Source organism: Actinomadura sp. NTSP31, from assembly GCF_041951385.1.
In the GTDB taxonomy this organism is placed as follows: domain Bacteria; phylum Actinomycetota; class Actinomycetes; order Streptosporangiales; family Streptosporangiaceae; genus Spirillospora; species Spirillospora napierensis.
The window spans coordinates 125896-180987 of the sequence record NZ_JBGNUT010000006.1 but is presented as its reverse complement, the minus strand read 5'-3'; the positions used below and the strand labels follow the sequence as shown (position 1 = coordinate 180987).

The 55092-nt window shown below is 72.1% G+C and carries 56 protein-coding genes and 2 riboswitches (1 of these 58 only partly in view); of the genes, 28 read left to right on the top strand and 28 right to left on the bottom strand.

The features are described 5' to 3' along the window. The 9 genes from ACA514_RS12705 to ACA514_RS12665 form a co-directional block, all read right to left on the bottom strand. Positions 1 to 836, bottom strand: the 5' portion of a protein-coding gene (locus ACA514_RS12705) for a hypothetical protein (protein ID WP_375041274.1). Its footprint begins 217 nt before the window's first position; 836 of the gene's 1053 nt are visible here — the first part of the coding sequence; its start codon is at positions 834 to 836; the stop codon falls past the left edge of the window. 116 nt (positions 837 to 952) lie between these two features. Beyond that, positions 953 to 4567, bottom strand: coding sequence for a methionine synthase (gene metH / locus ACA514_RS12700; protein ID WP_375041273.1), 3615 nt, complete (start codon positions 4565 to 4567; stop codon positions 953 to 955). A gap of 183 nt (positions 4568 to 4750) precedes the next feature. Continuing rightward, positions 4751 to 6340, bottom strand: a complete 1590-nt coding sequence (locus ACA514_RS12695; RefSeq protein ID WP_375041272.1) for an FAD-dependent monooxygenase — start codon at positions 6338 to 6340, stop codon at positions 4751 to 4753. Then, the gene (locus tag ACA514_RS12690) at positions 6324 to 7280 is read right to left on the bottom strand and encodes an MBL fold metallo-hydrolase (protein WP_375041271.1); all 957 of its coding nucleotides are present in this window, start codon (positions 7278 to 7280) and stop codon (positions 6324 to 6326) included. Before ACA514_RS12690 ends, ACA514_RS12695 begins: the two co-directional genes overlap by 17 nt. 122 nt (positions 7281 to 7402) lie before the next feature. Further along, entirely contained in the window at positions 7403 to 8359 is a 957-nt protein-coding gene (locus ACA514_RS12685) for a glycine betaine ABC transporter substrate-binding protein (protein ID WP_375041270.1), read from the bottom strand. A gap of 20 nt (positions 8360 to 8379) precedes the next feature. Further along, complete coding sequence (locus ACA514_RS12680; RefSeq protein ID WP_375041269.1) at positions 8380 to 9198, bottom strand: ABC transporter permease; 819 nt, start codon at positions 9196 to 9198, stop codon at positions 8380 to 8382. A gap of 11 nt (positions 9199 to 9209) precedes the next feature. Then, positions 9210 to 10358 carry an ABC transporter ATP-binding protein gene (locus ACA514_RS12675; protein WP_375041268.1) on the bottom strand — a complete coding sequence of 383 codons (1149 nt, stop codon included), beginning with the start codon at positions 10356 to 10358 and terminating at the stop codon, positions 9210 to 9212. Further along, positions 10355 to 10999, bottom strand: a complete 645-nt coding sequence (locus ACA514_RS12670; protein WP_375041267.1) for an ABC transporter permease — start codon at positions 10997 to 10999, stop codon at positions 10355 to 10357. Before ACA514_RS12670 ends, ACA514_RS12675 begins: the two co-directional genes overlap by 4 nt. Before the next feature lie 141 nt (positions 11000 to 11140). Further along, entirely contained in the window at positions 11141 to 12166 is a 1026-nt protein-coding gene (locus tag ACA514_RS12665) for a helix-turn-helix domain-containing protein (protein WP_375041266.1), read from the bottom strand. 122 nt (positions 12167 to 12288) lie between these two features. On the opposite strand from ACA514_RS12665, the gene ACA514_RS12660 reads away from it, so the two are divergent. Then, a complete protein-coding gene (locus ACA514_RS12660; protein WP_375041265.1) occupies positions 12289 to 13242 on the top strand; it encodes an alpha/beta hydrolase in 954 nt (317 codons plus the stop codon). A 507-nt stretch (positions 13243 to 13749) separates the two neighbouring features. Here the strand turns inward: ACA514_RS12660 and ACA514_RS12655 are convergent. Continuing rightward, positions 13750 to 14682 carry a PDR/VanB family oxidoreductase gene (locus ACA514_RS12655; RefSeq protein ID WP_375041264.1) on the bottom strand — a complete coding sequence of 311 codons (933 nt, stop codon included), beginning with the start codon at positions 14680 to 14682 and terminating at the stop codon, positions 13750 to 13752. A gap of 172 nt (positions 14683 to 14854) precedes the next feature. Between ACA514_RS12655 and ACA514_RS12650 the strand changes: the two genes are divergently transcribed. After that, complete coding sequence (locus ACA514_RS12650) at positions 14855 to 15220, top strand: MmcQ/YjbR family DNA-binding protein (protein WP_375041263.1); 366 nt, start codon at positions 14855 to 14857, stop codon at positions 15218 to 15220. Between the two features lie 36 nt (positions 15221 to 15256). Here the strand turns inward: ACA514_RS12650 and ACA514_RS12645 are convergent, their stop codons facing one another. Continuing rightward, positions 15257 to 16198 (bottom strand): hypothetical protein, encoded by a 942-nt coding sequence (locus ACA514_RS12645; RefSeq protein ID WP_375041262.1) that lies wholly within the window; start codon positions 16196 to 16198, stop codon positions 15257 to 15259. A 178-nt stretch (positions 16199 to 16376) separates the two neighbouring features. Continuing rightward, on the bottom strand, positions 16377 to 17144 hold the full coding sequence (locus tag ACA514_RS12640) for an alpha/beta hydrolase (RefSeq protein ID WP_375041261.1): 768 nt from the start codon (positions 17142 to 17144) through the stop codon (positions 16377 to 16379). A 159-nt stretch (positions 17145 to 17303) separates the two neighbouring features. On the opposite strand from ACA514_RS12640, the gene ACA514_RS12635 reads away from it, so the two are divergent. From ACA514_RS12635 to ACA514_RS12625, 3 genes are all read left to right on the top strand, one after another. Further along, positions 17304 to 17492 (top strand): hypothetical protein, encoded by a 189-nt coding sequence (locus ACA514_RS12635; protein ID WP_375041260.1) that lies wholly within the window; start codon positions 17304 to 17306, stop codon positions 17490 to 17492. 92 nt (positions 17493 to 17584) lie between these two features. Beyond that, positions 17585 to 18232: a hypothetical protein gene (locus ACA514_RS12630; RefSeq protein WP_375041259.1), complete on the top strand. Its 648-nt coding sequence runs from the start codon at positions 17585 to 17587 to the stop codon at positions 18230 to 18232. A gap of 49 nt (positions 18233 to 18281) precedes the next feature. After that, positions 18282 to 19196 (top strand): LLM class F420-dependent oxidoreductase, encoded by a 915-nt coding sequence (locus ACA514_RS12625; RefSeq protein WP_375041258.1) that lies wholly within the window; start codon positions 18282 to 18284, stop codon positions 19194 to 19196. A 25-nt stretch (positions 19197 to 19221) separates the two neighbouring features. Here the strand turns inward: ACA514_RS12625 and ACA514_RS12620 are convergent, their stop codons facing one another. Further along, the gene (locus ACA514_RS12620; protein ID WP_375041257.1) at positions 19222 to 19599 is read right to left on the bottom strand and encodes a VOC family protein; all 378 of its coding nucleotides are present in this window, start codon (positions 19597 to 19599) and stop codon (positions 19222 to 19224) included. Beyond that, entirely contained in the window at positions 19596 to 20267 is a 672-nt protein-coding gene (locus ACA514_RS12615; RefSeq protein ID WP_375041256.1) for a TetR/AcrR family transcriptional regulator, read from the bottom strand. The genes ACA514_RS12620 and ACA514_RS12615 overlap by 4 nt, the downstream gene beginning before the upstream one ends. 277 nt (positions 20268 to 20544) lie before the next feature. Between ACA514_RS12615 and ACA514_RS12610 the strand changes: the two genes are divergently transcribed. From ACA514_RS12610 to ACA514_RS12595, 4 genes are all read left to right on the top strand, one after another. After that, the gene (locus tag ACA514_RS12610) at positions 20545 to 21477 is read left to right on the top strand and encodes an ABC transporter substrate-binding protein (protein ID WP_375041255.1); all 933 of its coding nucleotides are present in this window, start codon (positions 20545 to 20547) and stop codon (positions 21475 to 21477) included. Positions 21478 to 21542: 65 nt separating this feature from the next. Then, entirely contained in the window at positions 21543 to 22559 is a 1017-nt protein-coding gene (locus tag ACA514_RS12605; RefSeq protein WP_375041496.1) for a FecCD family ABC transporter permease, read from the top strand. Further along, entirely contained in the window at positions 22556 to 23326 is a 771-nt protein-coding gene (locus ACA514_RS12600; RefSeq protein WP_375041254.1) for an ABC transporter ATP-binding protein, read from the top strand. The genes ACA514_RS12605 and ACA514_RS12600 overlap by 4 nt, the downstream gene beginning before the upstream one ends. A gap of 2 nt (positions 23327 to 23328) precedes the next feature. Continuing rightward, positions 23329 to 24057, top strand: coding sequence for an adenosylcobinamide amidohydrolase (locus ACA514_RS12595; protein ID WP_375041495.1), 729 nt, complete (start codon positions 23329 to 23331; stop codon positions 24055 to 24057). A gap of 115 nt (positions 24058 to 24172) precedes the next feature. On the opposite strand, the gene ACA514_RS12590 is transcribed toward ACA514_RS12595, so the two are convergent. From ACA514_RS12590 to ACA514_RS12580, 3 genes are all read right to left on the bottom strand, one after another. After that, the gene (locus ACA514_RS12590; RefSeq protein WP_375041253.1) at positions 24173 to 25537 is read right to left on the bottom strand and encodes a chromosome segregation ATPase; all 1365 of its coding nucleotides are present in this window, start codon (positions 25535 to 25537) and stop codon (positions 24173 to 24175) included. A 146-nt stretch (positions 25538 to 25683) separates the two neighbouring features. Continuing rightward, positions 25684 to 27231: an AMP-binding protein gene (locus ACA514_RS12585; RefSeq protein ID WP_375041252.1), complete on the bottom strand. Its 1548-nt coding sequence runs from the start codon at positions 27229 to 27231 to the stop codon at positions 25684 to 25686. A gap of 74 nt (positions 27232 to 27305) precedes the next feature. Further along, positions 27306 to 27944 (bottom strand): TetR/AcrR family transcriptional regulator, encoded by a 639-nt coding sequence (locus ACA514_RS12580; protein WP_375041251.1) that lies wholly within the window; start codon positions 27942 to 27944, stop codon positions 27306 to 27308. A gap of 76 nt (positions 27945 to 28020) precedes the next feature. On the opposite strand from ACA514_RS12580, the gene ACA514_RS12575 reads away from it, so the two are divergent. Genes ACA514_RS12575 through ACA514_RS12560 form a run of 4 tightly spaced genes read left to right on the top strand, consistent with a single transcriptional unit; the run spans position 28021 to position 33678 of the window. Beyond that, entirely contained in the window at positions 28021 to 29634 is a 1614-nt protein-coding gene (locus ACA514_RS12575) for a carboxyl transferase domain-containing protein (protein ID WP_375041250.1), read from the top strand. A 32-nt stretch (positions 29635 to 29666) separates the two neighbouring features. Next, positions 29667 to 31604: an acetyl/propionyl/methylcrotonyl-CoA carboxylase subunit alpha gene (locus ACA514_RS12570; protein WP_375041249.1), complete on the top strand. Its 1938-nt coding sequence runs from the start codon at positions 29667 to 29669 to the stop codon at positions 31602 to 31604. After that, complete coding sequence (locus ACA514_RS12565) at positions 31601 to 32533, top strand: hydroxymethylglutaryl-CoA lyase (protein WP_375041248.1); 933 nt, start codon at positions 31601 to 31603, stop codon at positions 32531 to 32533. Before ACA514_RS12570 ends, ACA514_RS12565 begins: the two co-directional genes overlap by 4 nt. After that, a complete protein-coding gene (locus ACA514_RS12560; protein ID WP_375041247.1) occupies positions 32530 to 33678 on the top strand; it encodes an acyl-CoA dehydrogenase family protein in 1149 nt (382 codons plus the stop codon). The genes ACA514_RS12565 and ACA514_RS12560 overlap by 4 nt, the downstream gene beginning before the upstream one ends. 25 nt (positions 33679 to 33703) lie before the next feature. Here the strand turns inward: ACA514_RS12560 and ACA514_RS12555 are convergent, their stop codons facing one another. Next, a complete protein-coding gene (locus ACA514_RS12555) occupies positions 33704 to 34150 on the bottom strand; it encodes a MarR family transcriptional regulator (RefSeq protein WP_344273860.1) in 447 nt (148 codons plus the stop codon). A 137-nt stretch (positions 34151 to 34287) separates the two neighbouring features. On the opposite strand from ACA514_RS12555, the gene ACA514_RS12550 reads away from it, so the two are divergent. Beyond that, positions 34288 to 34962 (top strand): class I SAM-dependent methyltransferase, encoded by a 675-nt coding sequence (locus ACA514_RS12550; RefSeq protein ID WP_375041246.1) that lies wholly within the window; start codon positions 34288 to 34290, stop codon positions 34960 to 34962. A 23-nt stretch (positions 34963 to 34985) separates the two neighbouring features. Here the strand turns inward: ACA514_RS12550 and ACA514_RS12545 are convergent, their stop codons facing one another. Continuing rightward, complete coding sequence (locus ACA514_RS12545; RefSeq protein WP_375041245.1) at positions 34986 to 36437, bottom strand: hypothetical protein; 1452 nt, start codon at positions 36435 to 36437, stop codon at positions 34986 to 34988. 146 nt (positions 36438 to 36583) lie between these two features. Here ACA514_RS12545 and ACA514_RS12540 point away from each other — a divergent pair, with 146 nt between their 5' ends. The 6 genes from ACA514_RS12540 to ACA514_RS12515 all read left to right on the top strand — a co-directional run bounded on the left by ACA514_RS12540 (position 36584) and on the right by ACA514_RS12515 (position 41071). Continuing rightward, on the top strand, positions 36584 to 37153 hold the full coding sequence (locus ACA514_RS12540; RefSeq protein WP_375041244.1) for a DUF4240 domain-containing protein: 570 nt from the start codon (positions 36584 to 36586) through the stop codon (positions 37151 to 37153). Between the two features lie 91 nt (positions 37154 to 37244). Beyond that, on the top strand, positions 37245 to 37664 hold the full coding sequence (locus ACA514_RS12535; RefSeq protein ID WP_375041243.1) for a DUF4260 family protein: 420 nt from the start codon (positions 37245 to 37247) through the stop codon (positions 37662 to 37664). Positions 37665 to 37691: 27 nt separating this feature from the next. Next, positions 37692 to 37884, top strand: a riboswitch (cobalamin riboswitch). A 33-nt stretch (positions 37885 to 37917) separates the two neighbouring features. Next, positions 37918 to 38532 carry a 5,6-dimethylbenzimidazole synthase gene (gene bluB, locus ACA514_RS12530; RefSeq protein ID WP_375041242.1) on the top strand — a complete coding sequence of 205 codons (615 nt, stop codon included), beginning with the start codon at positions 37918 to 37920 and terminating at the stop codon, positions 38530 to 38532. 44 nt (positions 38533 to 38576) lie between these two features. Continuing rightward, positions 38577 to 39209 carry a hypothetical protein gene (locus ACA514_RS12525; RefSeq protein ID WP_375041241.1) on the top strand — a complete coding sequence of 211 codons (633 nt, stop codon included), beginning with the start codon at positions 38577 to 38579 and terminating at the stop codon, positions 39207 to 39209. Between the two features lie 112 nt (positions 39210 to 39321). Continuing rightward, positions 39322 to 39921, top strand: a complete 600-nt coding sequence (locus tag ACA514_RS12520) for an RNA polymerase sigma factor (RefSeq protein WP_375041240.1) — start codon at positions 39322 to 39324, stop codon at positions 39919 to 39921. Further along, on the top strand, positions 39914 to 41071 hold the full coding sequence (locus tag ACA514_RS12515; protein ID WP_375041239.1) for a hypothetical protein: 1158 nt from the start codon (positions 39914 to 39916) through the stop codon (positions 41069 to 41071). The genes ACA514_RS12520 and ACA514_RS12515 overlap by 8 nt, the downstream gene beginning before the upstream one ends. A 65-nt stretch (positions 41072 to 41136) precedes the next feature. On the opposite strand, the gene ACA514_RS12510 is transcribed toward ACA514_RS12515, so the two are convergent. Both ACA514_RS12510 and ACA514_RS12505 read right to left on the bottom strand, forming a co-directional pair. After that, the gene (locus ACA514_RS12510) at positions 41137 to 41469 is read right to left on the bottom strand and encodes a DUF397 domain-containing protein (protein ID WP_375041238.1); all 333 of its coding nucleotides are present in this window, start codon (positions 41467 to 41469) and stop codon (positions 41137 to 41139) included. After that, positions 41466 to 42314: a helix-turn-helix domain-containing protein gene (locus ACA514_RS12505; RefSeq protein WP_375041237.1), complete on the bottom strand. Its 849-nt coding sequence runs from the start codon at positions 42312 to 42314 to the stop codon at positions 41466 to 41468. Before ACA514_RS12505 ends, ACA514_RS12510 begins: the two co-directional genes overlap by 4 nt. A gap of 185 nt (positions 42315 to 42499) precedes the next feature. On the opposite strand from ACA514_RS12505, the gene ACA514_RS12500 reads away from it, so the two are divergent. Continuing rightward, positions 42500 to 42889 (top strand): ATP-binding protein, encoded by a 390-nt coding sequence (locus ACA514_RS12500; RefSeq protein ID WP_375041236.1) that lies wholly within the window; start codon positions 42500 to 42502, stop codon positions 42887 to 42889. 13 nt (positions 42890 to 42902) lie between these two features. Here ACA514_RS12500 and ACA514_RS12495 read toward each other — a convergent pair whose 3' ends face one another. Next, positions 42903 to 43445: an Lrp/AsnC family transcriptional regulator gene (locus ACA514_RS12495; protein ID WP_375041235.1), complete on the bottom strand. Its 543-nt coding sequence runs from the start codon at positions 43443 to 43445 to the stop codon at positions 42903 to 42905. Positions 43446 to 43481: 36 nt separating this feature from the next. Between ACA514_RS12495 and ACA514_RS12490 the strand changes: the two genes are divergently transcribed. After that, positions 43482 to 44030: an RBBP9/YdeN family alpha/beta hydrolase gene (locus ACA514_RS12490; RefSeq protein WP_375041234.1), complete on the top strand. Its 549-nt coding sequence runs from the start codon at positions 43482 to 43484 to the stop codon at positions 44028 to 44030. A gap of 15 nt (positions 44031 to 44045) precedes the next feature. On the opposite strand, the gene ACA514_RS12485 is transcribed toward ACA514_RS12490, so the two are convergent. Together ACA514_RS12485 and ACA514_RS12480 are read right to left on the bottom strand one after the other, a co-directional pair. Then, complete coding sequence (locus tag ACA514_RS12485; RefSeq protein WP_375041233.1) at positions 44046 to 44672, bottom strand: GNAT family N-acetyltransferase; 627 nt, start codon at positions 44670 to 44672, stop codon at positions 44046 to 44048. Beyond that, entirely contained in the window at positions 44669 to 45286 is a 618-nt protein-coding gene (locus tag ACA514_RS12480; RefSeq protein WP_375041232.1) for a GNAT family N-acetyltransferase, read from the bottom strand. Before ACA514_RS12480 ends, ACA514_RS12485 begins: the two co-directional genes overlap by 4 nt. 6 nt (positions 45287 to 45292) lie before the next feature. Next, positions 45293 to 45382, bottom strand: a riboswitch (SAM riboswitch). A gap of 388 nt (positions 45383 to 45770) precedes the next feature. Here ACA514_RS12480 and ACA514_RS12475 point away from each other — a divergent pair. Next, entirely contained in the window at positions 45771 to 46007 is a 237-nt protein-coding gene (locus ACA514_RS12475; protein ID WP_375041231.1) for a DUF397 domain-containing protein, read from the top strand. Here ACA514_RS12475 and ACA514_RS12470 read toward each other — a convergent pair whose 3' ends face one another. After that, positions 46008 to 46958: a Scr1 family TA system antitoxin-like transcriptional regulator gene (locus tag ACA514_RS12470; RefSeq protein WP_375041230.1), complete on the bottom strand. Its 951-nt coding sequence runs from the start codon at positions 46956 to 46958 to the stop codon at positions 46008 to 46010. A gap of 244 nt (positions 46959 to 47202) precedes the next feature. Between ACA514_RS12470 and ACA514_RS12465 the strand changes: the two genes are divergently transcribed. The 4 genes from ACA514_RS12465 to ACA514_RS12450 all read left to right on the top strand — a co-directional run bounded on the left by ACA514_RS12465 (position 47203) and on the right by ACA514_RS12450 (position 50792). Beyond that, the gene (locus ACA514_RS12465; protein ID WP_375041229.1) at positions 47203 to 47829 is read left to right on the top strand and encodes a hypothetical protein; all 627 of its coding nucleotides are present in this window, start codon (positions 47203 to 47205) and stop codon (positions 47827 to 47829) included. 48 nt (positions 47830 to 47877) lie between these two features. Beyond that, complete coding sequence (locus ACA514_RS12460) at positions 47878 to 48624, top strand: hypothetical protein (RefSeq protein ID WP_375041228.1); 747 nt, start codon at positions 47878 to 47880, stop codon at positions 48622 to 48624. A 39-nt stretch (positions 48625 to 48663) separates the two neighbouring features. Next, complete coding sequence (locus tag ACA514_RS12455) at positions 48664 to 48867, top strand: leucine-rich repeat domain-containing protein (RefSeq protein WP_375041227.1); 204 nt, start codon at positions 48664 to 48666, stop codon at positions 48865 to 48867. 374 nt (positions 48868 to 49241) lie between these two features. Next, positions 49242 to 50792, top strand: a complete 1551-nt coding sequence (locus ACA514_RS12450) for a DHA2 family efflux MFS transporter permease subunit (protein ID WP_375041226.1) — start codon at positions 49242 to 49244, stop codon at positions 50790 to 50792. A 108-nt stretch (positions 50793 to 50900) separates the two neighbouring features. Here ACA514_RS12450 and ACA514_RS12445 read toward each other — a convergent pair whose 3' ends face one another. After that, positions 50901 to 52436, bottom strand: coding sequence for an acyl-CoA synthetase (locus ACA514_RS12445; RefSeq protein ID WP_375041225.1), 1536 nt, complete (start codon positions 52434 to 52436; stop codon positions 50901 to 50903). 58 nt (positions 52437 to 52494) lie between these two features. After that, entirely contained in the window at positions 52495 to 52722 is a 228-nt protein-coding gene (locus ACA514_RS12440; protein WP_344273933.1) for a DUF397 domain-containing protein, read from the bottom strand. Positions 52723 to 52920: 198 nt separating this feature from the next. Between ACA514_RS12440 and ACA514_RS12435 the strand changes: the two genes are divergently transcribed. Next, positions 52921 to 53532, top strand: coding sequence for an ATP-binding protein (locus ACA514_RS12435; RefSeq protein WP_375041224.1), 612 nt, complete (start codon positions 52921 to 52923; stop codon positions 53530 to 53532). Here the strand turns inward: ACA514_RS12435 and ACA514_RS12430 are convergent. Continuing rightward, complete coding sequence (locus ACA514_RS12430; RefSeq protein ID WP_375041494.1) at positions 53513 to 54973, bottom strand: trehalose-6-phosphate synthase; 1461 nt, start codon at positions 54971 to 54973, stop codon at positions 53513 to 53515. The genes ACA514_RS12435 and ACA514_RS12430 overlap by 20 nt on opposite strands. Positions 54974 to 55092: the final 119 nt, after the last annotated feature.

The following is a 55092-nucleotide window of genomic DNA, read 5'->3' as shown; positions in this document are numbered from 1 at the left end:
TCCGCGTCGCGGATCTGCGCCTGGAGCGTCCGGTCGAAGGCGGGCACGCCGTGGTCGGAGGCGTCCGCGAAGGCGTGGTCGACGTGCAGGAACGTCATGGACGTCCAGACGATCAGCCCGACCAGGAGGACGCTCGCGGCGGCCAGCGGCAGGTTGACCAGCCGCCGGAACCGCCGCGCCATCGACGCCTGCGCGTAGCCGAGGACGGCGAGCAGGACCACGCCGATGGCGGCGGTGCCGAGCGCGAGGCCGCCGCCGGCCCACGCCGAGTCCCGCTCGCCGTCGATGCCGCGCAGGTCCCGCCGCGCGATCTCGTCGATCCGCGACAGCAGCCCGCCGTCTCCGTGCAGCATGTCCGAGGCGTAGCTGAGATAGGCGTACCCGAGCTTTTCGAGCCCTTCCCGATAGGTGGCGTCGGCCTGTTCCACCAGCCCCTGGTAGGTGACGACCTGCGCGTTCACGGCGCGCAGCAGATCGCGCCCGGCGGCGCCACCGAAATCGAGTTCGGCGAGGTGCGCCAGATTGTCGCCGGCCGTCGTCAGATCGTCGCGGAACTGCTGGCCGGGGCCGATGAGCTGCGCCGCGCCGGAGCGGAAGCTCTGCCACGCGGCCCGGTCGGCGTCCGACAGCGCCGCGTGCGCGGTGCGGGCGCTGACGTAGGCGGGGGCGCCGCCGTCCCGTACCGACGACACCGCCGACCGGCTCCCCACCAGCACCGCCGTCGCCGCGAGCCAGGACAGCACCGCGAGCCCGACGGCCGCGGCGAGCACCGTCCACAGCCAGCGCGGGGTGCTCCACCGCCTCGGGACCGCCCGGGCGGCCAGCGCTACCGACACGCCGGCCATGGTAATCGGCGGGCCTTTCCGGATTCCTTTCGTTTACGGGAGAAAAGCCGCTCCCGTACGCCGGAAAAGTGGCCGGTTCAGGACAGTCCCGCGGCCGTCGGCGCAGCTCATTCCGTTTCGTAGGCGAGATTCGGGCGCAGCCACCGCTCGATTTCGGGAAGGGCGAGCCCGCGCCGCGCCGCGTAGTCCTCGGTCTGGTCGCGGCCGATCCGCCCGACGGTGAAGTACCGCGCGGACGGGTGCGCGAAGATCAGCCCGCTCACGCTGGCGGCCGGGGTCATCGCGTACGACTCGGTCAGCCCGATCCCGAGCTCCTGCGCGCCGAGCAGGTCGAACAGGTCCTTCTTCTCGCTGTGGTCGGGGCTCGCCGGGTAGCCGAGCGCCGGGCGGATGCCGCGGAACCGCTCGGCGTGCAGGTCCTCCAGCTTCGGGTCGGCGTCCGGCTCGAACCAGTCGCGCCGCGCCTGCAGGTGGACGTACTCGGCGAACGCCTCGGCGAGCCGGTCCGCCAGCGCCTTCACCATGATCGACCGGTAGTCGTCGTTGTCGGCCTCGAACTGCGCGGCCAGCTCCTCCGCGCCGAGCACGCTCACCGCGAACCCGCCGAGGTGGTCGCCGGACGGGGCGATGTAGTCGGCCAGGGACCGGTTCGGCCGGCCCGCCGGCTTGGCGGTCTGCTGCCGCAGCATCGGGAAGCGCGTCCCGTCGCCGGTGTCCAGGACGATGTCGTCGCCCTCGGAGTGCGCGGGCCAGAACGCGTAGGCGCCGCGGGCGCGCAGCAGCCCGTCCGCGATGATCTTGTCCAGCAGGCCGTTGCCGTCGTCGAACAGCTCCCGCGCGACCGGCTGGTCGAGGATCGCCGGGTACTTGCCCTTCAGCTCCCAGGCGAGGAAGAAGAACTGCCAGTCGATCATCGCGCGCAGCTCGTCCAGGTCCGGCTCGACGGTGCGCACGCCGGTGAAGGCGGGGACGGGCAGGTCGTCGAAGGACACCGCCTCCCGGTTCGCGCGGGCCTTCTCGATCGTCAGCATCGGGGCGCGCTGCTTGCGCTCGTGCTGCTCGCGCAGCCGCTGCTGCTCCTCGGCGTTGGAGATCGCCAGCGCGCTCGCGCGCTCGGGGTCGAGCAGGTTCGACACCACGCCGACGACGCGGGAGGCGTCCAGCACGTGCACGGTGGTCCGGTCGTAGGCGGGCGCGATCCGCACCGCGGTGTGCTGGCGGGACGTGGTGGCGCCGCCGATCAGCAGCGGCAGCTCCATCCCGCGGCGCTGCATCTCCTTCGCCACCGACACCATCTCGTCCAGCGACGGGGTGATCAGCCCGGACAGCCCGACCGCGTCGGCGCCCTCCGCGATCGCGGTGTCGAGGATCTTCGCGGCGGGCACCATCACGCCGAGGTCGATGACGTCGTAGTTGTTGCAGCCGAGGACGACGCCGACGATGTTCTTGCCGATGTCGTGCACGTCGCCCTTGACGGTGGCGAGGACGACCTTGCCCTGGCCGCGCTCGGCCTCGACGCGGCCCTCGGCCAGCGCCTTCTCCTTCTCGGCCGCCATGAACGGTTCCAGGTAGGCGACCGAGCGCTTCATCGCGCGGGCGCTCTTGACCACCTGCGGCAGGAACATCTTGCCGGAGCCGAACAGGTCGCCGACGATCTTCATCCCGTCCATCAGCGGGCCCTCGATCACGTCGAGCGGACGGGGAAGCTGCTTCCGGGCCTCCTCGGTGTCCTCCTCGATGAAGTCGACGATCCCGTGCACCAGGGCGTGCGACAGCCGCTGCTCCACCGGCGCCTCGCGCCAGGACAGGTCGACCTCGCGCCTGGTGCCCTCGCCCTTGACGTTCTCGGCGAACGACACGAGCCGGTCGGTGGCGTCCGGGCGCCGGTCGAACAGCACGTCCTCGACGAGTTCGAGCAGGTCGGCGGGGATGTCCTCATAGACGGCGAGTTGCCCGGCGTTGACGATGCCCATGTCCAGCCCGGCCTTCACCGCGTGGAACAGGAACGCCGAGTGCATCGCCTCGCGGACGACCTCGTTGCCGCGGAAGGAGAACGACAGGTTGGAGATGCCGCCGCTGGTGCGGGCGCCTGGGCAGCGCTCCTTGATCCGCGGGAGCGCGTCGATGAACGCCTTGGCGTACCCGTTGTGCTCGGCGATGCCGGTCGCGACGGCCAGCACGTTCGGGTCGAAGATGATGTCCTCGGCCGCGAACCCGGCCTTCTGCGTCAGCAGGTCGTAGGCGCGGCCGCAGATGCTCACCTTGCGGTCGGCGGTGTCGGCCTGGCCCTGCTCGTCGAACGCCATGACGACCACGCCGGCGCCGAAGTCGCGGATGCGGCGGGCCTGCTCCAGGAAGGGCTCCTCGCCCTCCTTGAGGCTGATCGAGTTGACGACGCCCTTGCCCTGGACGGTCTTCAGCCCGGCCTCCAGCACGCTCCACCGCGAGCTGTCCACCATGATCGGGATGCGGGCCACCTCGGGCTCGGTCGCGATCAGGTTGAGGAACGTCGTCATCTCCCGCTCGCTGTCGAGCAGGTCGGCGTCCATGTTGACGTCGAGCAGGTTCGCGCCGCCGCGCACCTGCTCCAGCGCCACGTCCACGGCGCCCTGGTGGTCGCCCGCCTCGATCAGCTTGCGGAACCGCTTGGAGCCGGTGACGTTGGTGCGCTCGCCGATCATGACGAAGCCGGTGTCGCGGCCGATCTCGAACGGCTCGAGGCCGCTGTAGCGGGTCGCCGGGCCGGGCGCGGCGACCTCGCGGGGCGCGGTGCCCCGGACGGCCTCGGCGATGCGGGCGATGTGCGCCGGGCCCGTCCCGCAGCAGCCGCCGACGGCGTTGACCATGCCGGACGCGGCGAAGTCGCCGAGCTTCACGCCCATCTCGTCCGGCGTCTGGTCGTAGCCGCCGAAGGCGTTCGGCAGGCCGGCGTTGGGGTGGCAGGCGGTGTAGGTGCCGGCGATGCGGGCCAGATCCTCCACGTGCGGGCGCATCTCCTCGGCGCCCAGCGAGCAGTTCACACCGACGACCAGCGGCTCGGCGCGCTCGATCGACCGCCAGAACGCCTCGACGGTCTGCCCGGACAGCGTCCGGCCGGACAGGTCGACGATCGTGACGGAGATCCACAGCGGCAGCTCGGGGGCGACCTCGCGGGCCGCCGCGATCGCGGCCTTCGCGTTCAGCGTGTCGAAGATCGTCTCGATCAGCAGCAGGTCGACGCCGCCCTCGGCCAGCCCCGCGATCTGCTCCGCGTAGGAGTCCTTGACCTGGTCGAACGTGACCGCGCGGTAGGCCGGGTCCTCGACCCGGGGCGACAGCGACAGGGTGACGTTGAGCGGGCCGACGGACCCGGCGACGAACCGGTTCCCGTACTCGTCGGCGGCCTGCCGGGCGAGCCGGGCGCCCTGCACGTTCATCTCGCGGACGAGGCCCTCGAGCCCGTAGTCGGCCTGGCCGATGCTCGTCGCGGTGAAGGTGTTGGTGGTGGTGATGTCGGCGCCGGCCTCGAGGTACTGCCGGTGGACGTCCAGGATCACGTCCGGCCGGGTGAGGTTCAGCAGGTCGGGGTCGCCGGTGACGTCCTTCTCGTGGTCGCCGCCGATGCGGTCGCCGCGGTAGTCCTCGGGGGTGAGCCCGGCGCCCTGGAGCATCGTGCCCCACGCCCCGTCGAGCACCACGACCCGCTCGCCCAGAAGCCCGCGCAGCTCTTCGGTCCTGCCCACCAGCCACCTCCCGTGTCGTTGGGAGGCGCCCTTGCGTGTACCGGTCTGCGGGCCGAGCGTGGCGGACGCGCGCGTCCGTTGCAGCGCCTCTCGGCCCGGTTCCGAGGTTACCGAATGGACCCGGCGCCTGTGAAACTCCCATCCCTTTTTCCCGTTCGGTCCCAGGTGGTGGCGCGGGCGCGGTCAGGTGCGGCCGCAGGCCCGGCGCAGCGCGGCGGCGAACGCGCCCGGGTCGAAGGACGGCAGCACGGCGGCGAGATGGCCGTCCGGCCGGACGAGATGGACGGTGTCGGGACCGGCGTCCAGCGCCGTGCGCAGGGCCCCGGCGGTGTCGATCGCGTCCAGGGCGTGGACCGCGACGGGGACGCCGGCCGCCGACTCCCGTATCCGGGCGCACCGTTCCCCGTCCGCGGCCAAGGCGACGAACCCGGTGCCGAACAGGCGGCGCAGCCGGGTCTCGCGTCCGTCGACGACGCAGGGGCCGTCGGGGCAGAGGACGCCGGGCAGCGGCGGCCGGACGGCCCCGGCGGCACGCGGGAACCCGTCGACCGGCCCGGACGGGGTGGTCAGCGGCGAGTCCAGGTACCAGTACGGTTCGGCGAGCCGCCCCGAATCGATCAGGGCGCGGGCGGCGGGATCGGTGAGCGCGGCGTCCAGCGCGGTCAGCCGCCGGGCCCTCTCCTCGGGGGTGTGCGGGACGAGGAACTCCATCGTGCGGGTCGTCACCGCCAGGTTCTCGCGCGCCGCCGCGCGCCGTTCGGCGTCGTAGCTCGCGAGCAGGCGCCCGGAGCCGTGACCGCGGCGGACGAACGCGATCTTCCAGGCGAGGTTCTCGGCGTCCTGCACGCCGGAGTTCAGCCCGCGCGCCCCGAACGGCGCGTACAGGTGCGCCGCGTCACCGGCCAGGAGCACCCGGCCGCGGCGGAACGTCTCGGCGCACCGCTGGTGGAACCGGTAGACCGACGCCCACACGATCTCGTAGGGGGCGTCCCCGGTGATCTTCCGGATGCGGTCGTCCAGCGCCCCGGAGGCGCGCTCGGCCTCGAAGTCGTAGCCCGCGGGCATCTGCCAGTCGATCCGCCAGGTCCGGTCGGGGCACTGGTGCACCAGGACCTGCCGTCCGGGGTTCCAGTCGGGGTCGAAGTAGAACCGGCGCTCGTTCGGGAACGGCAGGTCGGCGCGGATGTCGCAGATCAGGAACCGGTCGTCGAACGAGCGGCCGGGGAACCGGACGCCGAGCAGCCGCCGGACCGCGCTGTGCGGGCCGTCCGCCCCGACCAGGTGGCTTCCGGCGACGGTGACCTCGCCGTCCGGGGCGTCCGCGCGGACCCGCACGCCGCCGGCGTCCTGGTGGAGGCCGGTGACGCGGTGCCCGTACCGGACGTCCACCAGCGGTTCGGCGTCCGCCAGCTCGCGCAGGTACCGCTCGACCTCGGCCTGCGAGATGTTGATCCACGGCGGGACGTCGCCGCGCCCGGCGTCCGGGAACGTGACCGCGAACAGTTCGGTGCCGCGGTAGTAGGTGCGGCCGGTCGTCCAGGTGACCCCGCGAGCGATCATCCGCTCCGCGCAACCGGCCCGGTCCAGCACGTCGAGAACGTCGCGCTGGAAGCAGATCGCCTTGGACCCGAGGGGTTCGCAGCGGCCCGCGGCCTCCAGGACGGTCGCGGGCACGCCGGACCGCGCCAGCAGCAGCGCGGCGACCAGCCCCACCGGCCCGGCGCCGGCCACGACGACCGGCTCGGCGGGTCCGGCGTCAGCCCTGGAGTTCATCCCAGACGGCCCGGTCGCGCTCGGCGGTCCAGATGGCGGGACGCCCGATGCCGGACAGCTCGTCCCACAGCCGCGACACGTCGAACGGCAGGCAGTGCTCGAAGATCGGCCACCGCCCGTACTCCGGCTCCAGCTCCGCGTGGACCGCCTCGAACGCCTCCTTCAGCGTCCCGCCGCGCCCCTGCACGGCCGTCACCTCGCGGATCATCACCTGGAGGAAGTGCCGGGTCTGGCCGATCGCCGCGTCCACCGCCTCCCGGCCGGCCGCCACTCCTCCGCGTCCGCCCACGAGCGCCTCGGCGCGCAGCGCGGCCACCCGGTCCAGCGTCCCCGACGCCCACTCGCGGTGGAAGGCGTCACCGGTGTACAGCGCCGCCTGCGCCTCCACCAGATCGCCGGCGAACAGCACCTTCTGCTTCGGCAGCCACGCCACGATGTCGCCCTCGGTGTGCCCGCGGCCGCAGTACCGCAGGACCAGCTCGCCCCGGTCGCCGCCCAGCTGGATGGTGAACCGGTCGCTGAACGTGGCGGTCGGCCACGTCAGGCCCGGGATCGACTCCGGCTCCCGGAACAGCCGCGGCATCCGCCCGAACTCCGACTCCCAGTCCTGCCTCCCGCGCTCGGCGACCAGCTCGCGCGTCTTCTCGTGCGCCACGATCACGTCCGCGCCGAACGCGCTCGCGCCCAGCACCCGCACCGCGTGGTAGTGCGACAGCACCAGGTAGCGGACGGGTTTGTCGGTGTGCTCGCGCAGGATCGACAGCCACTCGCGCGCCGCGACCGGCGTCGCCAGTGCCTCGAAGCAGACGACGAAGTCCTCGCCCTCGACCGCGCCGACGTTCGGATCCCCCTCGGCCGTCAGGGCGTACACCCCGTCCGCGAGCACCTCCAGGCTGCGCTCCTTCTCCGCCAGATCGGCCGACGACGCGAACGGTCTCATCCCAGGCGCCTCCCTTGCGGTCCCGCTGACTCGGCCACCCTGGAGTCCTGCCCGGGAGACGCCTGCGCGGAACGGCGAACGGCGACGGCCCGGCCTTTGTCCGGCAGGTTCTCCCGGCGGTCCTACTTGCCGATGAAGCCCTTCGACTGGAGCCAGGTCTGCGCGACGTCCGTGGGCTCCTTGCCCTTGATGTCGACCTCGCCGTTGAGCGTCTGCAGGACCGGGTCGCTGAGCACCGCCGCGACCGGGTTCAGGATCTTCTCGATGGCCGGGTGGTCCTTGTAGACCGAATCGCGCAGCGTGAGCGCGGGGTTGTAGACGGGGAAGAACTTCTTGTCATCGGGGATCGAGGTGAGGCCGAGCGCCTTGATACGGCCGTCGGTGGTGGCCACCTCACCGAAGTTGCACGGTTTCCCCTTGCCGATGGCGTCGTAGATGGCGCCTTCGGCGAGGGTCGCGACCGACGACTTCGGGACTGTGAAACCGTACGCCTTCTGCAGACCGGGCCATCCGTCGCTGCGCCCGGCGAACTCGCTCGCCACACAGGTGGACGCCTTGGCCGGGCCGGTGTGCGCGAGCTTCGCGTAATCGGAAAGGCTCTTGATGCCGAGCTGCTGCATCGTCGTCGTCTTGACGGCGATGGCGTAGGTGTTGTTGGCGGGCGCGGCGGCCAGCCACTTCACGTGGTTCTTGCCGAGGTCCTGCTGAGCGACGGCCTGGTACTGCTCGGCGGCGTTGTTGAGCGGCTTGGTGTTCTTCAGGTAGTTGATCCAGGCGGTGCCGGTGTACTCCCAGTACATGTCGATGCTTCCGGACGTCAGCGCGGCGCGCGTGGTGTTGCTGCCCTGCAGGCCGCACTTCTCCTTGACGGTCGCGCCCGCCGACCGCAGCGCCAGCGCGGTGATCTGGCAGAGGACGAGCTGCTCGGTGAACTCCTTGCCGCCGACGGTGAGGGTGGCCCCCTTCAGCGAGTTGCCCTTGGCGAGGCTGCCCGCCTCGGCGTCGGTGCCGGACGAGCTGAAGCACCCGGCGGTCAAACCGACGGCGGCGACGGAGGCGACGATGGGGAGCAGGCGCATGGTGACTCTCCTCGGGGGATTCAGATGCCGCGCGGGCGCAGGTAGTGCTCGACGATGCCGATGAGCCAGTCCGCCGCCATCGCGAGCACGGCGGTCAGGACGCTGCCGGTGAGCAGGATCGGAGTCCGGTTCAGCGCGATGCCGGTGTTGATGAGGTCGCCGAGGCCGCCGGCGTTGGTGAACGCGGCCAGCGTCGCGCTCCCCACGTTGAGGATGACCGCGACGCGGACGCTGGCGAGGATCACCGGCACGGCCAGCGGCAGCTCCACCCGCAGCAGCACGGCCGTCCGGGACAGCCCGATGCCGCGCCCGGCGTCGATCAGCGCGCGGTCCACGCCCTGCAGGCCGACCATGGTGTTGCGCAGCACGGGCAGCGCGGAGACGAGGATGAGCGCGATCACCGCCTTCTGGAAGCCGATGCCGACCGTGACGGCGAGCAGCACCAGCACCCCGATGGACGGGACGGCCTGCCCGATGTTCGCCAGCGCGAGGAACGGCGCGGACAGCGGGCGCATCCCCGGCCGCGTCAGCAGCACGCCGAGCGGGATCGCGATCGCCAGGACGAGGGCCGTCGACACCGCCACCAGCTCGATGTGCTCGACGAACCGCTGGACGATCACGTCCCGGTTGACCGAGCGCCGCTCGATCGCGTCCAGATGCCGCCCGTGCAGGTAGGCGAAGAGAGCGGCGACCGCCAGGACGAGGACGACCGGCGTCGCGGCCATGCCGGCGGCCGAGCGCCCCGCCGCGCGGGCCGCGCCGCGCCCGCCGCCCCCGCCGCGCCCGCCGGTCCCGGCGCCTGGGCCGCCGCCGGGCTCGTCCGCGCGCTCATCGAGCATCGGCGTGACGCTCACCGCCGCCCGCCCTCCCCGTTAGGCGCCTCCGAAAGCGGCGCCCCCGCGGCCGACGCCTCGCCAGACGACGTCCCGCCGCTTCCCGGCGCCTCGCCGGATCGCCTGGGCCCACCGGCTCGCGGGGCCGCGCCGGTGTCCGACGCCCCGCCGGACCGCCAGGGCTCAACGGTCGGCGGGGTGTCGCCTGTTCGCGGGGTTTCGCGGACGATCGTGGACCACGAGACCGCGCCGGCGGGACGGCCGTCCTCGTCCAGGACGACCGCGCCCTCGTCCCCGTGCCGCAGCATCGCGTCGAGCGCCTCGTACAGGCTCTGGTCCGCCCGCACGCTCGTCGAGACGGCGCCGACCGCCTCGACCGGCACCAGCTCGATGGACCCGACCTCGACCAGCCGGAGCCGGCGCATCGCGGCGCCCGACCCGACGAACGACGCGACGAAGTCGTCCGCGGGCTCGCCGAGGATCGCCGCGGGCGTGTCGTACTGGACCAGGCGGCCGTGCTCGCCCAGCAGCGCGATCCGGTCGCCGAGCTTGAGCGCCTCGGTCAGGTCGTGCGTGACCAGCACGATCGTCTTGCCGATCCGCGCCTGCAGCTCCAGGAAGGCGTCCTGCAGCCGCTCCCGGGTGATGGGGTCGATCGCGCCGAACGGCTCGTCCATGAGCATCGCGGGCGGGTCGGCGGCGAGCGCGCGGGCCACCCCGACGCGCTGCTGCTGCCCGCCCGACAGCTCCTTGGGGTAGCGGCCCCGGAACGTCCCCGGGTCGAGGCCGACCATGTCGAGCAGCTCGTCGACGCGCGCCCGGACGCGCTTCTTGTCCCAGCCGAGCGTGCGCGGGATGAGCCCGATGTTCGCGGCGATCGTCATGTGCGGGAACAGCCCGACCTGCTGGATGACGTAGCCGATGCGGCGGCGGAGCCGGTCGGGGTCTGCGCGGGTGACGTCCTCGCCGTCGAGGAGGATCCGCCCCTCGGTCGGCTCGATCAGCCGGTTGATGAGCCGCAGCGTGGTCGTCTTGCCGCAGCCCGACGGCCCGAGCAGCACCACGATCTCGCCTTCCCGGACGCTCAGCGTCAGGCCGTCGACGGCCGGCGCGGCCTGGCCCGGGTAGCGCTTGGTGACCCCGTCGAGCCGGATCATCTCCTTCATCGCACGCCCCTCGGTATGGTCAGCCGCGCGACGACGGCGAACAGCAGGTCCAGGGCGAGCGCCAGCAGCGCGACGCCGAGCGTGCCCGCGAGCGTGTCGTTCAGCGCGTTCGCGCCGCCGATCCGCGACAGCCCGCCGAAGATCAGCGCGCCGAGGCCGGGACCGGCGACGGCGGCGGCGATCGCGGCGATCGCGACCGTCATGACCGTGGCGACCCGGACGCCGGTGAGCACGACCGGCCAGGCCAGCGGGAGCCGGATCCGCAGCATCCGGCTCGCCCGGCCCATCCCCATCCCGCGGGCGGCCTCCTCGACCGCGCCCGGCACCGACTCCAGGCCGGTGATGGTGTTGCGCAGGATCGGGAACACCGCGTACAGCACCAGCGCGGTGATCGTCGGCGCGAGGCCCAGCCCGAACAGCGGGATCAGCAGCCCGAACAGCGCCAGCGACGGGACGGTCAGCATCGTGCCGGTGACGCCGAGCGCGAGCCGGCTCACCCGCGGCCGGCCCTGCACGGCGACGCCGAGGCCGATCCCGATCACCGCCGCGATGCCGACCGCGATCAGCACCACCTCGGCGTGCTCGGCCATCTGCCGGGCGATCGTCGGCCACCGGTCGGCCAGGTAGTCGGAGAAGCTCATGCGCCGCCCCCGTCTCTCGGCGGCGGGAGCGGGGGAACCGGGGCGAGGACGGACAGGCGGGCGTCTCCCATACCGCAGAGGCTGCCTACGAGTGATCAATATGGCAAGAAAAAGTCAGGACACAGATCTATTAACCGGGATTCAGGCGGGTTCGTCCCGCAAGTGGCGGAGCAGCAGCGCCAACTCCAACCGCAACCGGCCACCGGGCGCATGGAAGGAGAACCCGAGGCGACGCTCCGCGTGCGCCAGCCGCGCGGCGATCGTGCTGTGGTGGCGGTGCACACGGGCGGCGGCCTTCCGGGTCGACCCCGTCGCACAGAACGCGCCCAGCACCTCCAGGACGTCCTCGCCGTGCGGTTCGACGGCGAGCCGGTCCAGCGCCGCCACGTCCGCGACCTCGGCGATGTCCGCGGGCCGCAGCCGCGCGCCGACCACGGCGAACCCGCCGAGCCGGTCGTGGCGCACCACCGCCGGCAGCCCGTCGCCGAGCGCGGTGAACCGCAGCGCGGCCCGCGCGCGGCGCCACGCCTCCGGCGCCTCGATGCCCGGCAGCGCGGGCCCCACCCCGATCCGCGTCCCGTGCGGCGGCAGCCGCTCCAGCTCGGCGGGCACCTCGCGGGTCAGGACGGCGTGCACGCGCCCGGGCGAGGCGGCCCGCGCGTCCGGGCCGAGGACGGCGAGCACCGCCGGCACGTCGGTGCCGGCGACGGCCAGCACGTGCAGCGGGGCGGCCGGCTCGAACCGCAGCGTCCGCAGGGCGCGGGACCGGTCGACCTCCGCGGCGTCCGCCGACAGCACCAGCTCCACCAGCGCGGCGTCGTCCGGCTCGTCCCGCGCGTGCTCCAGCAGGACCGCGGCGGCGATCGCGAACCGTTCGAGCACGATGTCGTCCAGCGGGAGCGGCGCACCGGCCCGCTCCAGCCACACGCGCCCGGTCGCGGAGAACTCCCGGACGGCCCGCTCCCCCGTCCCGGAGCCCGCGCGCAGCGACACACCGCGCGCGGGGTCGGCCAGACCGGCGGGGCATTCGGCGAGCGTCGCGGTGGCGCGCACGAGCGCGGGCGGGCTCGCCCGCCCGGCGATCAGCCGGTCGAAGAAACCGATCACCCGGACGGCGTTCTCCGCGTCGGCGTCCAGCCCCGACAACCGCAGGAGCAGCCCCTTCATGGACGGATCGTACGACACCCGACGAACGGCGGGTTCCGGGACGCGTTCCCCGGCGGATGGCGGCTGGGCAAGCCCCGCGGCGGCGGCGAAACTGAAGGCCAGCCGCCGAGAGGAGCCGGAAAGTGACGTACGCCTTCGACCCCGAGCTCGCCCCCTGGGTCTCGATGATCCCCGAGATCACGCTGACCGACCCCGCGCGGATGCGCGTGGCCGACGAGCAGCTCCTCGCCGCGGGGCCCCGCTACGAGCCGCCCGTCCCGGTCGAGGTCCGCGACGTCTCCGTCCCCGGCGACGGCACGGCCGTCCCGGTGCGCGTCTTCACCCCGTCCGCCGCCTCCGGCCCGCTGCCCGGCCTGGTCTACATCCACGGCGGCGGGTTCGTCCTCGGCAGCGTCGACGCCTTCCACGACGACACGCTGTCCATCGCCGCCGAGGTCGGCGCGGTGGTGCTGTCCGTGGAGTACCGGCTCGCGCCCGAGCATCCGTTCCCGGCCGGTCTGGAGGACTGCTACACCGCGCTGACCTGGGCCGCCGCCAACGCCGCCGACCTCGGCATCGACCCGGACCGGCTGGCGGTCGGCGGGGAGAGCGCCGGCGGCGGCCTGGCCGCCGCGACCGCGCTGCTGGCCCGCGACCGGGGCGGCCCGGCGCTGTGCTTCCAGCTCCTCGGCATCCCCGAACTCGACGACCGGCTCGACACCCCCTCGATGCGCGCCTACACCGACACCCCCATCTGGAATCGCCCGAACGCCGAGCTGAGCTGGGACTACTACCTCGGCGAAGGCGTCCGCGGCAGCGCCGGGGTCTCCCCCTACGCGGCACCCGCCCGCGCCGAGGACCTCACCGGCCTGCCGCCCGCCTACGTCACCACCTGCGAGTTCGACCCCCTCCGCGACGAGGGCCTCGCCTACGCGCTCCGGCTCGTCCAGTCGGGCGTCGGCACCGAGGTGCACCACTATCCGGGCACCTTCCACGGCTCGGCCCTGATCCACGACGCCGCCGTCTCCCGCCGCATGGCCGCCGACCGCCTGGACGCCCTCCGCCGCGCCTTCCACACCACGAAACAACCCGCCTGACCCGAACCCCCTATCTGTCACCACAGGAAACCCGAAAGCGACAGCCCCCGCTGTCCACCTCCACCCTCCGGGACTTACTCCACCAAAAGACCCGCTCCCCCAGCCGGCCCGTACACAGGCGAGCACCCGCCCAACACCGACGAGCACCCGGCCAGCACCGGCGAGCACCCGGCCAGCACCGGCAAGCACCCGATCGGCACCAGCGAGCCCCGACCAGCGCCGACGAGCACCCCGGTCGGACGCCGGTAAGCACCCGGCCAGCACCGGCAAGCACCCAACCAACACCAGCAAGCACCCACCAACACCAGCAAGCACCCGGCCGGCACCGGCGAGCACTGGCAAGCACTGGGCGAGCACCTGGCCGGCACCGGAAGCACCGACGAGCACCGAGCAGCACCGACGAGCACCCGGCCGGCGCCAGCAGACACCCTGTCGGCGCTGGCAAGCACCCGACCAGCACTGGCAAGCACCTGGCCGGCGTCGGAAACCCGGCGCCGGCCGACCGGCTCACAGCTCCAGGGTCAGGCGGGGGCTGCGGGCGCGGGAGACGCAGATCATCATGAATCCGCCGTCCGCGCGCTCGGCCTCGGTGAGGACCGAGTCGCGGTGGTCGGGTTCACCGCCGAGGACGGCGGTCTCGCAGGTGCCGCAGGTGCCCTCCCGGCACGAGGACAGGACGGTGACGCCCGCCTCCTCGACCGTCTCCAGGATCGAGCGCCCGGAGTCGACCTTCAGCGTCCGGCCGCTCAGTGTCAGCTCGACCTCGAACGCCTCGTTCGACCCCGTGACGGGCTTGGCCGAGAACCGCTCGGTGCGCAGCGCGCCCGGGTCGCATCGCTCCTCGACCGCCGCGAGCATCGGCTCGGGTCCGCAGCAGTAGACGAGGGTCCCCGGCGCGAGCCCCGAGAGTGCGGCGTCGAGGTCGAGCAGCCCGAACTCGTCGTGTGGCCGCACGTCGACGCGGTCCCCGTAGCGGGACAGATCGCCCAGGAAGGCCATCGCCGTCCGACGTCGCCCGCCGTACAGGAGCCGCCAGTCCCCGCCCGCCGCGTGCGCGGCGGCCACCATCGGCAGGATCGGCGTGATGCCGATGCCTCCGGCCAGGAACAGGTAGCCGGGTGCGTCCTCCAAGGCGAAGTGGTTGCGAGGGCCGCGTGCCGCCAGCCGGTCGCCGACCTGCACCCGCTCATGGACGAACGTCGAGCCGGGCCCCTCCTTCAGCACGCCGAGCCGCCACGTCCGTTCGTCGGCCGGGTCGCCGCACAGGGAGTACTGCCGCTCGAGTCCGCCCGGCAACAGCAGGTCGACGTGCGCTCCGGGCCGCCAGGACGGCAGCGTGCCACCGTCCGCGGCGCGCAGCGTCAACCCCACGACGCCTTCCGCGAGGTCCGTCCTGTCCTGGACGACGACCTCCGTCTCGACGGCGCTGTGCTCGGCCACGTGCCCCCCTTGCGTTCGGCGTCGTCCCTGACCATCGCCGTTCGCCCGCGCCCGCGGCACCCCGCCTTCCGTCGAACGGAAGACCTCCCCCGCACACCCAACGCCGCTGTGGCGCTGTCGGAGGTGCGGCCTAGGGTGCTGGGAGCATCCATCACGGGGAGGGACCGGCGGCATGGACGTTCTCGAGCGGGTCCGGGAGATCTGCATGGCGATGCCGGAGGCGACCGAGAAGCCGTTCGGCGGTCATACCTCGCCCTCCTTCCGTGTGCGCGACAAGCTGTTCGTGATGACCAGCGAAGACGGCTCGTCGATGATGTTCAAGGCTGGCCCGGGCGTGCAGGAGGCCCTGGTATCGGAGAGCCCGGAGCGCTTCTTCGTCCCGAAGTACGTCGGCGCCAAGGGCTGGGTCGGGGCACGCCTGGACGTTGAGCAGGATTGGAAGGAACTGGCGGAGCTCGTCGAGGACAGCTACCGCCTGATAGCCCCCAAGCGTCTCGCGGCACTCCTGGACACGCCCGAGGTCCCTCCCCGCCGGTGACCTGCCTCCCCACCAAGGCCTTCTTCGCCTCCGGCCTCACCAAGGTCTTCGGCTTCGGCGGACGGGGCGGACGCCGGTTCGCCGGGTGAGGGAGGTCAGGTGGGCGGTGATGCGGTCCATGGTCGCGGAATCGGGGTTCCATCCGCGTTGGAGCAGTGCGGTCAGGAGCGCCTCCAGGTAGGGGGCGGGGCGGGACAGGAAGAGCTTGGTGACCGGGATGATCTGCCAGCTCTTCTCCTTGGAGAGCCAGCGCCGGCGGCCTTCGTCGTGGGCGCGGGCCGCGCGGCCGGTGTGGTGGCGTTCGCCGTCGTACTCCATGCCGACGCGGTAGTCCTCGTAGCCGAGGTCGACGTAGAACCAGCGGTCGCCTGGCCCGGCGACCGGCACCTGCGTGCGGGGGCGCGGGAATCCGGCGTCGACGATGGCCGTCCGGATCCAGCTCTCTCCGGGTGAGGCCGCGCCTCGGTCGCCGAGGCGCAGGAGTTCGCGCAACCGCCTGTTGCCGCGATAGCCCTCCAGTGCGCGGGCCATGGTCCTGAGTTCATCGGTGCCGACTCCCTGCCTGAGGAACTGGTCGAGCGCGGCGACCGCTTCGGAGCGCGGAAGCCAGCGCGTGCAGTCGAGGGCCGTCCGGGTGCGGGAGGTGACGCGCACGCCCGCCCTTTCCTCGACGTGGCCGGGCGGCAGGTCCGCGTGTTCGGCGAGCAGGGGCGGCCCCGTCGCGCTCTCCGCGGGCCGCGGGGTGATGAGTTCGACGTCCCAGTCGGTCTCGCTCACGCCCGGCGGGAGGACGTCAATGCCCCAGACCCACGCGGCGGTGCGGCGCGCGACGACCGCGTCCGGTGGAAGGAGCCGGCTGAGCGCGGCGGCCCGGCCGGCGAGCGAGGAGCCGCCGCCCGCGTCGAAGTAGATGCCGGGGCCCACGGGGACGATCGAGTCGGCGGCCGTCCGCTTCCAGGTGACGCTGAGACCGTTCATGGTCCCGATGATGGCCGTCTCGCCCGTCCGCCGACAGGCCACTGCGAAAATGTGGATAACGCCGAATCAACCCAGGTCAGGACGGTTCCACGCGAGGAGTGTCATCGGCACGTGCCCGCTGCCGGACGACGACGGCGCGGGCCGAGAAGCGCCGGGCGGGCTGGGCGGACGGGGGGCGTTAGATCGCGGCGTCGGGGCGTACGGCGGTGACGGCTGAGGCGGCCCAGGCACCGATGCGGTGGACGAGGTCCGGTGTCGCGGCGACCTCCGCGTGACCGAAGCCCGGTTCGATCCACAGTTCCTTCGGGTCCCGTGCGGCGTCGTACAGCTGTTGCCCGTGCTCGATCGGGAAGAACGCGTCGGCGTCGCCGTGGACGATCAGCAGCGGCGCGGGCGCGATGCGCGCCGCCACCTCGTGCGGCGCCTCCGGCACGGGGTCCCAGCCCTTCGCCGCGATGCGCGTCCCCCGCACCAGCCGGACGGCGAGCCGGCCCAGCGGCTGTTCGATCACCCAGTGGACGCGGCGCATCGGGACGGTGTCGCGGTAGTACCAGCGTGCGGGCGCGCTCACCGAGACGACGGCGTCGACGTCGCCGTGCAGTGCGGCGTGCCGGATGGCGACGGCGCCGCCCAGCGAGAACCCCGCGACGGCGACGCGCCGGTAGCCGCTGCGGCGCGCCGCGGCGACCGCGGCCTGCACGTCGAGCACCTCGAGGTCGCCCACGGTGGAGCGGCCGCCGGACCGTCCGTGGCCGCGCAGGTCGAGGGCGAGAACGCCGCCGTACCGGCCGAGGACGTGGCCGATGCGGCGGAGCGCGGGCTGCCGCCAGGAGCACGTGAAGCCGTGCGCGAGCACGAAGCAGAGGTCGCCGTCCCCGCCGAGGTGTCCTGCGTCGATCCGCACGCCGTCGGCGGTGTGAAGCGTCAAGGACTCCGGAATCACCACGTGTTCAATGATCGGACATGGCCTTTCGCGTTTTTCCTCCGCCCCCGGTCACGAGTGGTTTCCGTGGGGCTGAACGTGCAGGTGGGCGGGTAGGCAGCGGGTGTGTCGGGGGCGCTGAGGGATTCGGGGGCGGCCCGTTCCGGGACCGGGCGTCCACCGGTGCGCGCCGCGGACGAGTACGCGCTGCGGTCCATGCTCTCCTCGGCGTGGGCCCATGACCGGGCCGCGGCGTTGCTGGAGGACATGGCGGAGGTCCACCCGGAGGAGGCCGAGGCGCATCTGCAGTCGGCCGAGCGGCAGCGCAGGTGGGCGGAGAACGACCGGGATCTGGCCGAGCGGTACGCCTAGCGGGCCGGTGACCCGGAAGGTTTGTGATGGCGGCTCCGCGGGTGCAGGGTGGGGGGCGGCAGCCATGACGGCCATGGGCGAAGGATGTGGAGATGACCGTCGATCCGGAGATTCTGGGAACGACACGGCGTTCGCTGCACGGGGTCGCCGAACTGCTCCTCGCCGGCCCGCAGTACCGGGAGAGCGGGACGATCCGCCTGCGCGTGCTGGACGGCGGTTTCGGGACCGTCCGCGCACCGGAGCTGCGGGTCGACGGAACCGAGCTGGTGGCCGGTGACAGGGTGATCCCGCTGAACGGCGCCACGTACGTGGAGCTGGCCGCGGCGGCGGGGATCGAGGCGGGCGCGCCGCAGGATTTGTACAAGGACGGGTGCGGAGTCGGGACGCAGGAGACGCTCGGTGTGGACGCGGGCGCGGCGGCCCACATCGAGGAGTGTCTCGCGCGCGGCCGCGAAGCGATGGTCCGGTTCGCGCCCGATGCCACCCCCGTGCTGTGGCCGGAGCACTTCGACCTGAGCATCACCGTGGACGAGGTCACCTACGGGATCTCCCCGGGAGACTCCTATCTCGCGGAGCCCTACGCGTACGCGGGCCCCTCGGAGCCGCGTCAAGGCGCCTTCTGGAACGCCTCGTTCGGAGCGGCGCGGCCGGTCCGGCTGCTGCCGGGCGCGACGGCGCTGCACGACTTCTTCGGGGAGGCGCGGGACCGGGCCGCCCGCGACCCCGCCCGGCGTCCCTGACCACGCTCTGTGTAAAGATCGGAACGGTAGCCGGATCAGGGAGGTCCTTGTGCGCATCGGTGTTTCCCTCGGCGAGCGCGGCGGCGCCGAGGCGCTGACCAAGCTCGCCGACGATGTGCGGCGCGCCGCCGACGACGGGTTCGCCTCGGCGTGGATGTCGAACATCTTCGGGGTGGACGCGCTGACCGCGCTGGCGGTGGCGGGAAGCCGGGTGCCGGGCATCGAGCTGGGGACCGCCGTCGTGCCGACGTATCCGCGGCATCCGGCGGCGCTGGCGCAGCAGGTGCGGACGGTGGCGCTCGCCCTCGGGGAGAACCGGCTGGCCCTCGGCATCGGTCTGTCCCACAAGGTCGTCATCGAGGACATGTACGGCTACGACTTCGGGCGGCCCCTGCGGCACATGGACGAGTACCTGTCGGTGCTGCTGCCGCTGCTCGACCACGAGACGGCGTCGTTCACCGGGGAGACGCTGCGCGGCCAGATCGGGTTGACCGTCCCGAACGAGGGCCGGGTCCCGGTGCTGCTGGCGGCGCTCGGCCCGAAGATGCTGCGGCTGGCGGCGGAGCGCACCGACGGGACCGTCCTGTGGATGACGGGCCCCGCGACCGTCCGCGAGCACATCGCGCCGACCATCACCGCGGCGGCCGAGGCGGCGGGCCGCCCCGCGCCGCGGATCGTCTGCGTCCTGCCGGTGTGCGTCACCGGCGACGCCGAGCGGGCGCGCGAGCGCGCGGCGAAGGCGTTCGAGGTGTACGGGACGCTGCCGTCCTACCGCGCGATGATGGACCGCGAGGGCGCCGACGGCCCCGCCGACCTCGCGGTCATCGGCGACGAGGACGCCGTCGGGGCGAGGCTGGAGGAGCTGGCCGCGGCGGGCGTCACCGACTTCGTGGCCGGCGAGTTCATGCCCGGCGACGACCGGGCCCGCACGCGGGCGTTCCTGAAGTCCGCCGCCGCCGGCTGACCGGCACCGGCCGGTCCGCGGCGGCTCAGGACGAGATGAGCTCGTAGAGGTTGCCGCTGGAGTCGGAGAAGTACAGGCCGCGCGCGCCGAGGGGATGGTCGGTGTCGATGCGGCCGTTGTCGGGGTGGGCGGGCTGGTCCCCGTAGGGGATCTCGCGGGCGTCGAGGCGGTCGACGACCGCGTCGAAGGTCGCCGCGTCCACGTCGAAGGCCAGGTGGTGGCCCTGCGGGTAGGCGACGGTCATGAAGTCGAGGGTGAGCCCGTCGTTGACCTCGATCGGGACGAAGTGGCGGGCGTGCGGATGGGGCCCGGTGTAGGCGAGGCCCATGACGCCCGCGAAGAAGCGGGCGGCCTCGTCGTTGTCGGCGGCGGTGACGATGGTGTGGTTGAGCGTGATGGTCACTCGGGGCTCCCTTCGGCGGGCGTGTCGGTGGACGTTTCGGCGGGCGTTTCGGATTCGGTGAGCGCGCCGTGCAGGAAGACGTCGAGGTACTCCTCCAGCGAGGGCGCCGGGGTCTCGGGTCCGGTCGGCGGGCGGCTCCAGGTGAAGACCAGCCCCATGAACATCCCGGCGGTCTCCTCGACCGGCAGCCGGAGGCGGTCGCGGTCGGGCTCGAAGAGCTCGGCGAGCGCGCCCCGCGTGCGGGCCATGGCGGAGGCGCGGTCGATCGCGGCGTCGGCCGCCTCGCCGCCGCCGTGCGAGCCCCGGCCGCGGCGGCCGGTGGCGTGCAGGGCGCCGAGGACCATGCCCATGCGGCCGAGGTAGGCCTGGATCGCCGCGGTCGCCTCGGCGAGCCGGCCGGCCAGCGGCTGGTCGAGCGGGATCTCCTGGATCTCGGCCAGGACGTGGTCGGTCCGCAGCGCCTCCATGACGCAGGCGTCGAGGAGCTCGTCCTTGTCGGCGAACACGCGGAAGATCGTGGCCTCGCCGATGCCTGCGGCGCGGGCGATCTGGCCGGTGGTGACGGCGGTCCCGTGCTCGGCGACGAGCGGCAGGGCCGTCCGGACGATCATTTCGCGGCGCTGCTCGGGGCTCATCCCGGGGGCGCGCCGCCGGCTCGTGGCTTCCATGCCCGCCACTGTACGGAGTGAGTACTCACTCCGTCAATGCTGAAGTGAGTACTCACTCCGCCGTGCGAGCGAAACCGGATAAGGCGGCTGATAACGTTGCACTTCGAGCGCGCCCTGGAGCGAAGTCCGGTGTGAACCCGGCGCTGTCCCGCAACTGTGGTGCCCCTGTCGAAGTGGCCGAGCCAGGTCGCCTCCGCGCGCGCCGACGACTCTCGACCTCGTGGAAGGGCGATCCGTCATGACGGGCCGCGGCTTCCCTCCAGCCCAGGAGGCTCCTGTGAGACCCGTGCGCGTCCTCGGCGCGGCCATCGCGATCGCAGCCGTGGCGCTCGCCGCCGCCGGATGCGGCGACGACGGCAAGAACGGCGGCGGCAAGGCCGAGGCGTCCGGCGACGCCACGACCGTCACCGTCCAGGCGGGCAACGGCGCGGTGGCCGTCCCCGCCCACCCGAAGCGGATCGTGTCGCTGTCCCCCACGCACACCGAGACGCTCTTCGCCATCGGCGCCGGTTCGCAGGTCGCCGCAGCCGACAGCCTCTCGGACTACCCCGCGAACGCGCCCCGCACGAAGCTGTCGGCCTTCAAGCCGAACGCCGAGGCGATCATCAAGTACCGGCCCGACCTCGTCGTGCTGTCCAACGACATGGACGGCGTCGTCAAGGCGCTGCAGAAGGTCAAGGTCCCGGTCCTGCTGGAGCCGGCCGCCGCGAAGCTGGACGACGCCTACGACGAGATCAACGATCTGGGCCTGGCCACCGGGCACGTCGCGGAGGCCAGGAAGGTGACCGACGGGATGCGCGCCGACATCCAGGAGACCGTCGCCGCGTCCGCCAAGGCCAAGGGCCTCACCTACTACCACGAGCTGGACAACCAGCTGCACACCGTGACGTCCCAGACATTCGTCGGGCAGGTGTACGGCCTGTTCGGCCTGCGCAACGTCGCCGACGCCGCGGACAAGGCGAGCGGCGGGTACCCGCAGCTCTCCCGCGAGTACCTGGTCAAGAAGGACCCCGACCTGGTGTTCCTGGCCGACACCAAGTGCTGCGGCCAGAACGCCCCGGCGGTCGCGAAGCGGCCCGGGTTCGGTGACCTGAAGGCCGTCAAGGACGGCGGCGTGGTGCCCCTGGACGACGACCTCGCCTCACGCTGGGGTCCGCGGCTGCCGCAGTTCGTGAAGGCGATCGGCGACGCGGTGCAGAAGACGCGGTGACCTCCGCCCTGAAGGGGAAGTGGCGGCGGCCGGAGCGGGACGCCGGGCCCCGGGTTCCGGGACGGCTGCGGCCGCTTCCGCTGGCGGCGGCGCTCGTCCTGCTGGCCGTGACGCTGCTGGCCGGGCTGGTGGTGGGCGCCGCCGGGCTTCCCTTCGCCGGGATCCTGAAGGCGCTGGCCGACCGGATCCCCTTCGTGCACCTCGACAGCGGGTTCAGCACCGTCGACGAGAACGTGCTGTTCCAGCTGCGGGTGCCGAGGGTGCTGATGGCCGCCCTGGTCGGCGGGATGCTGTCGATGGCGGGCGCGGGATACCAGGGGGTGTTCCGCAACCCGCTGGCCGACCCGTACCTGCTCGGCGCGGCGGCGGGCGCGGGCGTCGGCGCGACCGTGGTGATCGTGCTGGTGCCCGGCGATCCGGGCTACGGCGTCCCGCTGGCGGCGTTCGCCGGGGCGATCCTCGGGGTCGCGATGGCGTACGCGCTGGGCAGCACGGCCGGGCGGGGCAACCGGGCGGCGACGCTGGTGCTCGCGGGGGTGGCGGTGTCGTCGTTCCTGTCGGCGGTGCAGACGTTCCTCCAGCAGGTGAAGGCGGAGGAACTGCAGCGGATCTACTCGTGGATCCTCGGCGGGGTCGGCTCGGCGGACTGGCACCAGCTTGCGCTCGTCGCGCCGTACTCGCTGGTCTCGACGGTGGTGCTGCTCGCGCACGGCCGGCTGCTGGACGTGCTGAGCGTCGGCGACGAGGAGGCGGCCTCGCTCGGCCTGTCGGCGGCGCGCGTCCGGTTGACGGTGCTGGTGGCGGCGTCGCTGGCGACGGCGAGCGCGGTCGCGGTGAGCGGCCTGATCGGGTTCGTCGGCATCGTGGTGCCGCACGCGGTGCGGCGGCTGGCGGGCGGGTCGTACCGGGTGGTGCTGCCGCTGTCGCTGCTCGGCGGGGCCGCGTTCCTGGAGCTGGCCGACCTGGTCGCGCGGACGGTGATCGCGCCCGGTGAGCTGCCGCTCGGCGTGGTGACCGCGTTCGTCGGCGGCCCGTTCTTCGTGGCCGTGCTGCGCGCGAGCCGCCGGCAGGTGGAGACGTGACGGTCGCGGTGCGGGACCTGGACGTGGCGCTGGGCGGGCGCCCGGTGCTGAAGGGCGTCTCGCTGAAGGTCCCGGCCGGTTCGTGGACGGCGGTGATCGGGCCGAACGGCGCGGGCAAGTCGACGCTGCTGCGGGCGGTGCTCGGGCTGCTGCCGTGCACGGGCGCGATCACGGTCGCGGGCGCCGACCTGTCGGCGATGAAGCCGCGCCGGCGCGCCCGGCTGGTCGCCTACGCCCCGCAGAGCCCGAGCCTTCCGGTGGGGATGACGGTGTTCGACTACACCCTTCTCGGCCGTTCGCCCTACATTCCGCACCTCGGGCGGGAGAGCGCGCGCGACCGCGCCATCGCGGGCGAGGTCCTCGACCGGCTGGACCTGGCCGGCCTCGCGGGGCGCCCGCTCGACCAGCTGTCCGGCGGGGAGCGGCAGCGCGTGGTGCTGGCGCGGGCGCTCGCGCAGCAGACGTCCGTCCTCCTGCTGGACGAGCCGACGACCGCGCTCGACATCGGCCATCAGCAGCAGGTGATGGAGCTGATCGACCGGCTCCGGCTGTCGGACGGGCTGACCGTCGTCACGACCATCCACGACCTGACGCTGGCCGGGCAGTACGCCGACGACCTGGTGCTGCTGTCGGGCGGCCGTGTCGCCGCGGCCGGAAAGCCCGGCGCGGTGCTGACGCGGGCCGCGATCGAGGAGCATTTCCAGGCCCGGGTGCACGTCCTTTCCGGGCCGGACGGCCGGCCCCTGCTGTCGCTGGAGCGCCGGTGAACATCGAGCTGGTCTGGCGGGAGGAGGACGGCGCGCGGCTGGCCGCGACGGTGTGGCGCGCGGGCGGCGGATGGCGCGCGGTCTCGTCGGCGATGCTCGGCGGCGGGATCGGCCCGCTGGGCTGGGTGCTGAACGCCCAGGTCCGCGGCGCGTACGCGCGGCTGGACCCCGTCGCCCACCTGGAGGAGCTGGCCGCGTCGTTCGGTCTGGACGGTCCCGGCACCGGCATGCTGACCGCCGCGTCCGTCGCCCGGACGATGCGGCGTGAGGACGGCGGCGTCGCCGTTTCGGCGACCGTCGGTCTCCGCGTGCCGACGTGGGCGGCGGCGCCGGAGGGCACCGCCGATCCCGAGCTGGCCCCGCTGCATCTCGACGTGCCGCCCCCGGCGCGGGAGCCCTCGCCGCCGAAGCAGCAGCAGCCGGAGCAGGCGCGGCGGCCGGGGACGGTCAACATCGTGGTCGCCGTCCCGGTCGCGCTGAGCGACGCGGCCCTGGTGAACGCGGTGGTCACCGCCACGGAGGCGAAGACGCAGGCGCTCCTGGAGGCGGGATATCCGTGCACCGGGACGGCGTCCGACGCGATCTGCGTGGCCGCGCGGACGTCCGGTGAGGCCGAGCCCTTCGCCGGTCCCCGGTCGGCGTGGGGATCCCGGATCGCGCGCGCCGTGCACGCCGCCGTGCACGCGGGCGCCCTCGACTACACCGAGTACCTGCGGACGGGACGGTCCTAGCCCGGCGTGCCGGCCGCCCCACCACCCCGGTGCGGTGCGGCGGCCGGTTCAGGGCCAGTGCCGTGTGGTGAAGGGCCTCACCTCCTCGTCGTCGTCCGGTTCGCCGGCCCGACGGTCAGCCGGCGTGGGGAAGCCGGTGGCCGTTGACCGCGAGCGGGTCGGTTCCGTCCAGCAGGGACCCGTTCGGCCGGGTCGCGTTCGCCGGGACGCCGTTCGCCGGGGCGCCGTTGCGCGGCGATCCGTTGAACGGCGGCAGCGGGTGCAGGCCCGTCGGCGGCTCCCGGTCGACGGCGGGACGGCCGTCCGGGCGCGGGTCGGCCGGACGGGTGAGCGCGTCGACGCGGCGGCGCGCGCGGTCGGCCTCGGCGCGCGCGGCGTCCCGCTCGGCGGTGAGCGTCTGGACGGCGGCGCGCAGCTCCTCGTTGGCGCGCGACAGGTCCCAGTTGTGCTGCTCGACCTCGCGGGCCCGCGCCTGGATCTGGTCGCGGTCGGCGACGGCCTGGCCGCGCTGGGTCTCGGCGTCGCGGACGGCCGCGCGCAGGTCCTCGGCGGCGCGCCGGGCGGCGGCGGCCTCGATCCGCTGCCCCTCGGCGAGGGTCTCGGTCTCCGACAGCCGGCCGTGCAGGCCGACCAGCTCCGCGCGGGCCGTCTCCAGCGCGGCCAGCAGCTCGCCCTCGCGGCCGGCGACGCGGTCGCGCTCGCGTTCGGCGGCCAGCCGGGCGGCGACGGCGGCGTCCGCGACGTCCCTGGCCTCCTGCGCCTCCTGCCGGGCGGCGTCCCGTTCGGCGGCGGCCTGCCCGGCCTCCGCGCGGGCGGCGGCCTCCCCGTCCTCGGCGGCGTCCGCGCGGGCGCGGGCGGAGGCGGTCTCGCGCCAGGCGGCCTCGGCCTGGCGCTGCGAGGCGTCGCGCTCCCGCTGCGCGACCGCGATCTCCCCGGCCGCGTCGGCGCGGGCGTCGGCGACGCGCCGCTCGACGCCGGCGACGCTCAGCTCGGAGACCATCGATCCGGCGAGCCGGTCGGCGACGGACTCCAGCCGCTCCACCATCTCCCACGTCCACGCGACCTGGCCGGTGAGGCCGGGCGCGTCGCGGGCGCGTTCGCGGTTCTCGTGCGCGGCCCGCTCGCACGCGCCGTCGGCGTCCTGGCAGTAGCGGACGGTGCGGGCGCCGCGCACCGGCTGCGGTACGGGCCTGCCGCAGCCGGCGCACGGCCAGACCGCGACCGGGTCGCCGAGGCGCGCGGCCCCGGCGCGGGGTCCGGTGGCGAGTGCCGCGTCCGGCCCGGACGGCCCGGACGGCCCGCCGGCCGCGGAGGCGAGTGCGGCGTCCGGCGGGCGGGCGACGGGCTGGGTCACGGCCGACGCCTCCTCCGGCGACGGGGCCGGACCGGAGTGGGCAGGGCCGGTGGGGAAGCCGGGGTCGGTGGGGAAGCCGGGGTCGGTAGGGAAGCCGGGGTCGGGGATCACGGGAAGGTCGGTCAAGGTCGGGGCGGCAGGCTGCGGGGCGCTGCCGAACGGGGCGACCTTTTGGTCTTCCATGTGCGGTTGTACGGGGCGCAACGGCGGAACGTTCGACGGTCACGCCGGCGACTTGCGGCGCCCCTCCCCCGCGCGCCCCCCGAAACCGCCTAGCCCGCCTGTTCCCGCAGGTAGGCGTCGCGCACACGGCTGCGGCTGAGCTTTCCCGACGGGGTGCGCGGCAGCGACGCGCGGAACTCCAGCCGGCGCGGATGCTTGAGCCTCGCCAGCCGGGGCCCGCAGTGCGCGAGCAGTTCGGCGGCGAGCTCGCCGCCGGCGACGGCGTCCTGCGCGGGCTCGACGAGGGCGACGGCGCGCTGCCCCCAGTCCTCGTCCGGGACGCCGATGACGACGACGTCGCCGACGGCGGGATGCTGGAGCAGCACGGACTCGATCTCGGCCGGGTAGATGTTCACTCCGCCGGAGATGATCAGGTCGGTGCGGCGGTCGCTCATGTAGAGCCAGCCGTCCTCGTCGAGGTGGCCGAGGTCGCCCGGGGTGTAGAACTCGCCGCGCATGGTGGCGGCGGTCTTCTCCGGGTCGCCGTGGTACTCGAAGCCCGGCTGGCCGCTCGCGTAGATCAGGCCGGTCTCCCCCGGCGGCAGCTCGGCCCCCTCCGGGTCGAGGATCTTGATCTGGACGCCCTCGACGGCGCGGCCGACCGTCCCGGGACGGGCGAGCCAGTCGTGCGGCGTGGCGACGACGACGGCGCCGCTCTCGGTGGAGCCGTAGTACTCGTAGAGGACGGGCCCCCACCAGTCCATCATCCGCTGTTTGGTCTCGACCGGGATCGGCGCGGCGCTGTGGTAGACCTGCCGCAGCGAGGACAGGTCGTAGCGGGCGCGGACGTCGTCGGGCAGCGCGAGCATGCGGTGGAACATGGTCGGCACCATGAAGGAGTTGGTGACGCCGTGCCGCTGGATCAGTTCGAGGGTGTGCTCGGGCCGGAACCGGGGCGCGACGACGACCGAGTGACCGAGGCTGAGGGCCATCAGCGCGTGGACGCACGGCGCGGAGTGGTAGAGCGGCCCGATCGCGAGATGCACCTCGTCGCCCGGTTCCAGCCGCAGGTGGGTCGCGAGCGTCTGGCGCATGACGTCGAAGAGCAGTTCCGGCGGCACGTCCAGCAGGGGGCGCCGCACGCCCTTCGGCCGTCCGGTGGTCCCGGACGTGTAGAGCATGATCGAGCCCATCCGGCGCTTGGCCGGGGGTGAGGCGCTGCCGGACGCGCACAGCGCGGCCATGGAGCGGTAGCCCTCGGCGGGGTCGACGCTGACCCGCAGTTCGGCGGCCATCCCGGCGTCGTCGGCGGCGCCGGTGACGATCGGCGCGAAGGCCCTCTCGGTCACGACGGCCTTGGCGCCGCAGTCGGCGAGGATGTAGCCGATCTCGGGCGCGGTCAGGTGCCGGCTGACCGGGACGATGTAGAGGCCGGACTGCATCGCCGCCAGCAGCACGGTGAGGAACTCGGGGCGGTTGCCGAGGACGGTCGCGACCGTGTCGCCGGGGCGCAGGCCGAGCCCGTCCAGCGCGTTCGACAAGCGGTTCACCTCGGCGTGGAGCTCACCGTAGGACACCGGTACGCCGGGAGCCGGGATCGCCGGGCGGTCCGGGTCGTTGCTCGCGATCTCGTAGAAGCCGACACCCTCGACGCCCATACGGGACTCCTCTGCTGCGGGTCGGAAGGCCTAGTGACCTTTCACCCCATATGACCCAGCGACACGTCGGCACGTCAAGATTGCGGGCCGTCCGTAACCGGAGCAGCCGACTCCAGGGCGGCGCGGGCCATGGTGTGCAGGAGGTCGCCCATCGCGTCGCGCCCGAGGCGGGCGGCGCTGCGCGGGGTGGAGTTGAGCAGGCCGAAGCAGGCGTGGACGGCCGCGCGCGTCCGCTCGTCGGGCAGGCCGGGGCGCAGCCGCCGCAGTACGGCCACCCATTCCTCCACGTAGGCGCGCTGCAGCCGCCGGACCTCGCGGCGCCGCGGCTCGGGGACGTTGTCGAGTTCGCGTTCGTGGACGGTGATGAGCGCGGGGTTGTCCAGCGCGAACGCGATGTGGAAGCGCAGCAGCGCGTCGAGGGCGCGGCCGGGGTCGGGGTCGGCGGCGCGGCGGACCCCCTCGGCGTGCAGCCGCTCGCTGATGTCGACGAGCATCTCGGCGAGGACGGCCTCCTTGCCGCTGAAGTGCCGGTAGAGGGCGGGGCCGGTGAGCCCGACGGCCCGTCCGACGTCGCCGATGGACGCCCCGTGGTAGCCGCGGCGGGCGAACAGCTCGGCCGCGGCGGCGAGGATCTCGGCGCGGCGCGGGTTCACCGCGGTGAGGGGCGGCCCGGCGGCCGGGCCGCCGGGCGCCGCGGCCGGGTAGGAGGTCATGGGAGGAGTCTAGACTAAGGTTGTTAACGAGCATTAACATCGGCGTTGTTAACGAGCATTAACCGGGAAGGGGACCATGACCGCACCCGAGATCGGCAGCCGCGCCGACGTCGCCGGCGAGGCGTTCAAGGCGAGCGCCGCGCACAACGAGGCGCTGGTCGCCGAGCTGCGCGACCGCGTCGACCGGGCCGGGCGCGGCGGTCCGGAGCGGGCCCGCGAGCGGCACGTGGCGCGCGGCAAGCTGCTCCCCCGCGACCGGGTCGACACGCTGCTCGACCCCGGCTCGCCGTTCCTGGAGCTGTCGCCGCTGGCCGCGAACGGCATGTACGGCGACGAGGCGCCGGGCGCCGGGATCATCACCGGCGTGGGCCGGGTGTCCGGCCGCGAGTGCGTGATCGTCGCCAACGACGCCACCGTGAAGGGCGGGACGTACTACCCGGTCACGGTCAAGAAGCATCTGCGCGCGCAGGAGGTGGCCCTGCACAACCGGCTGCCCTGCGTCTACCTGGTCGACTCCGGCGGCGCGTTCCTGCCCCGCCAGGACGAGGTGTTCCCCGACCGCGAGCATTTCGGCCGGATCTTCTACAACCAGGCGACCATGTCGGGGCGCGGCATCCCGCAGATCGCGGCGGTCATGGGCTCGTGCACGGCGGGCGGCGCCTACGTCCCGGCGATGAGCGACGAGGCGGTGATCGTCCGGGGCCAGGGCACCATCTTCCTCGGCGGCCCGCCGCTGGTGAAGGCCGCGACCGGCGAGGTCGTGACGGCCGAGGAGCTCGGCGGCGGCGAGCTGCACTCCCGCACGTCCGGGGTGACCGACCATCTCGCCGAGGACGACGCGCACGCGCTGCGGATCGTCCGCGACATCGTCGGCACGCTCGGCCCGCGCGAGCCGCGCCCCTGGGACGTGGCGCCGTCGGAGGCGCCGTCGGTCGACCCGTCCGAGCTGTACGGGGTCGTCCCGCCCGACCCGCGCACCCCCTACGACGTGCGCGAGGTGATCGCGCGGATCGTGGACGGCAGCCGGTTCCAGGAGTTCAAGAAGGAGTACGGCGCGACGCTCGTCACCGGGTTCGCGCGGATCCACGGGCATCCGGTCGGGATCGTCGCCAACAACGGGATCCTGTTCAGCGAGTCGGCGCAGAAGGGCGCGCACTTCATCGAGCTGTGCGACCGGCGCAGCGTCCCGCTCGTCTTCCTGCAGAACATCACCGGTTTCATGGTCGGCCGCGAGTACGAGGCGGGCGGCATCGCCAAGCACGGCGCGAAGATGGTCACGGCCGTGTCGTGCGCGCGCGTGCCCAAGTTCACGGTCGTCATCGGCGGGTCGTTCGGCGCGGGCAACTACGCGATGTGCGGCCGGGCGTATTCGCCGCGTTTCCTGTGGATGTGGCCGAACGCCCGCATCTCGGTCATGGGCGGCGAGCAGGCCGCGAGCGTGCTCGCGACGGTCCGCCGCGACCAGATGGACGCGCGCGGCGAGGACTGGCCGGCCGAGGACGAGGAGGCGTTCAAGGCGCCGATCCGCGACCAGTACGAGGCGCAGGGCAACCCGTACTACTCGACGGCCCGGCTGTGGGACGACGGAGTGATCGACCCGCTCGACACCCGCCGCGTCCTCGGCCTCGGGCTGTCCGCAGCCGCCAACGCACCGCTGGAGCCGGTCGGCTACGGCGTCTTCCGGATGTGAGGAACACAGTGTCATCACGACGCGGAGCATCGATGTTCGACAGCGTCCTGGTCGCCAACCGGGGTGAGATCGCCGTCCGGGTGTTCCGCACGCTGCGGCGGCTCGGGATCCGCTCGGTCGCCGTCCACACGGATGCGGACGCGGGCGCCCGCCATGTGCGCGACGCCGACGAGGCGCTCCGCATCCCGTCCTACCTCGACATCGACGCGGTCATCGCCGCCGCGCGGGCATCGGGCGCGGCGGCCGTCCATCCGGGCTACGGGTTCCTCGCCGAGAACACCGCGTTCGCGCAGGCCTGCGCCGACGCCGGGCTGGTGTTCATCGGGCCGCCCGCGTCCGCGATCGAGGCGATGGGCGACAAGATCCGCGCCAAGCAGACGGTCGCGGCGGCCGGCGTCCCGGTCGTCCCCGGACGGGACGAACCGGGCCTGTCGGACGCCGAGCTGGAGGCCGCCGCGCTGGAGGTCGGGCTCCCCGTGCTGCTCAAGCCGTCGGCGGGCGGCGGCGGCAAGGGCATGCGGCTGGTCCGCGACGCGGCGGACCTGCCGGACGCGATCGCGTCCGCCCGCCGCGAGGCGCGCGGCTCGTTCGGCGACGACACCCTCCTCGCGGAGCGGTTCGTGGAGAACCCCCGGCACATCGAGATCCAGGTGTTCGCCGACGCCCGCGGCAACGCCGTCCACCTGGGCGAGCGCGAGTGCAGCCTGCAGCGCCGGCACCAGAAGATCGTCGAGGAGGCGCCGTCGCCGCTGCTGGACGAGGCGTCCCGCGCACGGATGGGCGCAGCCGCCGTCGCCGCCGCGCAGGCGGTCGGGTACGTGGGCGCGGGGACGGTCGAGTACATCGTGTCCGCCGACCGCCCGGACGAGTTCTTCTTCATGGAGATGAACACCCGGCTCCAGGTCGAGCACCCCGTCACCGAGCTGGTCACCGGCCTCGACCTGGTCGAACTCCAGTTGCGCGTCGCGGCGGGCGAGCCGCTGCCGTTCGCGCAGGACGACGTCCGGCTGGACGGCCACGCGATCGAGGCGCGCGTCTACGCCGAGGATCCGGCGCGCGGCTTCCTGCCGACCGGCGGCACCGTGCTCGCGCTCGACGAGCCGGAGGGCGTCCGCGTCGACTCGGGCCTCGACGTCGGGACGGAGGTCGGCGGGTCCTACGACCCGATGCTGGCGAAGGTGATCGTCCACGGCGCCGACCGCACCGAGGCGCTGCACCGCCTCGACCGCGCGCTCGCCGGCTACCAGCTGCTGGGCGTCCCGACGAACGTGGCGTTCCTGCGCGCGCTGCTCAAGCACCCGTCCGTCGCGTCCGGCGACCTCGACACGGGCCTGGTGGAACGCGCCCTCGACGAGCTGACCTCGGACGGCGCCGTGCCGCCGGAGGTGCTCGCCGCCGCGGCGCTCGACCGGATGCTCGCGCTGGAACCCGCCGACGACGACCCGTGGGCGGTCCCCGACGGCTGGCGGCCCGGCGCGCACGCCTGGACGCCGTGGATCATCACCCCGTCCGGCGGCGAGCCCGTCGAGGTCCGCGTGCAGGGCCGCGCCGCGTCCGCGCGGGTCGCCATCGGGGACGGGGAGCCGGTGGCGGCCTCGCTGTCCGGCTCGACCCTCACCTACGGCGCACGGACGGTCTCGTTCACCGCCGCCCGCGACGGGCGCACGCTGTGGCTCGGACGCGGCGGCCGGGCCTGGGCGCTGGCCGAGCACGTGCGCGCGGAGGGCGGCGCCGCGTCCGCCGCGTCCGGCGACGGCGTGCTGCGCAGCCCGATGCCCGGCACCGTCCTGGCCGTCAAGGTCGGCGAGGGCGACCGGGTGGACGAGGGCCAGCCGCTCGTCGTCGTCGAGGCGATGAAGATGGAGCACACCGTCACCGCGCCGCGCGCCGGTGTCGTGGCGCAACTGCCGGCCCGCGCGGGCGCCCAGGTCGCCCTGGACGCCGTGCTGGCCGTGATCGAGGAGGCATGATGGCGACACCGCTGCCCGGTCTGCCCGAGCGGGTCACGATCTACGAGGTCGGGCCGCGGGACGGGCTGCAGAACGAGAAGGCGGTCGTCCCGGTCGAGGTGAAGGCGGAGTTCGTCACCCGGCTCGCGCACGCGGGGCTCAGCACGATCGAGACGACCAGCTTCGTGCACCCGAAGTGGGTGCCGCAGCTCGCCGACGCCGAGGAACTGCTCGGCGTCCTCCCCCGCTCCGGGAACGTCCGGTATCCGGTACTCGTCCCGAACGAGCGGGGCCTGGACCGGGCGCTCGCCAACGGCATCACCGAGATCGCGATCTTCGGCAGCGCCACCGAGACGTTCGCCCGCCGCAACCTCAACCGGACCGTGGACGAGTCGATCGCGATGTTCGCGCCCGTCGTGGAACGCGCGCGCGCCGAGGGGCTGTGGGTGCGGGCCTACGTGTCGATGGCGTGCGGCGACCCGTGGGAGGGCGACGTCCCGATCGAGCAGGTCGTGTCCGTCGCGTCCCGGCTGATGGACCTCGGCTGCTCCCAGCTGAGCATCGGCGACACGATCGGCGTCGGCACGCCCGGCCACGTCACCGCGCTGATCGAGGCGATGGTCGCGGCGGGCATCGGCACCGACCGGCTCGCCGTCCACTTCCACGACACCTACGGGCAGGCGCTCGCCAACACGCTCGCCGCGCTGCGCGCCGGCGTCACCGTCGTGGACGCCTCGGCGGGCGGTCTCGGCGGCTGCCCGTACGCCGAGAGCGCCACCGGCAACCTGCCCACCGAGGACCTCGTCTGGATGCTGGACGGCCTCGGCGTCGAGACCGGCGTCGACCTGGACGGGCTCGTCGCCACCAGCCGCTGGATGGCCGGGCGGCTCGGCCGTCCGAGCCCGTCCCGCGTCGTCCAGGCCCTGTCACCGAAAACGGAGCAATCATGATCGACTTCAAGCTCACCGACGAGCAGGAGGAGCTGCGGCGCACCGTCGAGCGGTTCGCCCGCGAGACCGTCGCCCCGGTGATCGGGGACCTGTACGAGCGGGGCGAGTTCCCGTACGAGATCGTCGCGGCGATGGGCAAGATGGGGCTGTTCGGGCTGCCGTTCCCCGAGGAGCACGGCGGGATGGGCGGCGACTACTTCGCGCTCTGCCTGGCGCTGGAGGAGCTGGCGCGGGTCGACTCGTCCGTGGCGATCACGCTGGAGGCGGGCGTCTCGCTCGGCGCGATGCCGGTCTACCGGTTCGGGTCGGACGAGCAGAAGGCGCGCTGGCTGCCGATGCTGACGTCCGGTGAGAAGCTCGCCGGGTTCGGGCTGACCGAGCCCGGCGGCGGCTCCGACGTCCCGGGCGGGATGCGCACCACGGCCCGGCTGGACGGCGACTCCTGGGTGATCAACGGATCGAAGGCGTTCATCACCAACTCCGGCACCGACATCACCGCGTTCGTCACCGTCACCGCGTTCACCGGCGACGGCGAGATCTCCACGATCATCGTGCCGAGCGGCACGCCCGGCTTCACCGTCGGCCGCAAGTACTCCAAGGTCGGCTGGTCGTCGTCGGACACCCGCGAGCTGTCGTTCGACGACGTCCGCGTCCCGGCGGAGAACCTCGTCGGCGAGCGCGGCCGGGGCTACGCGCAGTTCCTGCGGATCCTGGACGAGGGCCGGATCGCGATCGCCGCGCTGTCGGTCGGCCTGGCGCAGGGCTGCGTGGACGAGTGCCTGCGCTACGCCGGCGAGCGGCAGGCGTTCGGCAAGGAGATCGGCCGCTACCAGGCGATGCAGTTCAAGATCGCCGACATGGAGGTCCGCGCGCACACGGCCCGCCTCGCCTACTACGCGGCGGCGGCGAAGATGCTGGCGGGCGAGCCGTTCAAGAAGGAGGCGGCGATCGCCAAGCTCGTCGCGTCCAACGCGGCGATGGACAACGCCCGCGACGCCACGCAGGTCTTCGGCGGCTACGGCTTCATGAACGAGTACGCCGTCGGCCGCTTCTACCGCGACGCGAAGATCCTGGAGGTCGGCGAGGGCACCTCGGAGGTCCAGCGGATGCTGATCGCCCGCGCCCTCGGCCTGCCGCCTTCCTGACCCGGGCGGACGCTCCGCCGCGCGGTCACTCGACCAGGCGGTCGAGGACGGCGAACGCCTTCAGGACCGTCTGGCGCTCCTCTTCGGTGCAGCGGTCCTGAAGGGCGCGGCTCAGCCATTCGTCCCGGGCCTGCCGGGACCCCTCGACCCACTCGCGGCCCGCGTCGCTGGGCGTGACCAGCTGCCGGCGGCCGTCCTGCGGGTCGGGGTCGCGGCGGATCAGCCCGCGCTCCTCCAGCGCGGCGATCGTGGCGGCCATGGACTGCGGACGGACCCGCTCGGCCGCCGCCAGCCCGCTGGCGGTGGCCGCGCCGTCCTTGAGCAGCCGGCTGAGCACCGCCGTCTGCGACGGGGTGAGGTCGTGGCCGCCGCCGATCTCCCGCAGCCTGCGGCGCAGCCGGCTGAACACGATGCGGACCTCACGGGCGGCGCGGGCGGCCGACGGCGAGATGGCCTGCGCGGTGTCGTCCATGACGCCATCCTAGGTTAATCAGGCAAACTGCCCAGTTCAGCCTGTCGAATTCGCCGTGCGGGCCTGTCCGCGCGTCTTGACGGCGGCGGGACGGCGCACCGACCATGTCGATCATGGCAGCGCAAGGAGGCGACGCTATGGCGGGAACGGGAACGGCCGGAACGGGCCCCGGCGAGATCGCACAGGACGGATCGGCGGTCGAGTTCTACGCCGCGCTCCCGCCGGACATCGCGAGCGCGGCGCTCGTCCATACCGCGATCCGGGCCGGCACGCCGATCCTGGAGCTGGGCGCGGGCGCCGGGCGGGTCACCCGCCCCCTGCTCGACTTCGGCCACCCGGTGACGGCGGTGGACGACTCCGCCGCGATGCTCGCCCGGATCGAGGGCGCGCGCACCGTGTGCTCCCCGATCCAGGACCTGGACCTGCCGGACCGGTTCGGCTGCGTGCTGCTGATGTCGTACCTGGTCAACTACGGCGACCGGGAAGCCCTCCTCGCCGCCTGCGGGCGGCACGTCCGGCCGGACGGCGTGGTCGTCGTGCAGCGCGAGACGCCGCGCTGGCACGACGAGGCGGCCCCGCGCGAATGGGCCCGCGACGGCGTCCAGTACCGCATGACGGACGTCGAGCGCCCGGCGCCCGGGCTCGTCGCGGCGACGATCGAGTACCGGATGGGCGAGCGGCACTGGACCCACTCGTTCACGTCCCGGCGGCTCGGCGACGACGAGCTCCCCGCCGTGCTGGAGGCGGCGGGCCTGCGCCTCGACCGCTTCCTGGACGACGACCGCGGCTGGTTCACCGCCCGCCCCCTCTGACACCTGCGGCCCGGCCTCAGCGCTCAGCACTCGGCGTTCTTGTAGGTCTTCGGCTTCGTCCCCTTTCCGGGGAAGACGACGAGAAGATGCCGCTCGTTGGGAGGCTCGTCCATCAGGGTCTCGGGCGCCTGACGGCCGCGCACGTACACGCGGAGCCGGTAGTGCCCCGGACCGGCGACGGTCACGGCCGGGAAGGGCAAGGGCCCGTCCATCGCCGACAGCAATGCGCGTCCGTTCGGGCTGTCGAATCCCACTTCGGTGACGCGTTCCCAGCCCTTGAGCGCGAGAGGCGGCGCCTTCTTGTAGGCGCGGACGGTCACGCACAGCCAGCTCTCGGTTCCGGTGACGACGGTGGCTTCTCGGTCGCCGCTCGCAACCAGGCCGTCATTGACGGCTGCCTCGAATGATTCACCGGAGCTCCCCTCGTCGCCGATCAGGTAGCTGCTGCTCTCCCCGCCATCGATGACCCGCGTGGCCTGCCGGACGGGATGGAAACCCGCAGGAATGCCGTGCCGGCAGGTCGCCAATGCCTTCGCCTTGTTCTGCTTGTACTGCGTGTCGAGGGCCGCCATTGAGCGCTTCTGGGCCGCTCGCCGTTCGTCCGCCGTCGCCGGGCACAGGTAAGCCATCTGCTGAATCGCCGGCGGGACGGTCCCTCGCAGCATTCCCCTGGTCAACGGTTCGCCGCGGCACGCGCGCCGCCCGATCTCGATCTGCTCGCCGTCGGTGAGCCGGTCGCCACGCGGAAATCCGCCGCCGTACCCCAGGAGGTAGCCACGAACGGAGCAGAGGAAGGCGATCTCCCTTTCACGCTGCGATAATGCCGCCATGACCTGCGTGAACGGCGCCGTTCCTGACATGTTGGCGCGCTCGACATGCCTGCATTCGGCCTCGCTCCCTGCGTAGCGGGGCGGCGCCTCCTGGTCGGCGGCGACGCAGAGGACGAGCCCGGCGAAGAGCGTCCCGCCGACCAGGCGAGGCGCCCGAGGACCGGGGCGAGGCGCTCGAAAGCCGGGGCGATAGGTCGAAACGAGAATGAGGACCAGGGGCACCGCGCCGTACGCCCAGCGCGCGGCTCCCCAGCCGCCCATCGGCAACCACAAACGAACGCATTGCTCCCCCCAACGCGCCACGTCGTAGCCGAAGAGGGCCGGCTCGGCCAATGTCACGAAAGCGAGCACCGCCGCCGTCGCCCATCCGACGAACCGCCGCCGGACCACCAGCCACAGGAGGAAGGCCGGAAGGACGACCAGGATCGGCCAGCCGTGCAAAAGCCTGTATCCCGGAACTGACCAGAGTTCGGCCTGGTGCGACCATCCCTGGCAGGCATCGGAAGCGATGACACTGAGGTAGCCCTGTGCGCCCTTCCTCACGCTGAACAGTGAGGTGACGACGCCCCTCACCATCGGTTCTGCGGTAATGGCGACGGCGACGATCCATAACCGCATCTGCGTGCGCTGGCTCCAATGGGACATGGCCCCAGGACCCTAGTGAATGAGCACTCCCGCCGAGACGTTTCCGGAAAGCCCGCCGCGTGCCGGTCCCGTCCCGCGGCCCGGAGTGTCGGACCCGTGCGCGAGATTGGTCGCGCAGAGCGGAGCCGGAACGGGTGGAGGACTGGATGGACGAGAACGCCTGGTGGGCGTTGATCGGGGCCGCGCGGGCCGAGGCCGGCGAGCGCGCCGACGACCGCGACTCACCCGACGACCCGCTGGTCGATCTCGTGACCGCCCGGCTGTCCGGCCTGGACGGCCCCGCGATCGTCGCGTTCGACGTCCTGCTGACGCGGCTGCTCGACTCGGCGTACCGGCGGCCGCTCTGGAACGCCGCCTACCTGATCGAGGGCGGCTGCGGCGACGACGGCTTCATGGACTTCCGCGCCGGGCTCGCGTTGCTGGGGCGCGAGGTGTTCACCCGGGCGGTCGGCGATCCCGACTCTCTGGCCGGCGTGTCCACGGTGGTGCGCATGGGCCGGGAGGGCCGTGGCTGGATCGGCGCGGAGGGCCTCCACTACGCCGCCAAAGAGGCGTACGAGCGCGCTCTGGGCGAGACGGCGTCGTTCGACGCGGCGTTCGAGCGGGCCCTGGACGCGATGCGGCGGCCCGAGCGCCCGGCGGGCGAGGGCTGGGACGTCGAGGACGACGCCGAGACCCGGCTGCGGCTCCCCCGCCTCGCCGCCCTCTTCCGCTGAGCGGGGCCTCAACTAACAGTAGCTTGACAGCTAATGGAATTAGCTTTAGCTTGTAGCTAACGCCATTAGCCGAGCAGGAGGGCCGCAGGCCATGAGCAGCGTCACCGTCCCGACCGTCCGCAAGCACTCCGTCCCGCTCATCGCCCGCCGCGCCGCCTGGGCGGCGAACGCGCTGTTCTGGAGCGCGTTCGCCGTTCTCGAAGGCGTCAACCACGGCTGGCTCGCGGCGCTGGTCGCGGTGGCGTTCTTCATCGCGCCCGACCTGACGTTCCTGGCCGGGGCGCGCGACGCGCACACCGTCGAACGCGGGCAGCTTCCGGCGCGCGCCGTCCCCTACTACAACACCGCGCACCGCGCGCTGATCCCCCTCGCGCTGATGGCGCTCTACACCGTCGCGCCGATCACGTGGGCCCCGATCTTCGCCGGTCTCTGCGGCTGGCTCGCGCACATCTCGATCGACCGCGCCGTCGGCTACGGCCTGCGCACCAAGGACGGCTTCCAGCGCCGCTGACCGGGCTCCCCACCGGTATGATCTTCGCGGCATGAACTGACGCGAGGTGCCCCTCGGGGAGAATCGGGAAGCCGGTGCGAATCCGGCACGGGCCCGCCGCGGTGACCGGGGAGCTGCCGCCCACGCGCGCGAGCGCGGCCACTGGCCGCCAGGCCGGGAAGGCGGGCGGACGGGCGTCGATCCGGGAGTCCGAAGACCGGCCTCGCTCCGACGGCCGCCGTCCCGGCGGCCCGACCGCAGCGGGAGCCTGCCCATGAACCTCTACGACGTCATCCACCGCCGCCGCGACGTGCGCGGCGAGTTCACCGGGGCGCCGATCCCGGCGGACGTCCTCGACCGGGTCCTCACGGCGGCGCATGCCGCCCCCAGTGTCGGCCTCTCACAGCCCTGGGACTTCGTCGTCGTCCGCGACCCGGACGTCCGGCGCGCCTTCCACGACCACGTCCAGTCCGAGCGCGACGCCTTCGCCGCCGACCTCACCGGCGACGCCGCCGAACGCTTCGCCCGCATCAAGATCGACGGGGTGCTCGAATCGAGCCTGTCGGTCGTGGTCACCTACGACGCCGAGCGCGGCGGTCCGGCGGTGCTCGGACGGCACGCGATCGCCGACGCGGGCCTGTACTCGGTGTGCCTGGCCATCCAGAACCTCTGGCTGGCGGCCACGGCCGAGGGCCTGGGCGTCGGCTGGGTGTCGTTCTACCGGGAGCCGCACCTGCGCAACCTCCTCGGCATACCGGAAGGCATCCGGCCTGTCGCCTGGTTGTGCCTGGGCCCGGTCACGCACCTGGAGACCGTCCCCGATCTCGAACGGCACGGCTGGCGCCGGCGCCGTCCCCTGGACGCCGCCCTCCACCACGACCGCTGGTGAACGCGGCATCCGAATAGTCGGCCCCGGACAGTAAGGTCGCCGCCATGGGCGAAGTACGGGTGGTGCTGATCGGAGGGACGTCCAACACCGGAAAGTCGACCATCGCGGCCGCCGTGGCGGACGAGCTCGGATTCGAGCACAGGTCGACGGACTACCTGGCGCGCCACCCCGGACGGCCCTGGCGGACCCCGGAGCGCGAGGTCCCACCGCACGTCGCCGACCATTACGCGACGCTCACGACCGATGAGCTGATCAGGTCCGTCCTCGACCATTACGAAAGGCTGTGGCCCCGCATCGCGGAGATCGTCACGGATCACGCGGCGGGGCCCGGCCGCGGACTCGTCCTGGAGGGGTCGGCGCTCTGGCCGGCGCGCGTCGCGGAACTGGCCGTCCCGCACACGGCCGCCGTGTGGTTCACCGCCGACCCCGCCGTCTTGCGCGCCCGCGTACACGCATTGGGCCACTACGCGGAGGCCACACCCGAGGAACGACACTTGATGGACCGGTTCCTCGCCCGTACCGAGCGCTACCAGACGCTCATGCTGGACGCCGTCGACAGGCTGGGACTCGCTCGCATCGACACGGGAACCGGCCGGTCCGTACCGGAGCTGGCCGGCACGGTGCTCACGACCGTCCACGCACAGGACGCCGTCGGACGCTCGCCCGCCGCCCCCTGACCGGCCGCCGCGAGAAGGGACGGGGCGGTTCCGGGCAATCAAGGACGTGACCACCCTCCACGCCGCCAGAAGGGTCCCCCATGGCCACTCCCCCAGCACCGCGGGACCAGCCGTGACGGGCGCCCCCTCTGAGACGAGCAGATCCGCCGACCCGGAGCCGTCCGACGCCGACGTCATCACCGCGGCGCGGCGGAACCCCGAACGGTTCGCGGACCTCTTCGACCGGCACTACGCGCAGATCCACCGCTACGTGGACCGGCGGCTCGGCGCGGACGCCGCGGACGACATCGCGGCCGAGACCTTCCTGATCGCCTTCCGGCGCCGCGCGGCGTTCGACACGGCGCACGCGTCGGCGCGGCCCTGGCTTTACGGCATCGCGACCCGGTTGATCAGCCGTCACCGCCGCGACGAGCTGCGCCGCTACCGGGCGATGGCGCGGCTGCACACCGCCGACGCCGTGGAGAGCCACGAGAGCAGCGTGACCTCGGCGGTGGCGGCAGCGAGCCTCGGCCTGAGCCCGGCCCTGGCCGGGCTGCGGCACGGCGACCGCGACGTCCTGCTCCTGGTGGCGCTGGCCGACCTCAGCTATCCGGAGGTCGCCGAGGCCCTCGGGATCGCCTACGGCACGGTCTGCTCGCGGCTGAGCCGCGCCCGCCGGCAGGTCCGCGCGGCGCTGCACGCATCGGGCCACGAGGAGGACGACCGTGGATGATCTGAGCCTCATCGATCAGCTGCACGTCGCGGAGCGGCCCCCGTCCTCCGAGACCACCCGGTCGGCCCGCCGCCGCCTGCTGGCCGAAGCCACCGGGCCCCGCCCCCGGGGCCGCCGCGTCGCGCCGCTCCCCCGCTCCAGGCGGATGACGGCGCTCGTCGCAGCCGCCACCGCCTGCGTCCTCGCCGGCGTCTCCTGGACGGCCTACCGGTGGGAGACGCGTCCGCTCTACCACCCCGAGCCGCTGGCCGACCAGAACGGCCCCGCGTCCACGTTCCTGCTCTCCGCCGCGGACGCGAAGACACAGCACGCCTCCGACGGACGGCTTTGGTACGTGCACCGCGTGGTGGGCGAATCGGTCGTGGCGTCATCTCCCTTTCACCCCGGCGCCCACTACACCGTGCAACTCACGCGAGACTCCTACAGCCTCGGCGCCAAGTCGGCGAAGGAGTTCGGGACGCTCCCCCGGACAGACCAGACGACGACCGGGACGAGCTGGGACGGCGATGACGTCGACGTCCGCCCCGTCACGCCGGCCGACGAGAAGGCCTGGGATGCGGATCTGCGTCCCGACGCACAGGACCTCCACCTCCCCGGACCCGACGAAGAACGCGGCCCGTTCAAGCAGGAGGGCGCCGAACTCGACTTCGACACCCGCGACGAGCGCCGGCTCCCCGCGAATCCGTCCAGGCTGCGCGCGTGGATCCTGAACTACGCGACCAAGTTCGACCACACGCCGTTGCGCGACCCGGACCTCTACCTGTTCACGGCCGCCCCCATCCTGCTGGTCGACCGCGTCGTCACCGACCGGGTGCGGATCGCGACCTACCGGATGCTCGCCGGACTCCGCGACGTCAGGACCATCAACGGCACGGACGCCGCCGGAAACCCGGGCCGGGGCGTCGCGATGCGGCAGACCACCCGCGACTACGGCACGATCGAGTGGCAGCTCCTCATCGACCCCGCGACCGGACGGCTCACCGCCAGCCAGGGCATCATCGTGACCCCCGGCGCCAAGAACGCGGGCCTGCGCCCCGGCACCCGCCAGTTCTTCGAGATCGTCAAGACCGCCGAATGGACGAACGCGCCCCGCGACAGCCTGCTCCCGAAGTCGATCACCGACCCGAACTGGCAGCCCCCGATGAACTGACAACCGGAACCGCACCCGACCGTCCGGGGAACGGATGCTCGCGCACTCGTCCCCCGGTACCCGCGTCAGCGAGCGAGGTCGAAGGATCCGGCCTTGGCATCGGCGAGGAGGGACGCCCACCCGGACGGCGCGACGGCCAGCACCGCCCCGTCCGGATCCTTCGAGTCCCGCACCGCCACCCGGCGCTCTACCGCCGCCACCTCAACACACTGCCCCTCGCTGCCACTACTGCGACTGCTCTTGCGCCAGGCCACAGCGGCCTCGACGCACTCCTGTCCTTCACCGCCACTGTGGCTGCTCTTCCGCCAAACGGCGGCGACCTCCACGCACTCTGAACCGCCACCGCCGCTGTGGCTGCTCTTCCGCCAAGGGGAGAACCAAAACTCCTTGCTGGTCATGGTGCCGACACTAGCCGCTGGATCATCGCTATGGAGTCTGATGGCGCAAGCGCGGCCGCCCTCAGATGGTCAAAGACCATGTCGTGGTAGCGGATATCCGCAAGATCTTCTAGATACCAGCCCGCCGTCTGATTCTCAACAAGAACAACAGACAAATCTTCAGTCGCCAAGGTAGTGAACGAACCATTGTGACCAGGGTGCGCACCCGCAGCGAACGGGAGTACCTGTAAGGTCACATTCGGCAAGGCTGCCACATCTACCAGGCGTCGAAGCTGCCCTCGCATCACTTCAGCACCCCCGAACTGCTGATAGAGCGCCGCCTCGCCGAGGATGGCCCAGAAACGAAGAGGCGCATCACGGTAGAGAATCTGCTGACGGCGCATTCGCAGCTCAGTGAGCCCCTCGACGTCATGGGGATCGCCCATGGAAATCGTGGAGCCGATGACCGCGCGAGCATAGTCTTCAGTCTGAAGGAGTCCAGGAATTAGGTGGAGTTGAAAAGTCCTGCTGGATACAGCCTCCGCCTCGATCGAGATGTAATCCAACATCGAGGCGGAGATTTTTCCCTCGTAGCGGAGCCACCAGCCCTTCTTGCCGGAGTCTCGGGCGAGGTCGTAGAGGACTTGCCGCTCGTCAAGGTCGACGATCTCGTAGCGGTCGAGCATGTGCTCCAGGGCGGGGCGGCGGATGCCGCGTTTGCCGGTTTCGAGCTTGCTGAGCGAGGACGGGGTGCGGTTGAGCAGGCGGGCGGCCTTCTGGAGGGTGAGCCCTCGGTCCTCACGGATGGCGCGAAGGCGCTGGCCGAGCTTGCGGCTTCGCATGGTCGGGCGCTGCGCGTTCTCCATGGCGTAATCATGCCTTGACTTTGCGTGACCGTGAAGGTTTCCAACCAAGGCGGCAACAGTGCCCGAGTCAAAAGTGACTGAGGCACTGTTGCCCGAGGACCTGGAGCCGAGGCCGGCGAACGCATCGCTCGTCACGTCCCTGCCCGCTCATCCTTTTCGCGACAACGACGCGAAGGGAGTGAGCGATGACTGCGCCGACCATGAGGTTCGACGCGCTTCTGTTGCCGGGGATGGACCGGGCGGTGGGGCACGCGCGGCGGTGGCTGCGCGACGTACTGGGCCGGGAGCACCCGTGCCTGGACGACGCGGCGCTGTGTATGAGCGAGCTGCTGACGAACGCGCTGCGCTACACCGAGTCGGGGCGGGACGGGCAGATCCGGGTGGAGGTGGCCTACTCGGCGCGGGCCGTCCGGATCGCGGTCATCGATGACGGGCGGGCGGTGACCGTCCCGCACGTCGCCGAGGCGGCCGAGCTGGACGTCACCGGCCGCGGCCTGCGGATCGTCGCGTCCATCGCGAAGGCCTGGGGCACGGAGCCACGCGGCCAGGGCCACGCCGTCTGGTTCGAGCTCTAGTGCTTGCCACGGGTCATGACGTTGACGGCGTGGCGTCGGTCAGCGGCTTCCGCGGATAGGCGCGAAGCACGAGGGACGTGGTGACCGGGCCGTACCGGGCGAGTGCGTCGACGACTTCTTCGAGCCGTCCTGCCTGCGGGCAGTGGACGTCGAAGATGAGGCAGTCCTCCCCGGTGACCCTGAGGGTGGAGGTGATCTCGGAAGTCCGGGAGGCGAAGTCCAAGGCGGGTGCGAGCCGGGCGTGCGTGGTGCGCAGCCGGACGACCGCGTGGATGTTCAGTCCGAGGGCTTCCGGGTCGACCAGGGCCCGGTAGCCGGTGATGACACCGCTCTTCTCCAGCCGCTGGATGCGCGCGCTGGCCGCGGGTTGCGAGAGTCCGACACGGCGCCCGACCTCCGCGCCGGTCAGCCGGCCGTCGGTCTGGAGCAGGGCGAGGATGTCCCGGTCAATCCGGTCGAGTGATTCCATTGTCGTCCGCACCATCTTCTTTGAGATCACTTGCGCTGCCACCACCGCCCTGATGCATCCATCAGAATCTGCGTCGAGCGCACCCATGATCGCAGGGAGCGACGAGTGAAACGGTGGTGGGCAGTGACCGCATACATCATCATCCCGGGCATCGACGGGTCGGACGAGCAGCACTGGCAGACCCTGTGGGAGCGGCAGTGGGACACCTCGGCGGTGCGGATCTCCCCTGCCTCCTGGTCCGCCCCCGACCTGGACGACTGGGTCGGTGCCGTACAGGAGGCGTACGACGAGGCTTCCCGGCGGGACCGCCGCGTCGTGCTGGTAGCCCACAGCCTGGGCTGCTGGGCGGCGTCCACCTGGCTGAACAGGAATCCCTCAAGCCCGCCAGGCGCCGCGTTCCTGGTCGCGCCCCCCGACCCGGACGGGCCGGCGTTCCCCCACCAGGCGGCCGCAACGTTCACCGACGTGTCGTCGCAGCCGCTGCCGTGCCCGGCCCTGGTGGTGGGCAGCACCGACGACCCGTACTGCACCCCCGAGGCAGCCGCCGGCTTCGCGGCGCGATGGGAGGCGCGATGGCACCTGGCGGGCGCGTGCGGACACATCAACTCCGCCAGCAGCCTGGGCTCATGGCAGCACGGCCGTGAACTACTGGACTCGCTGACCCAGCAATAGGGCCGCTGGGTGCCGTCAGGGCTGGACGGCCCCTGCCAAGACGTTCGTCATGGTCGTCTTCACGGACGGCCATTCGTCGGCGATCACCGAGAAGATGGCCGTGTCCCGCAGCTCGTCCTCCTCGCCGGGCACCCACGACTCCGAGTAGCTGCGCAGCACCCCCTCGAAATGCACGCCGAGCCGCTCGATGGCCCGCCGCGACCGCTCGTTGCGCGCATCCGTCTTGAGCTCCACGCGTGCCACGCCCAGCGTCTCGAAGGCATAGCCGAACAGGAGCCTCTTGGCCTCGGCGTTGATGCCGGTGCCCTGCGCGGACGCCGCCAGCCACGTCCACCCGATCTCGACCGCGCACAGCCGGTCCCGGCCGGGCCACGGCCGCGGATGCAACAGCGCGGTGTGCCCGACCGCCTTCCCATCCATCACCCTGACCTGCGCAAACGGCATCAGCTCAGAGCGGTCGAGCTTGCCGGCGACGTACGACTCCATCCCGGCCGCGGAAGGCACCGGAGTGAACCCGTACGCCGCCCGTCCCTCCTCGGCGGCCTCCGCCAACTCCGGCACATGCCCCATCGACAGCGGCTCCAGCCGCACGAGCGCCCCGCCCAGCACCGGCGCGCACCCGGGAAGTTCCCTCACCGTCACCGCCCGACGGTCTCCGCCAGACGATTCGTCATGGCCGTCTTCACCGACGGCCATTCCGGCTCGACCACCGAGAACATCGCCGAATCACGCAGCGTGCCCTCCTCGTCCGGTGCCCACGACGGCGACCAGCTCCGCAGGACGCCCTCGAAATGCACGCCGAGCCGTTCGATCGCCCGCCGCGACCGCTCGTTCCGCGCATCGGTCTTGAGGTCGACGCGCACCACGCCCAGCGTCTCGAACGCGTAGGTGAACAGGAGCTTCTTCGCCTCGACGTTGATGCCGGTGCCCTGCGCGGACGCCGCCAGCCACGTCCACCCGATCTCGATCGCGCTCAACCGCTCCGTGCCGGGCCACGTCCGCGGATCCCACAGCCCCGTATGCCCCACCGCTTTCCCGTCCGCGACCCTGACCTGCGCGAACGGCGTCAGCCCAGGCCGCGCGAGCTGCCCGGCGACGTACGACTCCATGTCCGCCGCACCGGGCACGAGCGTGAACCCGTACGACGACCGGTTCTCCTCGGCGGCCTCCGCCAGCTCCGGCACATGCCCCATCGACAGCGGCTCCAGCCGGACGACCGTCCCGGCCAGCACAGGAACATCAAGGCGCACGCCCATGAACTCTCCTCATCGCTCCTGGCATTGGCACCTTGCCACAAAAGCAGGTTGCCGGACCGTCCCCGGGCCAGGCCCCTCAGATCCTCTAGATGATCACAACCCCCCGCATCCTGCCCGCCCCGCCGCCAGCCGTCAACACGATTCGTTCGGTGCGGGAGCCGCACGAGGAGCCGGCGCGCGGTGGTGGCCGTCTCCACGGACGACCATTCGATGGGCGATTGAGACTCTCACGAATTAGGCGCCCAGCCAGAAAATGGCCAGCCGGTCATTCTCGGGCGGCGACGCACCGCCCGGGCGCCCGATTCGTCGCCCGCGCATGAGGACCAAGCGAACCAAGCGTTCATTTGGTCCGGGCTGTCCGGTTTTTTCCTAGTTAGAGAACATGTCGGGAATGTTGCAGGAAACCCCTCGAAGTCGACGGCGTCCTCGCTACTCTCTACCCCAGCCCGCGACCTGCGGCCCCGTTGGAAGGAAAGGACCCCGCATGCCCGAATGGGCGGACGACGACGCGACCGGCCCGACATCCGACGCACAGCCGTCGGCATGGCGCAAGAGTCGCAGATGCAAGGAGACGTATTGCGTAGAGGTCGCCCGCCATTCGCCGGGCGGCATCGCCATGCGAGACTCCAAGCAAGGGACCGACGGACCCGTCCTCATCATCTCCCGGCAGGATTTCCAGGCGCTGCCGAGGCTCTCGAAGCAGGCCGATCCGCGGTCGTGATCACACGTCGGCGCAGCTCCGGGCGCCGGACGGACCCCATTCCTCCGCCGCCCGGGATATCCGCCGCAGCGACTCGTCCGCGGAAAGCGAGACCGACCTGAGCGCCTCCCAGCACAACCGGTACATGTGCGTGACGCCGTCGCGCTGAAGCACCGCCGTGGTCGACAGATTCTCCAGGTAGACCACGTCAGGGAAGGTGACGTCGTAGGCGGGTGCGAAATCCAGAAGTGTGAAGTCGTCCGCGAATATCGGCTCTCGGTCGACGTCCAGGGGAAGCACGTGGACGTGGACATTCGGTAATTCAGCGAGTTCGAGCAGATCGAGCATCTGCCGGCGCATGATATCCCGGCCGCCGATGACGCGCAGCAGGACGGACTCGTCCACCACGGCCGAGAGGGTCAGGGAACCATCGCCGTGCAGCACTTCCTGCCGCCGCATGCGCAGTTCCAGCCGGCGCTCGACCTCGCGCGGAGTGGAAACGGCGATGACCCTCCCGCTGCTCAATATGCGGTGCGCGTAATCCTTGCTCTGCAAGAGCCCCGGAACGGCGTACGTGGTGAAGGTGAGCGCGGTGCGCGCCTCGTCCTCCAGGGCGACATAGGTACCGAATTCGCCGGACAGGACATCCCGGTACCCGGCCCACCAGCCGTGCTCCGTCGCGGCCTGCGCGAGGGCCAGCACCTCCCCCTTGTGCCTCTCCCCCACGCGGTACAACTCCAGCAACAGCCGGACGTCCGAGACCCGCACGCCGATCCGGGCGTTCTCAATGCGGCTCAGTTTCGACGGAGACCAGCCGAGCCGATCTGCGACCTCCTCGACCGTGCGGCCGAGGTGCTCCCGCAGCCTCCGCAACTCGATGCCGAGGCGGCGACGGCGGACGGTCGGCGCTGCTGCCACCCCGGCCTCCCAGCGAATCGGTTTCGGTTCTGCGGCCCGGACGCCGATCTGCAAGTTGCAGGGCAACGATAACCTCGCGCCGCCTGGATCACCAGACCTCGCGGAAAAGCGGTTCCCCACCTTTGACATCATTCTGTCTCACTGGAAGTCGTCAACCTTGCCAGATGGATACAGAGGCGATCCGGGTGCGATGCATGCCGCTGTGCACCTTGCACGACTCAGAGAACCGGTTGCAGACTATTGCCAGAGGTTCTAACAGCAGAGCGAATTTGGGGGCGTCCAGGTGAGCGGCAACCCGGTGCACAGGAGCATTCTGGCCGTCGACCTGGAGAACTCGACCGGGGCGCTCCGCACGAACCCGATCAAGGAGGAACTGCGGAGCCAGATCTACGGCCAGGTGAAGCGGGCCATGGCGGCCGCGGGCATCGAGGACCGGTGGTGCGACCCGTTCGAGGACCGCGGAGACGGCGTCCTCGCACTGTTCCACCCGGTCGACGAACTACCGAAGACCCATCTGCTGTCCCGCCTCGTTCCGGGCCTCAACCGGCAGCTGGCCGACTACAACGAGTCGATATCGGCGGCGGAGCGGCCGAGCAGGTGCATGCGCCTTCGAGCCGTCGTGCACGCAGGCGAGATCCACCGGGACGAGAACGGGCCGTTCGGTGAGGCGATCGACCTGGCCTGTCGATTACTGGACGCGCCGAGGCTGAAGAAATGCCTGCGGGCGAGCAGTTCACCGCTCGTTCTCGCGGTCTCCGAAGACATCTACTGGGGAATCGTCAAGCATGGATACGACGGGATATGCCCTGCGGCGTACCGCCCGGACCTGAGGGTGTCGGTCGCCTCGCGGCGCCGCCAGGGGTTCGTTCATGTGCCGCAAGAGATCTCGGGGACGCGCGAAGACCGGACAATGGCGGTCGCGTGAGACCTGGGTTCTCGCCATAATGGCTCTTCCGGCTGAAGCGGAGGTGCCATGTCGGTCGAGGTGGCGGCTTTGCGGGTGGGCGCGTCGGTGGCGCGGCTGGCCGTCGGGCGGTTCATCGCCGGACGTTCCACCAGGGACGCCGCCGGAAAGGACCTCACCGAGCTGATCAGGACGGGTTTCCCCGACGAGATCAGACGGCGGCGCGTCCAGCGGCAGTTCGAGGACATCGCCGACTCGGTGGCCGAACGGCTCCTGACGTTCGCCGCCAACGAGTTCGGCGGGCTCACCGACGGCGACCGCGACGCGGCGCTGTTCGCCGTCGTCCACACCCTCGACACCGCCGACCTCTCGGACGAGGCCTTCTTCGCGGCGGACGCCGACCCGGTGAAGCTCGCGCGGGGCCTGCGGTCGCGGCTATCGGCACGGCGGGCGGAGTTCGAGCTGGGCGAGGCGGGCGCGCACCTTTACGAGGTCGTGCTGGACGAGTGCTGCGACTGCCTGGCGCGCATCGTCATTCACCTACCGGAGTTCGGGCCGCGCGCGTCCGCCGAAACACTCGCGCGGCTCACCGGACTCGCCGACCAGGTCGGAGCCGCCCTGTCCCGGCTCCCCGCACGAACGCTCACGGCCCCGGAAGGCAAAGCCGACGACGACGAGTTCACCCGGCGCTACCTCGCGTCCATCAGCGAAAGCCTGGACACGCTGGAGCTCCTCGGTGTTCGCTTCGAGCGGTTCACGCGTCCGCAGACAACACTGAGCGTCGCCTACCTCTCTACCTGGATCGGAGCGGCGTAGGGAATCTGACCGCTGTCCGGCCTCCGCAAGCTGTCCACGTTGGACCTGAGCGGCTGCCGTGACATCACCAACCTCGCTCCGCTGGCGTCCCTGCCCCGGCTGCGGTCTCTCGATCTCATCGAAGCCGCCCCGGGGCTCGATCTCTCGCCGTTGGCGGGGAACCGGAAGCTGATCGTTCGCATTGCCGCGGGGCAGGAGGTGCGAGGGGCCGAGGCGTTGGGGCGGCGGTTGAAGGTTTCCTGAGGGCGTCGTCACGGGGCGTGGCAAGTGATGGGACGTTGTTGGAAATTTCGGGGTACGGGCGATGAGTTCTTCGTGGGGCGCCGGTCTGCCTGTGCGTACGGTTCGGGACGCTCTGTAGGGAGGGGGAGACCTCGATGTCGGATGCGTCACACTGTGTTGACCTCGACCGCGGTCGAGGTCGGAGCCTGGAGGCCGGGGAGCAGCGCAGACCCCGGTCAGAGTGTCGGACCCTCCTGGAATAGTCCCGAAGGCCGCGAAGTTAACTCGTTCGCGAAAGTGTCAGTCTCTGCAGTATTTTGCTGCGGTATCCCCGAGAACGTTCCCCCACGGTCCCGCGTGCCCGCATGCACGGGCCCCTGACGATTGGAAGAGAGTTGACCGCTCCCGCGTCCTCGCAGACGGCGGACGGCCCGCTGGCGGACCAGCCCCCCGGCGGGGGGCTGGACCGCGGCGTGCTCGCGGTGGCCATGTGCGTCGTCCTCGGCGCGATCATGTCCATCCTCGACGTGACCGTCGTCAACGTCGCGATCAATGACCTGACCAAGGAGTTCGACGCCCCGCTGGCCACCATCCAGTGGGTCGCGACCGGATACACCCTCGCGCTGGCCACGGTGATCCCGATCACCGGGTGGGCCGCGGCACGGTTCGGCACCAAGCGGCTCTACATGATCTCGATCGGGCTGTTCGTGATCGGCTCGATGCTGGCCGGGGTGGCCTGGTCGGCGAGCTCGCTGATCGTGTTCCGGGTGCTGCAGGGCCTCGGCGGCGGCATGATCATGCCGGCCGGCATGACGATCCTGACGCAGGCCGCCGGCCCGAAGCGGGTCGGCCAGGTGATGAGCGTCGTCGGCATCCCGATGCTGCTCGGCCCGATCCTCGGCCCCATCCTCGGCGGCTGGCTGGTCGACGACGTGTCGTGGCGGTGGATCTTCTTCATCAACCTGCCGATCGGCATCGTCGCGCTGTTCATGTCCGGGCGGATCCTGAAGCGGGACGAGCCGCGCCGGGGCGAGCGGCTGGACATCCCCGGCCTGCTCCTGCTGTCCCCCGGCCTGGCCGCGCTGATCTACGGCCTCGCCAAGGGCGCCGAGCTGAAGGACTTCACCAAGCCGGAGGGGCTGCTCCCGACCGTGGTCGGCGCGGTCCTGGTGATCGGGTTCGTGTTCCGGGCGCTGAACGCCAAGAGCCCGCTGATCGACCTGCGGCTGCTCAAGCGCCGCTCGGTGCTGGCCGCGTCCGGCACGATGGTGCTGTTCATGGCGGCGTTCATGGGCGCGATGCTGCTGCTCCCGCTGTACTACCAGACGGTGCGCGGGCAGGGCGCCCTGCACTCGGGCCTGCTGCTGGCCCCGCAGGGCCTCGGCGCGATGGTCACCATGCCGATCGGCGGCAAGCTGACCGACCGGATCGGTCCCGGCCGGGTGGTCCTCGTGGGCCTGGTCGTGGTGGTGCTGTCGGTGGCGGGCTTCGCCGCGATCCTGGGGGCCGACACGTCCTTCTGGGCGCTCGGCGCGGTGCTGTTCGTGATGGGCCTCGGCATGGGCATGACGATGATGCCGACCATGGCCGCCGCGATCCAGACCCTGGAGCACGACGAGGTGCCGCGGGCCAGCACGATGCTGAACATCATCCAGCAGGTGTCGACGTCGCTCGGCACCGCGCTGATCTCGGTGCTGCTGGCGAACACGCTGGCGTCCAACCTCAAGCCGTTCGGCGGGGGCGGCCAGGCGAAGCCCGGGCAGAAGGTCCCGGAGGCGATCATGCACAAGATCGCCGGGCCGATGGCGGACGCGTTCCAGCACACCTACTGGTACGCGGTGGCGCTGCTGGCGCTGGCCTTCCTCCCGGCGCTGCTGCTGCCGCGCAAGCGGCCGGACACCACCGCCGCCGCGGAGAAGGCCGAAGTGCCGATGGCGATGCACTAGGACGCCGCTGACGTCCTGCGAGCCCCGGTCCGGGAATCCTGTTCCCGGACCGGGGCTTTCGCCGTCCTCGGGGCTCTGAGCCCCGTTTATGGACGTTCCAACGCCGGATCAGGCGGACGCCGGGCTCTGGTCCTTCCAGTACTCGTCCCGGAGCAGGCGCTTGTAGAGCTTGCCCGTCGGGTGGCGCGGCAGTTCGGGCCGGAAGTCGACCGAGCGCGGGCACTTGTAGTGGGCGAGGTGCTCGCGGCAGTAGGCGATCAGCTCCGCCTCCAGCTCGGGGCCCGCGTCGTCCAGGGACGCCGGCTGGACGACGGCCTTGACCGCCTCCCCCATCTCGGCGTCCGGGACGCCGAACACCGCGACGTCCGCGACCTCCGGATGCACCGCGAGGACGTTCTCCGCCTCCTGCGGGTAGATGTTCACCCCGCCGCTGATGATCATGTAGGAGCGGCGGTCGGTGAGGTAGAGGAAGCCGTCCTCGTCGAGGTGGCCGATGTCGCCGAGCGTCGTCCACCCGTGCCCCCAGGGGTCGCGGGACGCGTCGGTCTTGGCCTGGTCGCCGTGGTACTCGAACGACGGGCCGCCGCCGAAGTACAGCGTGCCGGGTGTGCCCGGGGGCTGCTCGGCGCCGTCCTCGTCCAGGACGTGGACCTCCCCGAGGATGGGCCGGCCGACGGTGCCCTTGTGCGCCAGCCAGTCCTCGGAGTTGGTGTAGACGAAGCAGTTGCCCTCGGTGCCCGCGTAGTACTCGTGCAGGATCGGGCCCCACCAGTCGATCATCCGCTCCTTGACCGGCACGGGGCAGGGCGCGGCGGCGTGCACGGCGCACGCCAGGCTCGACAGGTCGTACTTGGCGCGGACCTCGTCCGGCAGCTTCAGCATCCGGATGAACATGGTCGGCACCCACTGGCTGTGCGTGACGCCGTACTTCTCGATGGCGGCGAGGGCCTGCTCGGCGTCGAACTTCTCCATGACCACCACGGTGGCGCCGCACCGCTGGAAGATCATCGAGTAGCGCAGCGGCGCGGCGTGGTAGAGCGGCGCCGGGGACAGGTACACCGAGTCGCCGCCGGCCCCGAAAAGCCCGGTGATCAGCATGTAGAGCGGGCCGGCGGTGCCCATGGGCGCCTGCGTCAGCGGCGGTTTGACGCCCTTGGGGCGCCCGGTCGTGCCCGAGGAGTAGAGCATGTCCTGCCCCTCGCACTCGTGCTCGATCGGCTCGGCGGGGTGCGCGGCGACGCGTTCCTCGTAGGAGTCGTAGCCCGGTGCCGTGCCGCCGAGCATGAGGCGCAGCGGCACGTCCGGCGGGTCCTGCGCGGCGGCCGTCATCGACGCGCTGGTGATGAAGACCTTGGCCTCGCAGTTGCCCACGATGTAGGCGAGCTCCTCCGCCTGGAGCCGGGAGCTGATGGCCGTGTAGTAGAGCCCGGACCGCTGGGCGGCCCATGCCACGGCCAGGTAGAGCGGATGGTTCTCCAGCATGAAGGCGATGTGGTCGCCCGGCCGCAGCCCCTCCGCGTGGAGCAGCCGCGCGAGCCGGTTGGACGCCTCGTTCAGTTCCCGGAAGGTGACGACCCGGCCGGAGCCCGCCATGATCACGGCGGGCTTGTCGGGCGTCTGTGCCGCTACGTGCCCCAGGTGCATGGCCGCACGTTACCGGGCCGGACGGGCCGAATGGAATCCCGTTCGGTTCATTGGACGGTCAGACCAGCATGTGGTCGAAGTCGCCGTCCTTGGCCCCGCCCACGAACGCCTCCACCTCCTCGCGCGTGTAGACGAGCACGGCCCCCTCCGGGTCCCTGGAGTTGCGCACCGCGATCTCCCCGGTCGGGAGTTCGGCCATCTCGACGCAGTTCCCGCTGGGGTTGCTGCGCCGGCTCTTCTGCCAGACCAGCCCGTCGCGCCAGTCCGGCATCTGGTGGCCGTTCATCGTTTGTGCCCCCTCAGGCGTCTCGGCCTCCCCCTGCGGGAAGGCCGCGATCTCGCCCCACCCCACACCATGGTACGAGATGCACGTGCATTCGTTCTTGCATTCGTTCATGCAGACGGTCTTGCATCTGCACGACTTGGGGAGCAAGATAGCGAACGCTCGCCGGTACCGACTCAGCACGCCTTCGAGGTTCGAGAAATGACCGTTGACCAGGCAGACGACGTCGCGGCCCACGCCGCCATGAGCGGCCGCGGACCGCGGCACGCCGTGCACGCGCCCTGGCCGGACGCCCCGCAGGCGGCCGCGCGCCCGAACGCTCCAGCGAACGCCCCGGAGCCCGCGCCCGGACTCGCCGGGCTGTGGCCCGCCGCGCACGCCGGCACTCCCCGCACCGCCCGCAAGGTGCTGCCCGCGGAGATCACCGCGCCGCGCACCGCGCGCGAGTTCACCCAGGCCACACTGCGCGAGTGGGGCCTGACCGAGGACGCCGAGGACGTCGTCGTCGCCGTCTCGGAACTGGTGACGAACGCGCTGCGGCACGGCCTGGAGGGGCTCCCCCAGCCGCTGCCGCTGTGCCCGATCCAGGTCGTCCTGGTGGGTCACCCGCGGCGGCTCGTCGTCACGGTGACCGACCCGGGGGCGCGCGCGCCCGAGCCGCTGCCGAACGACCCGGACCGCTTCGTCGAGGGCGGCCGCGGGCTGCTCGTGGTGAGCGGGGTCAGCGACGCGTGGGGCTGGGCCCGGCTGTCCACCGGCGGGAAGGCCGTCTGGGCCTCCTTCGACCTGCGGGTCAGCCCTCCAGCACGCTGACCGGCGACGGGACCGACCGGACGGGGCGCTCCAGCTCGCTGAGGAAGTCCTGCGCCCAGCGGTCCACGTCGTGCTCGATGACGCGGCGGCGCATCGAGCGCATCCGCCGGGCCTGCTCGGCGGGCTCGGCGGCCAGGGCGGCCAGCAGCGTGCCCTTCAGGCCGTCGATGTCGTAGGGGTTGACCTGGAAGGCGCCGCGCTTCAGCTCGGCGGCGGCACCGGCGAACTCGCTGAGCACGAGCGATCCGCGCAGGTCCCGGCGGCAGGCCACGTACTCCTTGGCCACCAGGTTCATCCCGTCGCGCAGCGGGGTGACCACCATCACGTCCGCGGCCAGGTAGAGCGCGGTCAGCTCGGAACGGTCATACGAGCTGTGCAGATAGTGGATGACCGGAAACCCGATCTCGCCGTATTCGCCGTTGATCCGGCCGACCTGCTGCTCGATCTCCTCGCGCAGCAGCTGGTACTGCTCGACGCGCTCCCGGCTCGGCGTCGCGATCTGCACGAACACCGCCTGGCCCGGCTTGAGGTGGCCGTCGCCGAACAGCTCGCCGAACGCCTGCAGCCGCTGGGTGATGCCCTTGGTGTAGTCGAGCCGGTCGACGCCCAGCAGGACCGTCGCGTCGCCGAGGTCGGTGCGGATCTCCTGCGCGCGCTCGACCACGTCGGGGCGCCCGACCAGGTCGTTCAGCTCGCCGACGTCCACCGAGATCGGGAAGGCGCGGGCCCGCACGACCCGGTCGTCCCAGAAGACGTCCTGCTTGGAGTAGCGGGTGTCCAGCAGCCGCCGGCACAGCCGGACGAAGTTGGCCGCCGCGCCGGGCAGCTGGAAGCCGACGAGGTCGGCGCCGAGCAGGCCCTCCAGGATCTGCCGCCGCCAGGGCAGCTGCCAGAACAGCTCGACCGGCGGGAACGGGATGTGCAGGAAGAAGCCGATGCGCAGGTCCGGGCGGAGCGCGCGCAGCATCGCCGGGACGAGCTGGAGCTGGTAGTCCTGCACCCAGACGATCGCGCCGTCGGACGCGACCTTCGCCGCCGCCTCCGCGAACCGCCGGTTCACCCGCACATAGGCGTCCCACATGGCGCGGTCGTAGATGGGCGGGGCGACGACGTCGTGGTAGAGCGGCCACAGCGTGGCGTTGGAGAAGCCCTCGTAATAGAGCGCGACCTCCTCGGCGGACTGCGCGATGGGATACAGCGACATGCCGTCCTCGTCGAACGGCTGCAACTCCTCGTCGGGCGCACCCGTCCAGCCGATCCAGGTGCCGTTCCTGCGCCGCATCACCGGGGCGATCGCGCTGACGAGCCCGCCCGGGCTGCGCCGCCAGGCCGGAACTCCGTCCGCGCCGACGCTCCGGTCGACCGGAAGCCGATTGGCCACCACAACGAACTCACTACCGCGCGACACCAGCGACCCGCCTCTCGAGGAACTCTCCGTCATCACCATGCCCAGAAACGGTCATCGGGAACATTGTGTCAGTTCGACGTAAAGACCCGATGACAGAAAACCGGGATGTCAGGGAGGCGGGGCGCCCACGGCCCGGTTTTGGACCGGACCAT

Excerpts from the sequence above, each read along its gene's own strand:
- ACA514_RS12695 (WP_375041272.1), bottom strand. The coding sequence starts at position 6,340 with ATGAACTCCAGGGCTGACGCCGGACCCGCCGAGCCGGTCGTCGTGGCC.
- ACA514_RS12690 (WP_375041271.1), bottom strand. The coding sequence starts at position 7,280 with ATGAGACCGTTCGCGTCGTCGGCCGATCTGGCGGAGAAGGAGCGCAGC.
- ACA514_RS12685 (WP_375041270.1), bottom strand. The coding sequence starts at position 8,359 with ATGCGCCTGCTCCCCATCGTCGCCTCCGTCGCCGCCGTCGGTTTGACC.
- ACA514_RS12680 (WP_375041269.1), bottom strand. The coding sequence starts at position 9,198 with ATGCTCGATGAGCGCGCGGACGAGCCCGGCGGCGGCCCAGGCGCCGGG.
- ACA514_RS12675 (WP_375041268.1), bottom strand. The coding sequence starts at position 10,358 with ATGAAGGAGATGATCCGGCTCGACGGGGTCACCAAGCGCTACCCGGGC.
- ACA514_RS12670 (WP_375041267.1), bottom strand. The coding sequence starts at position 10,999 with ATGAGCTTCTCCGACTACCTGGCCGACCGGTGGCCGACGATCGCCCGG.
- ACA514_RS12665 (WP_375041266.1), bottom strand. The coding sequence starts at position 12,166 with ATGAAGGGGCTGCTCCTGCGGTTGTCGGGGCTGGACGCCGACGCGGAG.
- ACA514_RS12650 (WP_375041263.1), top strand. The coding sequence starts at position 14,855 with ATGGACGTTCTCGAGCGGGTCCGGGAGATCTGCATGGCGATGCCGGAG.
- ACA514_RS12645 (WP_375041262.1), bottom strand. The coding sequence starts at position 16,198 with ATGAACGGTCTCAGCGTCACCTGGAAGCGGACGGCCGCCGACTCGATC.
- ACA514_RS12630 (WP_375041259.1), top strand. The coding sequence starts at position 17,585 with ATGACCGTCGATCCGGAGATTCTGGGAACGACACGGCGTTCGCTGCAC.
- ACA514_RS12615 (WP_375041256.1), bottom strand. The coding sequence starts at position 20,267 with ATGGAAGCCACGAGCCGGCGGCGCGCCCCCGGGATGAGCCCCGAGCAG.
- ACA514_RS12585 (WP_375041252.1), bottom strand. The coding sequence starts at position 27,231 with ATGGGCGTCGAGGGTGTCGGCTTCTACGAGATCGCGAGCAACGACCCG.
- ACA514_RS12580 (WP_375041251.1), bottom strand. The coding sequence starts at position 27,944 with ATGACCTCCTACCCGGCCGCGGCGCCCGGCGGCCCGGCCGCCGGGCCG.
- ACA514_RS12575 (WP_375041250.1), top strand. The coding sequence starts at position 28,021 with ATGACCGCACCCGAGATCGGCAGCCGCGCCGACGTCGCCGGCGAGGCG.
- ACA514_RS12570 (WP_375041249.1), top strand. The coding sequence starts at position 29,667 with ATGTTCGACAGCGTCCTGGTCGCCAACCGGGGTGAGATCGCCGTCCGG.
- ACA514_RS12565 (WP_375041248.1), top strand. The coding sequence starts at position 31,601 with ATGATGGCGACACCGCTGCCCGGTCTGCCCGAGCGGGTCACGATCTAC.
- ACA514_RS12560 (WP_375041247.1), top strand. The coding sequence starts at position 32,530 with ATGATCGACTTCAAGCTCACCGACGAGCAGGAGGAGCTGCGGCGCACC.
- ACA514_RS12555 (WP_344273860.1), bottom strand. The coding sequence starts at position 34,150 with ATGGACGACACCGCGCAGGCCATCTCGCCGTCGGCCGCCCGCGCCGCC.
- ACA514_RS12550 (WP_375041246.1), top strand. The coding sequence starts at position 34,288 with ATGGCGGGAACGGGAACGGCCGGAACGGGCCCCGGCGAGATCGCACAG.
- ACA514_RS12545 (WP_375041245.1), bottom strand. The coding sequence starts at position 36,437 with ATGTCCCATTGGAGCCAGCGCACGCAGATGCGGTTATGGATCGTCGCC.
- ACA514_RS12540 (WP_375041244.1), top strand. The coding sequence starts at position 36,584 with ATGGACGAGAACGCCTGGTGGGCGTTGATCGGGGCCGCGCGGGCCGAG.
- ACA514_RS12535 (WP_375041243.1), top strand. The coding sequence starts at position 37,245 with ATGAGCAGCGTCACCGTCCCGACCGTCCGCAAGCACTCCGTCCCGCTC.
- bluB (WP_375041242.1), top strand. The coding sequence starts at position 37,918 with ATGAACCTCTACGACGTCATCCACCGCCGCCGCGACGTGCGCGGCGAG.
- ACA514_RS12525 (WP_375041241.1), top strand. The coding sequence starts at position 38,577 with ATGGGCGAAGTACGGGTGGTGCTGATCGGAGGGACGTCCAACACCGGA.
- ACA514_RS12510 (WP_375041238.1), bottom strand. The coding sequence starts at position 41,469 with ATGACCAGCAAGGAGTTTTGGTTCTCCCCTTGGCGGAAGAGCAGCCAC.
- ACA514_RS12505 (WP_375041237.1), bottom strand. The coding sequence starts at position 42,314 with ATGGAGAACGCGCAGCGCCCGACCATGCGAAGCCGCAAGCTCGGCCAG.
- ACA514_RS12500 (WP_375041236.1), top strand. The coding sequence starts at position 42,500 with ATGACTGCGCCGACCATGAGGTTCGACGCGCTTCTGTTGCCGGGGATG.
- ACA514_RS12495 (WP_375041235.1), bottom strand. The coding sequence starts at position 43,445 with ATGGGTGCGCTCGACGCAGATTCTGATGGATGCATCAGGGCGGTGGTG.
- ACA514_RS12480 (WP_375041232.1), bottom strand. The coding sequence starts at position 45,286 with ATGGGCGTGCGCCTTGATGTTCCTGTGCTGGCCGGGACGGTCGTCCGG.
- ACA514_RS12475 (WP_375041231.1), top strand. The coding sequence starts at position 45,771 with ATGCCCGAATGGGCGGACGACGACGCGACCGGCCCGACATCCGACGCA.
- ACA514_RS12460 (WP_375041228.1), top strand. The coding sequence starts at position 47,878 with ATGTCGGTCGAGGTGGCGGCTTTGCGGGTGGGCGCGTCGGTGGCGCGG.
- ACA514_RS12445 (WP_375041225.1), bottom strand. The coding sequence starts at position 52,436 with ATGCACCTGGGGCACGTAGCGGCACAGACGCCCGACAAGCCCGCCGTG.
- ACA514_RS12440 (WP_344273933.1), bottom strand. The coding sequence starts at position 52,722 with ATGAACGGCCACCAGATGCCGGACTGGCGCGACGGGCTGGTCTGGCAG.
- ACA514_RS12435 (WP_375041224.1), top strand. The coding sequence starts at position 52,921 with ATGACCGTTGACCAGGCAGACGACGTCGCGGCCCACGCCGCCATGAGC.
- ACA514_RS12430 (WP_375041494.1), bottom strand. The coding sequence starts at position 54,973 with ATGACGGAGAGTTCCTCGAGAGGCGGGTCGCTGGTGTCGCGCGGTAGT.